The 55,709-nt window shown below is 50.4% G+C and carries 64 protein-coding genes, 1 tRNA gene and 1 pseudogene (2 of these 66 only partly in view); 36 read left to right on the top strand and 30 right to left on the bottom strand.

What is annotated here, in order from left to right; translation table 11 throughout:
* The 3 genes from HBA93_RS06485 to HBA93_RS06475 all read left to right on the top strand — a co-directional run.
* Window positions 1–2,727: the 3' portion of a hydantoinase B/oxoprolinase family protein gene (locus HBA93_RS06485; RefSeq protein WP_221722745.1), read on the top strand. 903 nt of this gene lie to the left of the window's left edge; the window shows 2,727 of its 3,630 coding nt (coding positions 904–3,630); its start codon lies off the left edge, out of view; it ends in the stop codon at window positions 2,725–2,727.
* A 297-nt stretch (window positions 2,728–3,024) separates the two neighbouring features.
* A complete protein-coding gene (locus HBA93_RS06480) occupies window positions 3,025–3,747 on the top strand; it encodes a L,D-transpeptidase (protein WP_122092508.1) in 723 nt (240 codons plus the stop codon).
* A 267-nt stretch (window positions 3,748–4,014) separates the two neighbouring features.
* Window positions 4,015–4,539 carry a DUF2249 domain-containing protein gene (locus tag HBA93_RS06475; RefSeq protein ID WP_221722744.1) on the top strand — a complete coding sequence of 175 codons (525 nt, stop codon included), beginning with the start codon at window positions 4,015–4,017 and terminating at the stop codon, window positions 4,537–4,539.
* Window positions 4,540–4,546: 7 nt separating this feature from the next.
* Here the strand turns inward: HBA93_RS06475 and HBA93_RS06470 are convergent, their stop codons facing one another.
* The 26 genes and pseudogenes from HBA93_RS06470 to HBA93_RS06340 form a co-directional block, all read right to left on the bottom strand.
* The gene (locus HBA93_RS06470; protein WP_221722863.1) at window positions 4,547–5,707 is read right to left on the bottom strand and encodes an NnrS family protein; all 1,161 of its coding nucleotides are present in this window, start codon (window positions 5,705–5,707) and stop codon (window positions 4,547–4,549) included.
* Window positions 5,708–5,843: 136 nt separating this feature from the next.
* Entirely contained in the window at window positions 5,844–6,290 is a 447-nt protein-coding gene (locus HBA93_RS06465) for a pseudoazurin (RefSeq protein ID WP_221722743.1), read from the bottom strand.
* Between the two features lie 116 nt (window positions 6,291–6,406).
* Window positions 6,407–7,105, bottom strand: a complete 699-nt coding sequence (locus HBA93_RS06460; RefSeq protein WP_221722742.1) for a Crp/Fnr family transcriptional regulator — start codon at window positions 7,103–7,105, stop codon at window positions 6,407–6,409.
* A gap of 97 nt (window positions 7,106–7,202) precedes the next feature.
* Window positions 7,203–8,213, bottom strand: a complete 1,011-nt coding sequence (locus HBA93_RS06455) for an FAD:protein FMN transferase (protein WP_221722741.1) — start codon at window positions 8,211–8,213, stop codon at window positions 7,203–7,205.
* Window positions 8,214–8,241: 28 nt separating this feature from the next.
* Window positions 8,242–8,778: a nitrous oxide reductase accessory protein NosL gene (locus tag HBA93_RS06450; protein ID WP_122010685.1), complete on the bottom strand. Its 537-nt coding sequence runs from the start codon at window positions 8,776–8,778 to the stop codon at window positions 8,242–8,244.
* On the bottom strand, window positions 8,775–9,599 hold the full coding sequence (locus tag HBA93_RS06445) for a DUF2705 family protein (RefSeq protein WP_221722740.1): 825 nt from the start codon (window positions 9,597–9,599) through the stop codon (window positions 8,775–8,777). The genes HBA93_RS06450 and HBA93_RS06445 overlap by 4 nt, the downstream gene beginning before the upstream one ends.
* A complete protein-coding gene (locus tag HBA93_RS06440; protein WP_221722739.1) occupies window positions 9,596–10,516 on the bottom strand; it encodes an ABC transporter ATP-binding protein in 921 nt (306 codons plus the stop codon). The genes HBA93_RS06445 and HBA93_RS06440 overlap by 4 nt, the downstream gene beginning before the upstream one ends.
* Window positions 10,513–11,964 carry a nitrous oxide reductase family maturation protein NosD gene (locus tag HBA93_RS06435; RefSeq protein ID WP_221722738.1) on the bottom strand — a complete coding sequence of 484 codons (1,452 nt, stop codon included), beginning with the start codon at window positions 11,962–11,964 and terminating at the stop codon, window positions 10,513–10,515. The genes HBA93_RS06440 and HBA93_RS06435 overlap by 4 nt, the downstream gene beginning before the upstream one ends.
* A gap of 5 nt (window positions 11,965–11,969) precedes the next feature.
* Window positions 11,970–13,889, bottom strand: coding sequence for a TAT-dependent nitrous-oxide reductase (gene nosZ / locus HBA93_RS06430; protein WP_221722737.1), 1,920 nt, complete (start codon window positions 13,887–13,889; stop codon window positions 11,970–11,972).
* 23 nt (window positions 13,890–13,912) lie between these two features.
* On the bottom strand, window positions 13,913–16,243 hold the full coding sequence (locus HBA93_RS06425; RefSeq protein ID WP_221722736.1) for a regulatory protein NosR: 2,331 nt from the start codon (window positions 16,241–16,243) through the stop codon (window positions 13,913–13,915).
* Window positions 16,244–16,401: 158 nt separating this feature from the next.
* On the bottom strand, window positions 16,402–17,100 hold the full coding sequence (locus HBA93_RS06420) for a polysaccharide deacetylase family protein (RefSeq protein WP_221722735.1): 699 nt from the start codon (window positions 17,098–17,100) through the stop codon (window positions 16,402–16,404).
* A gap of 40 nt (window positions 17,101–17,140) precedes the next feature.
* Complete coding sequence (locus HBA93_RS06415) at window positions 17,141–18,061, bottom strand: glycosyltransferase family 2 protein (protein ID WP_122092518.1); 921 nt, start codon at window positions 18,059–18,061, stop codon at window positions 17,141–17,143.
* A 637-nt stretch (window positions 18,062–18,698) separates the two neighbouring features.
* Window positions 18,699–19,733 (bottom strand): tyrosine-type recombinase/integrase, encoded by a 1,035-nt coding sequence (locus HBA93_RS24120; RefSeq protein WP_286201783.1) that lies wholly within the window; start codon window positions 19,731–19,733, stop codon window positions 18,699–18,701.
* A 14-nt stretch (window positions 19,734–19,747) separates the two neighbouring features.
* Window positions 19,748–19,879: pseudogene (locus HBA93_RS24500) on the bottom strand (excisionase family DNA-binding protein); the annotation flags it as partial.
* 5 nt (window positions 19,880–19,884) lie between these two features.
* Entirely contained in the window at window positions 19,885–20,205 is a 321-nt protein-coding gene (locus HBA93_RS06400) for a hypothetical protein (protein ID WP_221722732.1), read from the bottom strand.
* Complete coding sequence (locus HBA93_RS06395; RefSeq protein ID WP_221722731.1) at window positions 20,192–20,914, bottom strand: hypothetical protein; 723 nt, start codon at window positions 20,912–20,914, stop codon at window positions 20,192–20,194. Before HBA93_RS06395 ends, HBA93_RS06400 begins: the two co-directional genes overlap by 14 nt.
* A complete protein-coding gene (locus tag HBA93_RS06390) occupies window positions 20,904–21,209 on the bottom strand; it encodes a hypothetical protein (RefSeq protein ID WP_221722730.1) in 306 nt (101 codons plus the stop codon). The genes HBA93_RS06395 and HBA93_RS06390 overlap by 11 nt, the downstream gene beginning before the upstream one ends.
* A gap of 477 nt (window positions 21,210–21,686) precedes the next feature.
* Complete coding sequence (locus tag HBA93_RS06380; RefSeq protein WP_221722728.1) at window positions 21,687–21,989, bottom strand: hypothetical protein; 303 nt, start codon at window positions 21,987–21,989, stop codon at window positions 21,687–21,689.
* Entirely contained in the window at window positions 21,986–23,185 is a 1,200-nt protein-coding gene (locus tag HBA93_RS06375; protein WP_221722727.1) for a hypothetical protein, read from the bottom strand. Before HBA93_RS06375 ends, HBA93_RS06380 begins: the two co-directional genes overlap by 4 nt.
* Window positions 23,186–23,187: 2 nt before the next feature.
* Window positions 23,188–24,102: a PD-(D/E)XK nuclease-like domain-containing protein gene (locus HBA93_RS06370; protein WP_221722726.1), complete on the bottom strand. Its 915-nt coding sequence runs from the start codon at window positions 24,100–24,102 to the stop codon at window positions 23,188–23,190.
* 215 nt (window positions 24,103–24,317) lie between these two features.
* Window positions 24,318–24,530, bottom strand: coding sequence for a hypothetical protein (locus HBA93_RS06365; protein WP_221722725.1), 213 nt, complete (start codon window positions 24,528–24,530; stop codon window positions 24,318–24,320).
* 10 nt (window positions 24,531–24,540) lie between these two features.
* A complete protein-coding gene (locus HBA93_RS06360; protein WP_221722724.1) occupies window positions 24,541–24,888 on the bottom strand; it encodes a hypothetical protein in 348 nt (115 codons plus the stop codon).
* A gap of 415 nt (window positions 24,889–25,303) precedes the next feature.
* Window positions 25,304–25,831 carry a hypothetical protein gene (locus HBA93_RS06355; protein ID WP_221722723.1) on the bottom strand — a complete coding sequence of 176 codons (528 nt, stop codon included), beginning with the start codon at window positions 25,829–25,831 and terminating at the stop codon, window positions 25,304–25,306.
* Between the two features lies 1 nt (window position 25,832).
* Window positions 25,833–26,183: an STAS-like domain-containing protein gene (locus tag HBA93_RS06350; RefSeq protein WP_221722722.1), complete on the bottom strand. Its 351-nt coding sequence runs from the start codon at window positions 26,181–26,183 to the stop codon at window positions 25,833–25,835.
* Window positions 26,180–27,418, bottom strand: coding sequence for an ATP-binding protein (locus HBA93_RS06345; RefSeq protein ID WP_221722721.1), 1,239 nt, complete (start codon window positions 27,416–27,418; stop codon window positions 26,180–26,182). The genes HBA93_RS06350 and HBA93_RS06345 overlap by 4 nt, the downstream gene beginning before the upstream one ends.
* Window positions 27,419–27,445: 27 nt before the next feature.
* Window positions 27,446–28,258, bottom strand: coding sequence for a LexA family transcriptional regulator (locus tag HBA93_RS06340; protein ID WP_221722720.1), 813 nt, complete (start codon window positions 28,256–28,258; stop codon window positions 27,446–27,448).
* 82 nt (window positions 28,259–28,340) lie between these two features.
* Between HBA93_RS06340 and HBA93_RS06335 the strand changes: the two genes are divergently transcribed.
* Window positions 28,341–28,538: a transcriptional regulator gene (locus tag HBA93_RS06335; RefSeq protein WP_151159484.1), complete on the top strand. Its 198-nt coding sequence runs from the start codon at window positions 28,341–28,343 to the stop codon at window positions 28,536–28,538.
* 97 nt (window positions 28,539–28,635) lie between these two features.
* Here HBA93_RS06335 and HBA93_RS06330 read toward each other — a convergent pair whose 3' ends face one another.
* The gene (locus HBA93_RS06330) at window positions 28,636–28,800 is read right to left on the bottom strand and encodes a hypothetical protein (protein WP_221722719.1); all 165 of its coding nucleotides are present in this window, start codon (window positions 28,798–28,800) and stop codon (window positions 28,636–28,638) included.
* Window positions 28,801–28,942: 142 nt separating this feature from the next.
* Between HBA93_RS06330 and HBA93_RS06325 the strand changes: the two genes are divergently transcribed.
* From HBA93_RS06325 to HBA93_RS06285, 9 genes are all read left to right on the top strand, one after another.
* Window positions 28,943–29,287, top strand: a complete 345-nt coding sequence (locus HBA93_RS06325; protein WP_221722718.1) for a hypothetical protein — start codon at window positions 28,943–28,945, stop codon at window positions 29,285–29,287.
* A gap of 38 nt (window positions 29,288–29,325) precedes the next feature.
* Entirely contained in the window at window positions 29,326–29,856 is a 531-nt protein-coding gene (locus HBA93_RS06320; protein WP_221722717.1) for a hypothetical protein, read from the top strand.
* Window positions 29,857–29,963: 107 nt separating this feature from the next.
* Window positions 29,964–30,530 carry a hypothetical protein gene (locus tag HBA93_RS06315; protein WP_221722716.1) on the top strand — a complete coding sequence of 189 codons (567 nt, stop codon included), beginning with the start codon at window positions 29,964–29,966 and terminating at the stop codon, window positions 30,528–30,530.
* Window positions 30,527–30,805 carry a hypothetical protein gene (locus HBA93_RS06310; RefSeq protein ID WP_221722715.1) on the top strand — a complete coding sequence of 93 codons (279 nt, stop codon included), beginning with the start codon at window positions 30,527–30,529 and terminating at the stop codon, window positions 30,803–30,805. The genes HBA93_RS06315 and HBA93_RS06310 overlap by 4 nt, the downstream gene beginning before the upstream one ends.
* Window positions 30,805–31,374, top strand: coding sequence for a RuvC family protein (locus HBA93_RS06305; RefSeq protein ID WP_221722714.1), 570 nt, complete (start codon window positions 30,805–30,807; stop codon window positions 31,372–31,374). The genes HBA93_RS06310 and HBA93_RS06305 overlap by 1 nt, the downstream gene beginning before the upstream one ends.
* Entirely contained in the window at window positions 31,371–32,813 is a 1,443-nt protein-coding gene (locus HBA93_RS06300) for a DnaB-like helicase C-terminal domain-containing protein (RefSeq protein WP_221722713.1), read from the top strand. Before HBA93_RS06305 ends, HBA93_RS06300 begins: the two co-directional genes overlap by 4 nt.
* Window positions 32,814–32,822: 9 nt before the next feature.
* Window positions 32,823–33,239 (top strand): hypothetical protein, encoded by a 417-nt coding sequence (locus tag HBA93_RS06295; RefSeq protein ID WP_221722712.1) that lies wholly within the window; start codon window positions 32,823–32,825, stop codon window positions 33,237–33,239.
* The gene (locus HBA93_RS06290; RefSeq protein WP_221722711.1) at window positions 33,211–33,831 is read left to right on the top strand and encodes a hypothetical protein; all 621 of its coding nucleotides are present in this window, start codon (window positions 33,211–33,213) and stop codon (window positions 33,829–33,831) included. Before HBA93_RS06295 ends, HBA93_RS06290 begins: the two co-directional genes overlap by 29 nt.
* 18 nt (window positions 33,832–33,849) lie before the next feature.
* Window positions 33,850–33,923: transfer RNA gene (locus HBA93_RS06285), tRNA-Gln, on the top strand.
* Window positions 33,924–33,927: 4 nt separating this feature from the next.
* Here HBA93_RS06285 and HBA93_RS06280 read toward each other — a convergent pair.
* On the bottom strand, window positions 33,928–34,182 hold the full coding sequence (locus HBA93_RS06280; RefSeq protein ID WP_221722710.1) for an XRE family transcriptional regulator: 255 nt from the start codon (window positions 34,180–34,182) through the stop codon (window positions 33,928–33,930).
* Window positions 34,183–34,486: 304 nt separating this feature from the next.
* On the opposite strand from HBA93_RS06280, the gene HBA93_RS06275 reads away from it, so the two are divergent.
* From HBA93_RS06275 to HBA93_RS06200, 16 genes are all read left to right on the top strand, one after another.
* On the top strand, window positions 34,487–34,750 hold the full coding sequence (locus HBA93_RS06275; protein WP_221722709.1) for a hypothetical protein: 264 nt from the start codon (window positions 34,487–34,489) through the stop codon (window positions 34,748–34,750).
* 247 nt (window positions 34,751–34,997) lie between these two features.
* Window positions 34,998–35,471, top strand: a complete 474-nt coding sequence (locus HBA93_RS06270) for a terminase small subunit-like protein (protein WP_221722708.1) — start codon at window positions 34,998–35,000, stop codon at window positions 35,469–35,471.
* Window positions 35,452–36,846, top strand: coding sequence for a PBSX family phage terminase large subunit (locus tag HBA93_RS06265; protein ID WP_353619325.1), 1,395 nt, complete (start codon window positions 35,452–35,454; stop codon window positions 36,844–36,846). Before HBA93_RS06270 ends, HBA93_RS06265 begins: the two co-directional genes overlap by 20 nt.
* 9 nt (window positions 36,847–36,855) lie before the next feature.
* A complete protein-coding gene (locus HBA93_RS06260; RefSeq protein WP_221722706.1) occupies window positions 36,856–39,135 on the top strand; it encodes a hypothetical protein in 2,280 nt (759 codons plus the stop codon).
* On the top strand, window positions 39,132–39,383 hold the full coding sequence (locus HBA93_RS06255) for a hypothetical protein (RefSeq protein WP_221722705.1): 252 nt from the start codon (window positions 39,132–39,134) through the stop codon (window positions 39,381–39,383). Before HBA93_RS06260 ends, HBA93_RS06255 begins: the two co-directional genes overlap by 4 nt.
* A gap of 4 nt (window positions 39,384–39,387) precedes the next feature.
* On the top strand, window positions 39,388–39,696 hold the full coding sequence (locus tag HBA93_RS06250) for a hypothetical protein (protein WP_221722704.1): 309 nt from the start codon (window positions 39,388–39,390) through the stop codon (window positions 39,694–39,696).
* A gap of 23 nt (window positions 39,697–39,719) precedes the next feature.
* Window positions 39,720–40,913 carry a hypothetical protein gene (locus tag HBA93_RS06245; protein WP_221722703.1) on the top strand — a complete coding sequence of 398 codons (1,194 nt, stop codon included), beginning with the start codon at window positions 39,720–39,722 and terminating at the stop codon, window positions 40,911–40,913.
* 14 nt (window positions 40,914–40,927) lie between these two features.
* Window positions 40,928–41,950, top strand: coding sequence for a phage major capsid protein (locus tag HBA93_RS06240; RefSeq protein WP_221722702.1), 1,023 nt, complete (start codon window positions 40,928–40,930; stop codon window positions 41,948–41,950).
* Window positions 41,951–41,995: 45 nt separating this feature from the next.
* Window positions 41,996–42,286, top strand: a complete 291-nt coding sequence (locus HBA93_RS06235) for a hypothetical protein (RefSeq protein WP_221722701.1) — start codon at window positions 41,996–41,998, stop codon at window positions 42,284–42,286.
* Between the two features lie 63 nt (window positions 42,287–42,349).
* Window positions 42,350–43,060 carry a hypothetical protein gene (locus tag HBA93_RS06230; RefSeq protein ID WP_221722700.1) on the top strand — a complete coding sequence of 237 codons (711 nt, stop codon included), beginning with the start codon at window positions 42,350–42,352 and terminating at the stop codon, window positions 43,058–43,060.
* Window positions 43,061–43,063: 3 nt separating this feature from the next.
* On the top strand, window positions 43,064–43,759 hold the full coding sequence (locus HBA93_RS06225) for a phage adaptor protein (RefSeq protein WP_221722699.1): 696 nt from the start codon (window positions 43,064–43,066) through the stop codon (window positions 43,757–43,759).
* Between the two features lie 38 nt (window positions 43,760–43,797).
* Window positions 43,798–45,435: a hypothetical protein gene (locus tag HBA93_RS06220; RefSeq protein ID WP_221722698.1), complete on the top strand. Its 1,638-nt coding sequence runs from the start codon at window positions 43,798–43,800 to the stop codon at window positions 45,433–45,435.
* Window positions 45,432–45,884 (top strand): GNAT family N-acetyltransferase, encoded by a 453-nt coding sequence (locus HBA93_RS06215; protein WP_286201782.1) that lies wholly within the window; start codon window positions 45,432–45,434, stop codon window positions 45,882–45,884. Before HBA93_RS06220 ends, HBA93_RS06215 begins: the two co-directional genes overlap by 4 nt.
* 117 nt (window positions 45,885–46,001) lie before the next feature.
* Window positions 46,002–46,871, top strand: coding sequence for a tail fiber domain-containing protein (locus tag HBA93_RS06210; RefSeq protein ID WP_286201781.1), 870 nt, complete (start codon window positions 46,002–46,004; stop codon window positions 46,869–46,871).
* Window positions 46,871–48,898 carry a phage tail tip lysozyme gene (locus tag HBA93_RS06205; protein ID WP_286201780.1) on the top strand — a complete coding sequence of 676 codons (2,028 nt, stop codon included), beginning with the start codon at window positions 46,871–46,873 and terminating at the stop codon, window positions 48,896–48,898. Before HBA93_RS06210 ends, HBA93_RS06205 begins: the two co-directional genes overlap by 1 nt.
* Window positions 48,898–50,460 (top strand): hypothetical protein, encoded by a 1,563-nt coding sequence (locus tag HBA93_RS06200; protein WP_221722697.1) that lies wholly within the window; start codon window positions 48,898–48,900, stop codon window positions 50,458–50,460. Before HBA93_RS06205 ends, HBA93_RS06200 begins: the two co-directional genes overlap by 1 nt.
* Before the next feature lie 162 nt (window positions 50,461–50,622).
* Here HBA93_RS06200 and HBA93_RS06195 read toward each other — a convergent pair whose 3' ends face one another.
* Both HBA93_RS06195 and HBA93_RS24115 read right to left on the bottom strand, forming a co-directional pair.
* Window positions 50,623–50,832, bottom strand: coding sequence for a hypothetical protein (locus HBA93_RS06195; protein ID WP_221722696.1), 210 nt, complete (start codon window positions 50,830–50,832; stop codon window positions 50,623–50,625).
* On the bottom strand, window positions 50,829–51,377 hold the full coding sequence (locus HBA93_RS24115) for an Arc family DNA-binding protein (RefSeq protein WP_286201779.1): 549 nt from the start codon (window positions 51,375–51,377) through the stop codon (window positions 50,829–50,831). The genes HBA93_RS06195 and HBA93_RS24115 overlap by 4 nt, the downstream gene beginning before the upstream one ends.
* Here HBA93_RS24115 and HBA93_RS24495 point away from each other — a divergent pair.
* The 7 genes from HBA93_RS24495 to HBA93_RS06155 form a co-directional block, all read left to right on the top strand.
* The gene (locus HBA93_RS24495) at window positions 51,325–51,435 is read left to right on the top strand and encodes a hypothetical protein (protein ID WP_353619329.1); all 111 of its coding nucleotides are present in this window, start codon (window positions 51,325–51,327) and stop codon (window positions 51,433–51,435) included. The genes HBA93_RS24115 and HBA93_RS24495 overlap by 53 nt on opposite strands.
* Window positions 51,436–51,481: 46 nt before the next feature.
* A complete protein-coding gene (locus HBA93_RS06180) occupies window positions 51,482–52,192 on the top strand; it encodes a phage regulatory protein/antirepressor Ant (protein WP_221722694.1) in 711 nt (236 codons plus the stop codon).
* Window positions 52,193–52,204: 12 nt separating this feature from the next.
* Entirely contained in the window at window positions 52,205–52,474 is a 270-nt protein-coding gene (locus HBA93_RS06175) for a hypothetical protein (protein ID WP_221722693.1), read from the top strand.
* A gap of 78 nt (window positions 52,475–52,552) precedes the next feature.
* The gene (locus tag HBA93_RS06170) at window positions 52,553–53,359 is read left to right on the top strand and encodes a phage tail protein (RefSeq protein ID WP_221722692.1); all 807 of its coding nucleotides are present in this window, start codon (window positions 52,553–52,555) and stop codon (window positions 53,357–53,359) included.
* Complete coding sequence (locus tag HBA93_RS06165; RefSeq protein ID WP_221722691.1) at window positions 53,359–55,035, top strand: hypothetical protein; 1,677 nt, start codon at window positions 53,359–53,361, stop codon at window positions 55,033–55,035. The genes HBA93_RS06170 and HBA93_RS06165 overlap by 1 nt, the downstream gene beginning before the upstream one ends.
* Entirely contained in the window at window positions 55,035–55,499 is a 465-nt protein-coding gene (locus HBA93_RS06160; RefSeq protein ID WP_221722690.1) for a hypothetical protein, read from the top strand. Before HBA93_RS06165 ends, HBA93_RS06160 begins: the two co-directional genes overlap by 1 nt.
* A 66-nt stretch (window positions 55,500–55,565) precedes the next feature.
* Window positions 55,566–55,709 carry the 5' portion of a glycoside hydrolase family 108 protein gene (locus tag HBA93_RS06155; protein WP_286201778.1) on the top strand. The gene runs 609 nt beyond the window's last position, so 144 of the gene's 753 nt are visible here — the first part of the coding sequence; the start codon lies at window positions 55,566–55,568; its stop codon lies beyond the right edge, outside the window.

Here is a 55,709-nt window from a genome sequence, read left to right as displayed (position 1 = left end):
GTGGCACATTTTGACGGCGAATATGAACGCGCTTTTGAAACCGAAGTGGCTGGTGTGCGCGTTCGCGCGCCGATGATGCTGATCCACACGGTTGCAGCGGGCGGCGGTTCTATTTTGCATTTTGATGCGGGTCGTTTCCGCGTTGGTCCTGATTCTGCCGGTGCCAATCCGGGGCCTGCCTGCTACCGCAATGGTGGCCCGCTGGCTGTAACCGATGCCAATGTGATGCTCGGTAAATTGATTCCGGATTATTTCCCGTCGATCTTTGGTCCCGATCAGGATAAGCCGCTGGATGTTGAGCGTGTTCGCGCATTATTCACGCAGATGGCCGATGAAATCGGCGACGACCGCTCACCGGAAAGCGTGGCAGACGGTTTCATTCGTATTGCTGTTGCCAATATGGTGGAAGCGATCAAGAAGATTTCCGTACAGCGCGGTTATGATGTGACCCGTTATGCACTCAGCTGCTTTGGCGGTGCCGGTGGTCAGCATGCCTGTCTGGTGGCCGATGCTCTGGGCATGAAGAATATTCTGCTGCATCCGATGTCCGGTCTGTTGTCTGCCTATGGCATGGGCTTGGCGGATATCCGCGCGACGCGCCAGAAGGCGCTGGGTGTTGATCTTGATGCGAATGCGCCTGCTGAATTGCAGCGACTTGGTGCAGAACTGGCCGCTGAATGTGTGGCTGAACTTACTGCACAGGGCGTGGAAGAGCAGGTTATTACCAAGCATCTGCGTGCGCATATCCGTTATGCGGGCACAGATACTGTACTTTCCGTTGAGGCAACTTATCCGGCGGTTGATGCGGCTTCGCGCCTGCGTGCTGAATTTGAAGCTGCGCATAAGCGTCGTTTTGGTTTCATTGCGGAAAATAAAGCGCTGGTCATTGATGCTGTTGAACTGGAAACCGTCGGCGGTGGTGCCGGTGAGGGCGAGGCAGCAGGCAATATTGGTGAAGCAACTGAAGCGCAGGCTGACCGTCAGACACGCTTCTATTCACAAGGTGCGTTCCATGATGCAGCTGTTGTGGTGCGTGAAACCATGCAGCGTGGCCAGACCGTAACCGGCCCTGCAATTATTATTGAGAAGAACCAGACCATCATCATTGAAGATGGCTGGCAGGCACGCCTGACCGAGCATGATCATGTGGTGCTTACCCGCATCAAAGCGCTGCCGAAACGCGTTGCAATCGGTACAGAAGCTGATCCGGTCATGCTGGAGATTTTCAACAATCTGTTCATGTCGATTGCGGAACAGATGGGCGTGACTTTGCAGAATACCGCCTATTCGGTGAATATTAAAGAGCGCCTCGACTTCTCCTGCGCGGTCTTTGATGCTGCGGGCAATCTGGTTGCCAATGCGCCGCATATGCCGGTGCATCTCGGCTCGATGGATGCCTCTGTTGCCACAGCTATCCGTGAAAATCCGGTGATCAAACCAGGCGATGTTTTCCTGATTAATGCGCCTTATAATGGCGGTACGCATTTGCCGGATCTGACCGTGTGTACGCCGGTCTTCGATGATGAGCAGACAGAAATCCGTTTCTGGGTTGCCAGCCGTGGTCACCATGCTGATATCGGTGGTATTGCACCGGGTTCAATGTCGCCGCTGGCGGTGAATATTGAGCAGGAAGGTGTCTATATCGACAATTTCAAACTGGTCGATCAGGGGCAGTTCCGCGAAGAAGCACTGGGTGATCTGCTCAATGGTGCCAAATATCCGGTGCGTAACCTCACGCAGAACGTCAACGATCTGAAAGCGCAGATTGCCGCCAATGAAAAAGGCGTGGCTGAGTTGCGCAAGATGATTGTGCATTTCGGTGAGGATGTTGTGAAAGCCTATATGGGGCATGTGCAGGATAATGCTGCCGAAAGCGTGCGCCGTGTGCTCGATCAATTGCCGGATGGTCAGTTCACTTATGAATTGGATCAGGGCAGCAAAATTGAAGTTAAAGTGACGATTGACCGTGTGAAGCGTGAAGCGACGGTTGATTTCACCGGTACGTCTGAACAGCGTCCGGATAATTTTAACGCCCCGCAGCCGGTAACCCGTGCCGCCGTGCTTTATGTTTTCCGCGTGTTGGTGGACGGCGATATTCCGATGAATGCCGGTTGTCTGCGTCCGATTAAAATTATCGTGCCGGAAGGCTCGATGCTGTCGCCGCATTATCCGGCCGCTGTTGTGGCGGGCAATGTGGAAGTCAGTCAGGCTGTGACTAACTGTCTGTTTGGCGCGACCAAAGCTATGGCTGCGGCACAGGGTACGATGAACAATCTGACCTTCGGTAATAATGAGTATCAGTATTATGAAACTATCTGTTCCGGTGCGCCGGCAGGCCCTGGTTTCAATGGTGCCGATGCTGTGCATACCCATATGACGAACTCGCGTCTGACCGATCCGGAAATTCTGGAAACCCGTTTTCCGGTGATGCTGGAAGATTTCCATATCCGTGAAAACTCCGGCGGTCGCGGTAAATGGACAGCGGGCAATGGTACGCATCGTACAATCCGTGCTCTGGAAGAACTGGAATTTGCGATTCTCTCCGGCCATCGCCGTGTACGGCCATTCGGCCTTGAAGGCGGTGAGGACGGTCAGCTGGGACGCAATGAAGTGCGCCGTCAGGACGGTTCTGTAGAAGTGCTTAAAGGCTGTGATCAGGTGGTGCTGAAAGCCGGAGAGGCTTTCAGCATCATCACGCCGACCGGTGGCGGATACGGTAAAAACTAAGTTTTACAGCATGAGATACACAAAGCCCTTTGCCTGAAACGCAAAGGGCTTTGTTATAAATGCCACAGGTCAGTCAGAAACTTATTATTTCACGCGTTAATTCTGTTTTTACCATGTTGTTGTCATAGATGTGGGTTCTCAGGTTTCAGACTTGCTGAATGAAAAACGCAGCCCCCTGCGTTCAGTAAATCAGAAAAGATAAATGAATGAAGTGATAGATCCCGTGACTGCTCTTAAGCCTGACTTAAGGACAGACATGATAGTTCGGGATCAATTCCAATGAAGATTGAGCTATAAATGTCTGAATTTGCATTCTCCCGTCGTAATTTCTTGCTTGGAGCCAGCGCTCTTGCTTTGACGGGTTGCGTTTCCACCGGTGAAACCAAACGCCCTTCGGCTGATCTTGCAGCCAATAAAATCAAGCCTGTCACTCCGCCAATGTATTATGCAGTGTGGGATGAAGGCTATCAGATTCCTGAAGTCGATGTGTCGAAGATACCTGAAAAATTCTGGCGTGCTGAAGTTGATTACATGACCGATGAGAAGCCGGGCACTGTGATTGTCGACACGCCGAATAAATATCTTTATCACATTAAGCCCGGTGGCCGTGCAACCCGTTATGGTATCGGTGTCGGTAAAGACGGTTATGCCTGGTCCGGCCGTGCAAAAATTGCCTATAAGCGTAAATGGCCGCGCTGGACACCGCCGGATGAAATGGTGGCACGTAATCCTGCCTTGCAGCCATACAGCATTGCCAATGGCGGTATGGGGCCTGGTTTGCAAAATCCGCTCGGTGCCCGCGCGCATTACATTCATAAAGACGGACGTGACACGATTTATCGTATTCACGGCTCACCGGAATATTGGACAATCGGTAAATCCGTTTCTTCCGGTTGTATCCGTATGGTCAATCAGGACGTGATGCATCTGTATGATAATGTGCGTGACGGCAGCGATATTGTCGTCATTCCGGACTTAAGCAAAACCGGACAGGCACATTCGGTTATGGCGGCTGGTTAATCAGCTTTGTGGTTTGCCCTCACAGGGAGGGTAAACCACATGCTTTCCGGCAAGCAGTCGATATGTCCACGCTTACTCCAATACATATTTTAGTGTAATTTTGAAAAGCTAATTCTTATTTTGAGCAATTTGCGACAGAACAAAATCCTGTCCTGAAACCATGACTATAAATCATGCATGGTTTGTTTATTCTCTGAAGACTTCCGGTTTAAACTGTACTCCTGAAACGCACCGGAACAGAGATTCTGTCTATGACGGGGGATTTATATGCAAATAGTTGATCTGGATGTGAGGCCGGTACTGCGTGAGGGCGGTGAGCCGTTCCCGCTGATTATGCAGACTGTTTCCGGTTTACAGGAAGGGCAATCCCTCAGACTGCTTGCAACTTTCCGTCCGGTGCCGTTGTTTCAGGTCATGGAGCGAAAAGGTTTTTCCTGCGCTGCCCGTGAAATTACCGACGGTGACTGGGAGGTCATTTTCACTCCGGTAATTTCAGAACAAGTCGCAGAAGAAATAAAGCCGGTCAGCCTGTCCGCCCGAACCGTGGTACCGGAAATCTGGCCGGATCCGATGCATTATCTGGATTATTCATTGCCGGATCAGGGCACGGTTACGGAAGAAATCCTGCGCCTGCTTGGCAGAATTGAAGAAGGCGCTGTGATCTTTGCGCTGTTCTCAGCCGAGCCGCATTTCTTAGTACCGGCACTTGAAAAAGCCGGTCATCAATGGGTCGGCAATTTTGACGTCAGCGGTGAAGCCTACCGGATGATGATCCGCGCTGGCGCTCATTGATTTGTTTTTATTCTGCTCGTTGGCGACGATCCTGCAGCAGCATTGGTGCATATTCGATGAGAAATAGAGCAAATGCCGCGATCCATAACAGCGCTGACAGTGCCAGAATTGTATGGAAATAATTCAGGATAATTTCCGCAAATGGCCTGAGAAGTGCAGATGCGATCAGGCAGACATAGGATAAAATAGTGAGCGGAGATGCGGTTAGTGCATTACCGGTATGTCCGCGTGTGGCACGTCCCATCACCGCTAACATCATCATAGCGACGGCACCGACAGTCAGAATATGCAATGTTGAATAGGCATTGAGCATATCAGTTGCAGATAAAGCGATAGCGATAAAACCTGCCGGTATGAAAGCATAGGCAATATGCAGAATGACCAGCAGTTTCTCGGGTGCTGTCTCCCAGCCGCGCCAGCGTACCAGTCTCGCAATATGCAAGATCGCAGCCAGACTGGCGAGCACGAGTGTGACCGGCGTTTCCGGCGCAACTATCCAGCTTAGAAGCGTTAATGCGCCTGTGATGATGCAAAGCGCATCATAGCGGTTAAACGGTACAGGAAAACGTGTTTTCTGATTGCGGTTGAGCCAGTTGCGGGTGAAGCTCGGCACGATACGGCCGCCGATAATCATAATCAGCAACACATAGGCGCTGACAGCAATACGGCTGGCAAAAGCAATATCACCATCGGTTATCACAGTATAATGGAAGATCAGATTGGCGATGGTGAGAAGTGTGACACCGATCAGCACTTTCAGATTTTTCCATTGTTTTCCGGCAATAATTTCTCTTGCACAAATGACCAGTAACAGTGGCAAAAACAGACTTTCCAATGCGATTGCCGCATAGAAATGGATGAGGTCGGGATAGAGAAAGGCCAGGCGACCTGCCAGCCAGAAACCAGCCAGAATGATCAGTGGTGTGCCGGAGACCGGCAGGCTGCCTGTCCAGTTCGGCACAGCGGTTAGCAGAAAACCTGCCAGAACCGCAGAGCCGAAACCGAACAGCATTTCATGGGCATGCCAGTTGAGTGCATCATAGGAGCCGCCCAGCGGCATGCCGAGTGTGAGGGATAAAATCCACAACAGCATGGCAAGCACAGCCCATATACCGGCACCAAGGAAAAACGGTCTGAAACCATAGCTGAAAAGCACAGGGCCGGTCATTTTTAACCCGCGCGGCACCGGTTTTCTGGTTTTGGTGTTTTCGTTTTTCAGGTGGTCAGCGGTATCAGGGGCGTTCACAGCGGTGTCCTCATCTCAACATGCGGGCCGGTATGCAAACCTGCGTCAGGCAGGGCTGTTATTTTTGTGCGCTGGCAATTGCACTTTCGAGACGCTTCTGCACCGGCTTTGGCTTTTTGGCAGCGACGATAGCATCGAGATTAGCCGGATTATCGCCGACAACGATCAGCGCGACCATGCCCATGGAATAATGCGGTGTGCATTTGACCAGATAAGCGCCGTCCTGCTGAACTGTCAGCGTGTAATTCTCGTTGATTTTGCTTTTGAATTTCTCAACGCCTTCAGGGAGCATATCTTTGACGGATTCAACATTATGGCCTTTATCCGTCGGGATGAAGATGATGTTGTCGCCGGGATTGGCTTTGATATAGGCCGGTTCAAAGACCATTGCGCCTTCTGCGCCTTTATTGAGCATATGGACTTCAATATCGGCGGCCAGAGCAGGCAGAGTAAAGAGGGCGAAAACGCCTGCTGTCAGAGCCAGTTTTGTTGCGGTAAGTTTCATGTCACTCTCCGGAATAATATAACCGCTTCAGCGGCTTCCGGATATTTAGGACAATTTATAAACTTGCTCTTTGTCGGGGAGCAAACAAAGTTGAAAATTACATACAGCTTTTGTGTTCAGTCGTTATCGTGTTCTGCAAGCCGTTTCAGGCCGGACAGATTGGAAACCAGCAACAATTGCCGGCCGCCTTTGACCAGTCCTTTGCTTTCCCAGTTGCTGAGTATCCGTGAGACTGTGTGTAATGTGGTGCCGGTCATTTCGGCAATGTCCTGCCGCGAAATCGGGAAATCAATTCTGATATTAGCGCCTTCATGAATACCGGCGTCTTGTGCCAGCCGGATAACCGTATGGGCAATGCGCCGCTCTACTTCCTGCGTGGACATTTCACGAATACGGTTATGTGCCTGATCCAGTCGCTGGCCGATCATCTGCATCGCATTGATTGCTAAAGTCGGGTTGCGTGCCAGAAAACCATTCATCATATGCATTGGCCATGCGAGTACAATACTATCGGCAACCGCAACTGGTGTGCCCGGATATTCTGTGCGCCCGATTGCCAGTGCGAAACCGAATAAATCGCCGGGATGCACCACGCGCACAATCAGTTGCTGGCCGTCTGCCGTTACCTGCATGACTTTCAGGCGGCCTTGCAGAAGCAGATAGAACAGTTTGGCCTTCTCGCCCTGCTCAAAGACCTTTGCTCCTTTCGGGACATTGCGCTGCACGGCATCGGAAAGCAGCTTATCCAAGGCGCTTTCTTCCATGCCTGCAAAGATTGGCAATGTACTGACAAGAGTCCGGTCGATCATACTCATCCCTTAGTGACCTGCCGGTTGCTGAGCAGGCCGAATTTTCAGAATGAGTAGTAATGCTTCATGCGTCGGGGTGCAATTCACCGTGCCATGATAATTTTCAGATACCGAGCCTGCGCAGTGTACCGTCAGCCGTTTTAAGATGAACTGCGGTTGCAGGCAGATTTTTTAAAACTGCTGAAATGCGGTTTTCGTCCATCAATGAAAAAGCGGTTGCCCATGCATCGGCCGACGCGGCATCGGGAGCGATTACCGTGACACGCTGATAAAGTGATGCGGAGAGATTATTTTCACTCGCGGCTTTTGGGTTAAGCAGATGATTGAAACGACCGGCGGCGTCAAAACGGAAACCGGCACTGCCCGATGTTGCTAAAGCATTGCCGGAGAGTTCCAGCATTTCATCGGGTTGCAGATCAGTTTCCAGATCGGCAATACCGATTTGCCAAGGGTGCCCGTCCGGATGGTTCGCCAATGTGCGATATTCACCAAGATTGATGAGTGTATTGGTAATGCCGTGATCCGCCAGTAATTGCGTAATCATATCTGTGATATAGCCTTGTGCCACACCGTTGAGGGTCATAGCCATCTGCGGGCGGGTAAAGACAATCCGGTCTTTACTGAAACGCACGGCATCAAAGCCGATTAAAGACTGCGCTTGCTGCAATTCCTGTGCGGAGGGGCCGGAAGCGGCTGCATGTTTTGCAGAAAAATGCCGCGCAAGACATACCCAAAGCGGCTGCACGGTCGGGTCAAACAGGCCGCCGCTTTTTTCCCAAAACCCACGGCATTTTTCCAGCAACTCAACCAGCTCCGGCGATGGCATCGCCAGAGCACCGGAGCGGTTGAGCGAGGCAAGTTCAGAGTCTGGCCGGTAAAGGCTGAAAATACCTTCCAGACGTGCGATTTCCGCGTGAACTTGCCGGAGGAGAGCTTCTGCGGCCTTCTTATCCGGATGATGGAGAATGATCTTTGCCGGTGCGCCAAGGGCAAAACCCTGCCAGATCAGGGTATCTTTCTGCGCAGTTGCGCCAGCATGAAAAGGCAGGAGGCTGAGACCGGCAGCAGCACAGCTGATACCGATAAAACGTCTGCGATTGATACGGCTTGTCATGGCAGCCTCCGTGCAAATATTCATGAGATTAGTGATGTGTACTCATTGGTGCTTCAGCAGGCGCGTCTGAGGTGCCGAGAACATAGTCTTGGGGGATGTCGGCAAAGGTAACGATGTCGCCGCCTTTATCTTTGGCAAAGTTCTCTGCCGCTTCACGGACGGAGAATGGTACGGCTTCCTTGGCGCCCATGCCGCCGGTGGCATTGCTGTTAATGACGAAGAAAGCCTTTTTCGCATCAACCCAGTTTTGTGCGCCTGGCTGTTCCCAGCTTGGTGCTTTGGCCATATCGGAGACATAGATTGCCGCGATGTTTTTCGGCTCTTCCGGCAACATGGTGAAAGCCAGCGTGTCACGGGCAGAGGAGAACCAGATGGCTTCGCTTGCCGGATGAAGAATGATCTGACCTTTCGGGCCGCTATGTTCCAGAACATTCATGCCGCAATAGCGCCCCATCGCGGCGTCTGTCAGCGCGAAAGGTGCCGGTGCCTCAACTTGTTTTTCAGGTGAGCAGGCTGACAGAGTAAGAGCAACAATAACGGGGATGAAAAGGGAGATCAGTCTCATAGTTCTTTCCTTGAAAAGATGAGTACGGACAGGCCGAGCGGGATCGCAGTCCATAATCCCAGCGCCAGAGTGAGGGCACCTGCGCTCAGAGTTCCAGCAACGCCGCCCATGCCGGTGAGGGCACCGGCACCGCCTGTGCCAAAATTGAGCAGGCGATAGGCATCTGTCGGGTTGATAAGCAGCAAAATATTGAGCAAAGCAGTGCCGATCATCTGCCCCTGATCAAAAACCAGTAGGCCAAGCAGCGCCATGTCATAGATCAGCACAAAGAGCAGCCAGATACCGATGGCAATACCTGCAGCCGTGCTGCGCTCACGCACGATTGTGCTGGCGAAAAAGCCGATGGCGATGAATACCGCACCGAGTAAGATGGAACTGCCGATCAGCGACAGCAAGGCCAGCCAGCTTGCCGCATCAATGCCGCCGCCTGTCAGCGCAAGCACCACGGCGGTGCTGCCATAGCCGAACAGGGTCGCGAAAGCGAGAATAGTGAGTTGTCCGAGAAACTTGCCAAGAATGACCTGTTTGCGTCCGATCGGATAACTCAGCAGCAACAGCATGGTGCCGCGCTCCATCTCGCCGACAACAGCATCATGAGAGATCAGCAGAGCAATCAGCGGGATGAGAAAAATGGTGAGGCTGGAGAGACTGACAATCACCACATCCAGCCGGTTGGAACCGATGGTGCTGCCGGTCGGTGCATTACCGAGAAAGCTCATGCTGAGTGCCAGCGCAGCCAGCAGCAGCGTGGTTGCCAGCACCCAGCGGTTGCGTAAGCCTTCCTGAATTTCCTTACCGGCAATATGAATAGGATTTTTCATTCCGCGGCCTCTTTAACTGTGAGGAAATGGGCGTAAAGCTCATCCAGTGTCGGTGCCATGACATCAATATCCGTGATATTATGGTTCTGAGCGATAACGGAGTTCAGAACCTGCATTTTGTCCTCTGCTGAGACATCTGTCTCAAAACTTGCAAAGCCGGTTTTCCGCCAGCCTATCCGCAGAGATTGTCCGGCGCTGTGCGGTGCGGTTTCACCTTCGGCTAAGCTGACGCGGATACGCACCGGCAGACGCGCTATATGGCGCAGATCATCCAGTGAGCCATCTGCGATGACCTTGCCACTATTGGCGATAATTACCCGTCCGACACGATTTTCAAGTTCGGTGAGCGCATGAGAGGACATCAGAATAGTGGTACCTTCCGCACGCATAACCTCCAGCAGATCGTAGAAGTTTTTGCGCAAGGCAGGATCAAGGCCGGTTGTCGGTTCATCCAGCAGCAGCACGGCGGGTTTACCGAGTAGCGCTTGAGCCAGACCCAGCCGCTGGCGCATACCTTTGGAATAGGTGCCGACACGGCGGTCTGCCGCATGGGACAGGCCGACATGATCGAGCAGTGCAGCGGTTTCCTTCACAGGAACGGATTTGAGCTTGGCGTAAAAGGACAGGGTTTCCCGTCCGGTCAGCGCCATATTGAAGGAGACATGCTCGGGCAGATAACCAAGTTTGCGCCGTGCCGCGAATTGTCCGGCTGCAGGGTCTTCACCCAGCACCAGCACTTTGCCATGTGTCGGGCGGATCAGCCCCAGCATCAGCTTGATCATCGTGGTTTTGCCTGCTCCATTATGGCCGACCAAAGCGATATTTTCACCGGCATTCAGCACATAGGACGCATCGCTGATGGCATTGAATGTGCCATAGGTTTTGGTGACACCGGCAAGCTTTACGGTTTCAGTCATGATTTATTTTCGCCTCCGGATTTGACCGGCATCGCAGGCGGTTTCATCAGCGGATAGCTGTCGATGACACCACCCGGCATTAATGCGGGAAATTGCGTCTGCGCCCAGCGGATTGTCTGGATCGCCGGACTGTTGATGAGGATTTTGGCCTGCGGAGCTGTCCACAGAACTTTGTCGATCAGGTCATTCGGCCGGTAGGGACTGTCGGCAATGCCGTCGCTATTGAGGTCAAACGCCGGATTGTCACTCCAGTAATTACCGCGTCCTTTGGCTGACCAGTCGAGATTACGGGTGCCGACATATTTGACCTGATTGCGGTTGTTGATGAAGGCATTGCCGCTCATTACATTGCCTTCGGAACCGGCAGTGAAATGGATGCCTATACTGCAATTTTCAAACTGGTTGCCGGTGAATTTGTTCTTATTGGCGTTGTAGATGAAAACGCATTTTTCAGGTCCCAGCCGTAGGTTGCCAGTCTCTGCAGATGGCTCAGTTTCCGGCGCAGGCATGCCGTGTTCGGCGCTTTGCACGCCGGCATCCATCCAGCGGTCAGCGGATTGCATTCTGCCGATCACCTGATTATTGGTGATGACAGAGCTGTTGGCATAATTCAGCAGTAAGCCATGATCGCGGTCGCCATCGGAAAGATTGCCGGTAATTTTAAGCCGGCTGGTATACATAATGGCAAAGCCAACAGAATTATTGCGCGAGATATTATCGCTGACTTCACTGTCATTTGTGTACATGTAATGGACGGCAAAGCGCACATTTTCCATGAGATTACCGCGGAAAATATTCTTGCGGCTGGCATTGGTATAAATGCCGTCGCGGCCATAGCGGATGGTATTATTCAGTACTTTTGCACCCGGTGCATTCCAGATGGAAACACCGCTGCCGGTTTGCGCCATGCGCACACCGCGTTTGCCGATAATTTCATTGCGTTCGGCCACGGAATCCTTGGCGCCATGCAGATAGATGCCGTAAAGATTATCAATCAGCCGGTTATTTTCAGCCCGTGCGCCGGTAGCGGTTTTGGCGATGAAAATACCGGAATTGAGATCATAGAGATTGTCGCCGGAGTCACGGATTTCCAACCCGCGAATGATGGTTTCCGGTGCATTGACGGTAATTGTATTGCCGGTGCCGGAGCCGTAAAGCACGGCTCCGGCTTCCCCCTCCAGTATGACTGTCTTGTCAATGACGACTGACCCGTCATGCCGTCCTTTGAGCAGGCGGATCGTTTCCCCCGCCGGTGCCTGATCAAGGACGGTTTGCAGATTTTGTCCGGCAGATACGGTGATCTCTCCGGCCAGTGCCGGAGAAATCAGTGCGGGCAACAGGCCGGAAAAACACAAAGCCGTGGCAAAAGCATAGTGCTTCAGTGCGGGCGTTCTGTGCTCCGGCAAAGCTGCGGGATTGTGTTTTTCCTTATGGCGCTGATGCTTCATGATGTTTAAGCGCCTTTCGGCTCAACAAGCATACGGCCTTTCATTTCCATATGCATGGCATGGCAGAACCACGAGCAGTAATACCACCACACGCCCGGCTTATTGGCGATGAAGGTAACCGAGGCGGTGGCCTGCGGTGCCACTTCCATGTTGATCCCGTAATTGATGATCGAGAAACCATGGGTCAGGTCTTCAATTTCATCAATATTGGTCACATAGACAGTGACTTCATCGCCCTGTTTGACGGTGAATTCCTCAAGGCTGAAAGCCGGTGCAGCGGAGGTCATATAGACACGGACTTTATTGCCGTCACGGATGACCTCCGCAGCCTCCATCAGATCGACACCATCGGCCTTTGCCTGTGCAACGGCATCGGCAAAGAACGGATCTTCACGGCTCCAGAAATTGACCGGATTGATCTTGGAGCGATGTACGATAGTTGCGTCATGCGGTTCGGCGAAACTTGGTCCGTCATGGACAACCACCATTTTATCTACGGAAATATCTATGAGCTGATCATTTTCCGGTTTGAGAGGCCCCACATTGAGATAGCGGTCTTTGGAGAATTTATTGAGAGAAATCAGCCATTTGCCATCCGCCTCTTTGGTTTGTCCCATTGAGGTGTGGTTGTGTCCCGGCTGATATTGCACATCCAGTTTCTGGCGGATCGGATCAACCTTTTCGCCCTTGAAGGCGCGTTTGGCATCCTCAATGTTCCATTTGCAGATCTGACTGTCGATAAACAGGGTTGTATAGGCATTGCCTTTACCGTCATAGGCAGTGTGCAAAGGCCCGAGACCCAGTTCCGGTTCTGCCACAACGGCATCACGCGGGCTGATTTTGTCATCAAACAGATCGTCGAATTTGCGGACGTCGAAAACGGTGACGGTTGGTGACAATTTACCATTGGCCACAATGTGGATACCGTCCGGTGCGGTGTTCATCCCATGCGGGCTGTTTGGCACCGGAATATAGCGGGTGAATTTAGAACCTTTACGCCCGTCAATTACCGGAACGCCGCCCATTTCCTTGAACTCGCCTTTGGCAACGGCTTCTTCAATGCGTTTCAGGTTGAATACAACAATCCAGTCCTGCTCACTGCCCATCATTTCGGCCAGCGTTGTACCTTCTTCGGAATTGTAGCAGGTCGCGAAAGCATATTTGCCCTGATAATCGCAGTCGACATTGTCGAGATTGCCGCTGACCATCACCTGCCAAGCGACTTTCATGCTTTCACCGTCAACGGCGGTGAAAATCGCATGATAGTTTTTTGTGTCGGTCAGATTGGTACCGTCATTCGGGATCGGCACGCGGTCTTCACCATTGCAGAAGACATAACCGGTTTTCGGATATTTCTGCACGCGCAGGCCATGAACCGTGTGCTGGTTTGGCAGCTGAATGATCTTGTCGCATTTCATCACATCAAGACGGATACGGCAGACACGGGTATTGGCCTTGTCATTAGCGTAAAGATAACGACCGTCATAGGTGCCGTCAGTAAAGGAAAGATGCGGGTGATGCAGGTCGCCATTATCGAAAATGCCGCCGCGGTCTTTCATGAACTCACGGTCTTCAGGCAGCATGCCTTCGGTCAGGATTTTGCGGCTTTCATTGGTCTGTCCCCAGCCGGTGGCGCTGTCACGGTTGAAAACCGGAATACGCATCAGCTCGCGCATGGAAGGCAGGCCGACAATTCGGACTTCACCGGTCTGTCCGCTGGAAAAGAATGTGTAATATTCATCCAGTTCCCCCGGTTTGACTTCAGCACTTGAACCGGATGCAGCACTTGCAGCCAAGGCCTGTTTCGGAGCGCCGGCCATGACAAGTGCGCCGCCCATGCCGCTGGCACCAGCTGCTGCCACAAAGGCCGAGGTGCCGAGTAATTGCCGTCTGCTCATGCGGGTTTTATTTTCTTGCTCAGACATTGCTGTGCCTCCAGTTGAAAATTTCAGGATGCTGCGTCCGGTGCAGGCGCACCAGTAACAGGCTTTCCGTTATGGGTGATGATGGTCTTGGTCTGACTACTGCTGCCTTCTGCCGGTGGAATGTAAGGCGCGTTACGGGCAGCGAATTTCTCACGTTTGACACGAACCTGAATCATATGCGGGCAGCGCTGGTCATCGTGATAGAGTTCCTGACAATGCATGCAGTAGATACATTCATTGACATTGATCTGACCTTCCGGATGGATGGACTGCACCGGACATTCGACAGCACAACGCTGGCATGGCGAGCCGCATTCCGGCCAGCGTTTGAGCCATTCAAACATGCGGATACGGCCGGGTATGGCGAGTGCCGCGCCGAGCGGGCACAGATAGCGGCAGAAGAAGCGCTCAATAAACAGACCGGCAGTCAGTAATGTCAGGGCATAGATGACGAAAGGCCATTCACGGGCGAATTTCAGGATGATTGCGGTTTTGAACGGTTCGACTTCGGCAAAAACTTCTGCCAGTGCCACGGAATAGAGCGACAGACCAAACAGGCCGAGGAAGATAATATATTTGACCGGCCACAGGCGTTCATGCAGACCCCAAGGCAATTTGACCTGCGGTACTTTCAGCCATTGTGCCAGATTATTGCTCAGTTCTTGCAGCGCACCGAAAGGGCAGAGCCAGCCGCAGAACGGGCCGCGTCCCCAGAATAGCAGACCGGCAGCAACCGAGCCCCACAACAGGAAGGTCAGCGGCGAGGTCAGGAAGAATTCCCAATTGAAACCGGTGATGAGCGAATTGGTGAAAGTCAGGACATTGACGACCGACAATTGGGTGTTGGTGTAGAAGCCAAGCCAGACAAGGATGAACAGGAGATAGCCGCGTCTGACCCATGCGAAGAAGCGTGGGCGCTTGACGAGATGGTTCTGGAAGAAGAAGATTGCGACCAGCACCAGAATAGCGAAGGCAGTAATCACAATATTGATTTTGTTCATCTGCCACATCTGAATCCACAGCGGATTATCTTCACCGAAGAAATCAGGCATGGATGCTTCACCGACCGGTGCGCTGACATGCGGATTGTTCGCAGTGGCGGCATCTTGTGCAGGCTGTACGGGTGTCGAAACAGGTTTGGCAGGTGCGGTGATGGTCACATATTGGTCCGGAAGATTATAACCGAGGTCATAGAAGATACTGGCTTTGTCGCGGGCGCCGAAGCCACGCTGTACCAGCAATTGCAGTTCCCACGGCTTCGTTACGTCAAAGGCAAAACCTTCCGGTAGTGTGAACAGAGCGATTTCGCGCAATTTAGGTGCGCCGTCGGCAGCAATGTCACCGATACGGGTGTGGTTTTTATCACGGAAGCGGATACCCTGACCGTCCTGCAGCAATTCGATACGATCAAAAATACCGCCGCGCACATAGCCTGATCCTTTGAAGGAATAGGCGCCGTCACCGGCAACTAATATGGCTTGCTGGCCGGGCTTGAGATGTTTTTGCATCTGGTCATAACCGGCCTGACCAAGCAGGCTAAGGCCGATGGACGGCACCGAGACCGGCGCGACATAAAGCTCGATGAACTGATCTTCAGGATCGGATGTTTCAGGATTGCCTGCGGCTTGCGGCTGTTTAGCGTCAAGAAAAGCTTGCGTCACTTCGCCGACACTGAGCTTCAGACTGCGAACAGAGCCGTCACCGGTCAGCTCCTGCCAGTCACGGATATCCTGTTTCGACAGATCAACAGTGCGGATTTCCTGCGGTGTCGCGACTTGTCCGGCAGCAAGTTGATTGCCCAGACGGCCGCTGCGGATTAGCCCGACAGCTGAGCGCACGACACTGTCGCCCATCACCAGAACAGTAACCGTGGCACCGCTGACAATCTCGACCTGAGGCGGTTTGGCAGTGCCTGAAGCAACGGCGTTGAAATCGCTGTTGATGAGAGAGTTGAGCGCGGCAACGACTTTGGCTTCAGGAATCCCGATCAGAACAATCGGCTCTTTATGATCTACCAGTTTGATACCGCGAATAATGCCTTTTGGATCAATGCCGACAAGAATATGGATCGGTTTGCCGGAATAACCGACCGCACTGGTAAAGTCCGAGTTCAGATAAATATAACCAAGCAGATTTTGATTTTTATAGACCGGCGCAATCGGCGGCTCACCTTGCGGCGTGCCGATACGATCGGCATCCTGAAAGATTTCCTGCACTTTCAGCGCTGGCAGATATTTGTCCAACTGAGCGGCAAAGACTGTTGATTGCAGACTAAAAAAAACGCTAACCAGAACACAGAACAGCTGAAACAGTTTGCTTAAGGAGAGTGCCGGACGGTCATGAAAGCGGTTCATATCAAGGGCTCGCTGCAAATCATTACGCGCAGCGGCAAGGCCACTGGGCGCGATCTATGCAACGGACTTTAATGAAGCGGCGGAAAGCGTCTTTGCGTCAGAACAAACTGACGATAATTGCAGACCTTAATTATCTGAATATATGCTGTTTGCTGTCTTTAGCGGAAATACACGCGATATAAAAATTCCGGCAATGTATGATTACGGCGGATATATATTCTCGGAATGCCAAACGGGTCATCACTGGGACGGGCGCGTGCGGCAATTGTCGTGACCGCGCTCTGGAAACCCGCCTCGCGTACCATTAACCGGTGTGTCTGGTTATTGGCGCCGTAAGGATAGCAAAAATGAGGAACCTCTGCACCCAGCATATCCTCCAGCCGTGATTTTGATTCACTGATCTGGCGGCGGGCTTCATTATCCGGTGTTTCGTTCAGATTGACATGGTCAAGCGTATGCGCACCAACTTCATGCCCCAATGCTGCCCATTCACGCATTTGCGTAACGGACATGCATGCCATTTCCGGAATGCCGATTGCCTTGTCCCAGATATTGCTGCCGCCGATCTGGTTGGCAACAAAATAATTCGTGGCGGTGAAGCCGCATTCTGCCAGAACAGGAGCGGCATTTTCTAATACATTCAGGAAGCCGTCATCAAAAGTCAGAACCGCAACCTTTCCGGTTTTCTCTCCCTTAATGTAAGGCATGGCATCCCGAACGGAGAGCCCCTGATAGCCGAGTTTTTTCAGCCAGCGCATCTGGCTGGCAAAGCGTTTCGGATGCACAAAAAGGCTGCGAAAAGGGACATTGCTTTCGACAGCTGCAATGTGGTGGTAGACGAGGATCGGAACTGTCATAGGTAAATGCTTTTACTTTTCGGATCAGTGCGACGGGGTATCAGTAGCCGTCAATGTCAACATAATGCATGGATTTTTTGCCACGTGCTCCGTCGATAAAACCGACCAGACTGCCTAAATTCGCAGCAATCGTTAACAGGCCCCTTTCGCGATAGATGGGCAATAATAAGCTGCCGACAAGCACTTTATAAATACGCGAAAGAACCGATTTGAATGTGCGCCATAAGGTGCCGTTTTTCTGGTTTTTTGCGCGTTCCAGATGGACTGTTCTGGCATGGTCGCGATTGCGGCGATAATAATAGCTCAGTTTAAGCCGTGAAGCGGGAACGGTTTCATAGGCAATAGCGTGCGGTGTCCAACCGGTTTGGGCTCCAAGGGCTTTTGCCTCGGCCCATAACTGCCAGTCCTCGCCGCCGGCCTGACCTAAAGCCGCGTCAAAGCGCAACCCAGATGAGCGGAAAAAGTCGAGATTGCCCATCCAGCTGCCGGTAGCAAGTTTCAGTTGTCCGGCTTTGCCTTCTTCGCGCTTTTTGATTGAGCGGTTTTCCGCATTGCGATTTACTTTATCAACACCCTGCCAGACAATTCTTTGCCAGAAGGACAATTTACCTTCCGGCGGTGCAAAACGCACCGGCGCGCCGACAATATCAAGATTGTGGTGGTCGCGCTCTTTCAGCAGTTCCTGCAGCCATTGCGGCTCTACCTGCTCATCATCATCGGCGAATGTCAGCAGATCATAGCCATGATCGGCAGCATAATTGAGTACATGGTTTCTGGCGGATGCGATGCCTAAAACCGGTTCAATAGCATAGACGACTTCTGCAGGTGAAACTCTTGCCCGAAAGTCATTGATAATCGAGCAGGCTGTTTTCTCGTGATTGTTTTCTACAATTAAAAAACAGATCTGTATCCCTTCCGGAATATTCAGACGGGCATAAGACATCAGCAATTTTTGCAGCATAACGGGACGATCTCTTGTGATCGTGCCGATGCAAATTTTCCGGTGCGTTTTTGAAATCAAAAACAATTCCCCCTGTGACCCCGACTTTCATTCCCATCTATCTGTTCGCGAGATAATTTCCCCGTAATCTCCCGGGCAGATAGTCGCGATGAGAATTCTTATAATATCATAAGATATCAATTTAATGTTATGTAAAAAATTCGGTTTCACTCATAAAAACGCCTATTCTTTTTAAAATTATTGCAAAAGTGAGGTCTATTCTGGCGTATTCAGGGGGTGTTGAAGATAAAATGATTTTTTTATTAGGCGCTACATAATATACAGTAACTTATATAATGCTGTTTTTTTTAAGTGTAATTGGGGGAGGACGGGCGGAGCGCAGCCATGCACGAGTATAGAATATCGTCAGGCTTTTGAGGGGGCAGGCGGTGTGTATTTTTGCGGCGACAATATGATATGGCGCATGATGGAATGATGCAGCCTGTGCCGATTGGAATATTGTATTTTATGGGATCAGATGGTGGGCGTAACAGGGATTGAACCTGTGACCCCTACAATGTCAACGAGTGGCTCTAGCCGGAAACGCAGGAAATGCGGGTAAAAGACCGCTTCATATATTGCATATCCGGCATTAGATTCACTTTGTGTTCTCCTTTGCAGGTTCAACCGAACCGGAGGGAACTACGTATAGGCCAAAATCGAGAGCAGACGCCGCCTTTCTAAGATGATCAGGTGAGTAACGAGCATACACTCGGCGAGTTATCTCCGAGCTGCTATGACCGAGGTATTGGCCTATTTCTTCCATTGGCACTCCTGCCTCAGCCATCCAAACGGCGGCAGTATGTCGAAATACATGAGCGGATATTCCAACAATGCCCGCCTCACGCGATGCGGTGGCTATTCCTTTCTTGAGGCTTTTGACCGGTTGGCCAGCCCATTCGACCACGTATTCTGTTAGTGCGCCTGCTTTGGCTTCACGCAGGGCTGATAGCAATGTGGTATTGATCGGTACAATTGCTCTGCCTTTGCGCCTCGCTTTGTCGTTCGGGTCGCGCAGATAAATAAGCTTGCGATCAAAATCTACACGATCCCATGTCAGTTCCAAAATAGCAGTTACGCGGGCAGCAGTACCAAGCATAAGATGAAACGCCGTTCTTAGATGTGGTGTTTTCGCGTGAGCAATCATCTTTTGCGCTTCTTCTCTCGTCATGAACCTGTCCTTCGGCTCAGGCTTTGAGGGGCGCTCGATATCTGGGGCTTTCCCTAAGAGCTTATTTTTCTCTGCCCATGATAATACCATCCGCAGATGACCAAGCTCAGTGTGAATGGTGCCGTCACTGATACCGTTAGATCGGCGCTCAGATGTATGAGCGCGACAATCTTCTCTTGTAATGCTTTCACCGTCACGGCCACCGAAGCGGTCAGCAAGGGCTTTCCATGTGTAAGTCATAGTGGCGAGGATGGCTTTCCCCGCCTTGTCTGTAGTGTACGCATCCCACAGATGTTTTACAGTGCGCCCTTCTGAGCGCGTTACCTCGGCATAGAGTGCTGGCGCAAGGATGTAAGCTTGGCGCGGGTCATCGGTTCCAAGCGAGTATCTATGGCGTTTACCGTTTTTTTCGAAGGTGAGGGCGAGCTTTCCTCGAAGTCTGGTAATTCTCCATTCTGACATTCGAACCTCTCAACATCGCTCTCTTTAATTCGTAACAGTTTCCCGCCAAGACGGAAAAAGCCAAGGCGACCTTCTTTAATTAAATTTCTAACATGGCGCTCAGAACATTCCCATCGCTTTGCAAGGGTTGCTGGCGTAAATAGCATCTGCGTCATACTCTCCCTCCTTCCGGTGCGAGTGGTGAGGCGGCGAGCATGGATTGCCAGACTCGCCGCTGAACGCTTGTTGCACCAATAGCCTTCATCATCTCTTCTGTCGGCTCTTTCAGCGCGTGGAAAAGTAGATCGCAAATTTTGCCCGCGGTATTTATAAGTTCTGAACAGTCTCGTCCGTGCATGCCTTCTGCGCACTCATATGCTGCACTTTCAGTATCACCTTTCGAGAGACAGTACGATTTCAGATCATCATATGATTTGAAAGGGTGTGGATTGATAAGCTTCGCAGCCTCTATAAGCAGCTCATCCCTTGTCATTGCTGGCCTCCACGTTGAGGGCGGAAAAGGCGCTGTGGGCTAGTTCGATGCAATGATTTAAACCAGCTAAATTCTGCTCGCCCTGATAACTGGCGATAGACCAGACACACTCACGCAGCATGTCATTCTCCGCTTTCAGACTGTCAGATACAGGAGCCGCGTAGAGACCCTGCTCCCCATCAATCAATGCTCTACTAATTGGTTGCGGACGGCCTCCCTTTAGCACAACACCCTTCACCGGCTCCTGCGCCTTGATTTGAGCGAGATCGGTTTTCATGTTTCTGATGTTTTCATGAATACAACCTACATCGCCATCAAATAAATCGGCATATGATTGCCTTGCAGCTTTGTGTCCTGCGAGTTCGGCTTCTACGGCGTTTAGACTTTCAGAACATCCCCACAACTCTGCTTGTAAATTTTTAATCTCATCATCCTTCGCCGCAACAATCTTGGCGGCTTCGGAGTGAAGGACGTATTCGCCTTCGCCCATCTCTACTGCGCCGTTCCCGAACATACTGATACCGTACCGCACCACCCCCGCCAGCGGATCGGCGGAAGGCGTGGCGCGGGTGTTCCATTCATGCGATCCGTAATGGTTTGGCCCTGCGGCTTGGCAAGTTTTGCAGAAATACCCGACGACTTTATCGTCGCCACCAGATGATAAATCAGTGCCGCCGCAGAACGGGCACGGCTTCAATTCACTTGTCATGCTGCTGTCCTTTCAGGGCTGCATCGCGGAGGCGGTCGGCATATTCCTTACCAGCCTTGGTGATTACCCATGTGTACCCGTAGTAACCGTTGGTAAATTTACTTTGTTCAAACAATCCGTTCCGAGCCATGCGTTTAAGAACTGGAAGTACCAAAGGTGGCAAAGGGCAGACACGTTTAAGATTGAGATCGTACAGTATCTGGCGGCACAAATAATTACTTTCCAGAACGCCATTCCGTGCGCGTGACATGAAAGCTTTCATGACCACATCTTCCGTTATTAGTGATTTAACCATCAATCGCCTCCTTGCGCCAAGGCTGCGCGGCCGATGCTGGTGTTGATCTGATCTGACATTACATGCGCTCCTGTGGGTGGATTGGCGCGATACGCTGCCGTGCGTTTAGGATGATTGATAAAGCGGTTTCTCGGTCTCCTGAGACCTGATAGAGCTTGTCCGCTATCTCGAATGGGTTAATCCCATGACGTAACCAGAAGGCCATTTCAGAGCCTGAGTGCTGGTCTCGGTGTTCTTCTGGCGTCAGAGGTAGTGTCCAGCAGTCAGAGGGCTTTTGGCCTTTGCCTGTTACTTTCTTATGATGGTCTGCGCTGCCGGATCGTATGTGACAGGCTTCTACAGGCCAATTTCCTGAAACAACCGAAGGCAGAGACCGGATAAACGTAAGGTGCTTCTCATCTTTGAACGACTGAGTGTGCTTCCCAGATTTATCAAGAGAGAAGGCCGTCTCTGCTCGTACAACGCGAAAACCTGCCATCAGAGCACCCCGCCAAAGCTAGCGCCATTACCATCCGTGAAATTTAGCGTTACTTCATCGCTATGGAGGTCAAAGTGCATTTCAGCCACAAGTGGATGACCGCAAGCGATTTCCTTTACCTTGTTGATGTTGAGAGGCTTGAGGCGTTCAATCAGGTTTTCTGAAGTTTCTTGATGATCAAGCGCCCAATTAATAAGAAAGCGCACCGCTTTTACTTCGCTGGAATAGCCGACTTTATCGGCAAAAACTGTAAGACGGCTGTGCAATTCGTCTGGTATTTCGTAAACTCGACGAGCCATCATTGAACCTCCGCTTCATCGATCTGGGCGATGCCACAGGCAAGCGCGATTGCGTCCGTTGCTTCCAGTTCACCGGTACAAGCCGAAATGAAATGCTTGGTGATTGTCCGTGCTTTTGCCTTTGCAAAGTCTGACAGCACAAAACCGGCCGCGTTGAATGAATGTGCGGTTGCCTTGATAATTTCTGGATCATCACCAACAGCGGATTTCAGGCGGGTAATCAGTTCGCGCAGTGAAATCTTGTCCTGATCGGTTAAATGATCGACAGCGCTGGAATTATCGAGGGTGGCGGCTGATGGGGACTGCTCACCACCCTCTATACCGGCATTGGACAGGGAAGCATCTGCCGGTATTTCTTGTTTCTCATTGCTTTGCTCAATCGGCTTGTCTGACAGCGGATCATCAATTTTCTGATGATCTGATACGGCTTTGAGTGTTCCGAAGAACATTTCTTCCACAGTCGCTTCACCATTTTTCAAGGCGGAATACATGCCACGCAAAGTAGCAATGTGATCGACGGTGATATCTTCTTCGCCTTCAATCCCCAGAGATTGGAAAACCTGCTCAGGCTTCACGCCGAACGCTGCCAGTGCTTTGAACGCCTTTTCACGGTTTTCGGACAAGGTGGTTATATCGCCGGTAATGGTCGCCTGCACCATGTCATAAGCTTTGCGCCATAATGGTTTCGGAACACCCGCAAGAATGGCATTACGCATAGCGATTGAACACGCTGCGTTGCCGGTGACAATGATCATATCGTCTTTAAATACGCGGCCAGCTTTATCTGTGATCCGGCGGCGGACACGCGATGTGGATGCAGAGTTTGATTCCAGATCGTGGAATACACCTTCGGCTTCAATGTAACCTTCCTGCTTGTCGACATGGATTACGCGGGCAGCAGCGCGGCAATTCCCATAGGACTGCTTAAGGATTTCAGCAAAACGGATAGATGGGCCGCGAATAGGTTTACCACCACGGGGCAGGGCATAAATGCACTCCTCGGCGCTTTCCTCGTCCAATGTTGCCATGCTCAAGATATTTCCTTGAACGCGTTTTAAAGAGCGTGGGTATGCGCGAGCGGTTGATACGAGCTGATCAATCTCTGCCTTTTGAAGTTGTACGGCCATACTGGTATTCGATGACAGCGCCATACCTTCTTCGATGATTTCACCGTCTTGCGTGATGATTTCTTGGTTCATAATTACGATCCCGTCATAAGGCGCTGCTGGTACCAAACCGGCAGGTCTGTTTCGTCTAATTCTTCAAGGGGAGTTGACGGCACCCATGCCGTGTCTGTTCCGAACTCGGCTAGAAAGGTGCGGTAATTGCTGACGGCTTGAGCGATCATGCTTCGGGCATAGCTGAACAGCGGATTGTTTGGAGAGAGCTTAATGCCATGAGAGATCGGTGCGCCGTCCTTCTGCCAAAAGACAAAGACGAATGCGAAAACTTCATTCGCAGCGACCTTTGAAAGCCATTCCGGATCATAAGAGCCGAACACGCGACCTTCATTCAGCAGCCGTTTAAGCTGGCGGCGACCTTCTGAGTAATGCTCGGCGGAAATGATATAATCATAGCTCGCAACAGCATCGCGGCAGGCTTTGGCGAATTCCTTGTCATTGCGATTGGCGATGGATTTCAGATCGGTAATCGCGTTCAGCTTGAGATAATCGAAACGCGCCTTGAACCGAATTCCTTCAACCGTCCAGAATACGGAGACTTCCGGCTGGCCACCTTCAAAGGCATTTGCCAGCGTCTTATTCGCTTTGATGAAAGCAGATGCAGCAAGGATTTTTGCATAGTCCTTAAACTTGATAAGCTCTTTGCCGGATTTTTGTGCGAGAATGAGTACTTCATCAAATATCGCAGGGCAGTCAGGAAATTGTTTGGCTCGAGCTATTAACTCTGCTTTTGAACCTGATTTTGATGCCTTTTTTTCAGATAGAAAATTGCGCAGATCATCGGCAGTTTTCAAGCAGCCCTGATAATAGTCAGAGATTGGTTCTGGTGCGTATTTAGCAATAAACTTATCTCGACCTTCCAAAACACATAGGTGCAACTGACGGCCGAAGATTTTAGCAGGCGTATCGTCGTTTTCTTCACGTGCCGGATTCATCCAGCTTTCCCACCAGAAGTCAGGCGCATTGCCGACAAGCTTTTTCAGACCGGTTGAACCAAGTGCTTTATCTGTATGATACACGGCATCGGACATGCCAAAGTAAATTCCATCCGGATGCTCAGTGAAGCCTGCTTTTTCAGCGGCTTTCTGCACGACCTTGACAGACAGGTCACTAATCGACTGAAACTCGTCACGATCAATCTTGATATCCATTACGCTGCCTCCAATCGACGCGAACCGGCAGCTTGCAATTCGGCTTCAAGCTCAGCGCAGCGCTGTGTTAAGCGCTCGATTTCAACGTGGGCGGTAATCAGTGCTTGTTTGGAATCTTCCTGAGTAATTTCAACAATGCGCTCTAACGCCTGTCTGTTGTCTTTTGCGTCCCAATATGCGTCCCAGACGCGATCCATGAGTGGTGCTGTCATGGTCACCACCTCACACAGCTACGTGAGCGAATGAGCGCTCATGGGTTGAGAACTCGCGGTTTACGCGGCGCTCAGCTGCAACGATGTTGCCGAAGCTGATAGAATGGCGAAGCCACAGCGGCGGGTTGTCCAGAACATCGCCTGTGAAATGCAGTGACACTTCATCGGTAATGTCGATCACGCGCATTGACTGCTCGTCAAACCGGTAAATCTCAATGGCATCGTAATCACCAGCCGCCTTGATGACGTCCGCATAGGTTGCGCCATTGATCAAACGAGGATCAGCATATTCGTATCCGGAGAATGTCGGGACTTTGAGCATGATGCGCTCGGCGGCATTCAGAGCAATCTTGTTCATTTCATAAAACCCCATCCTAAAAAGCAGATCAGCCGTAGCGGCGTCTTCGTGCTGTTGATGGAGATATGAAAGCATATCTTTCATTTGCAAGCAAGTGAAAAGAAAGTGTTGCTTTCATTTTGATGGGGAGTTATGTCTTTGGTGCTTTCAATGAAAGTGGCGACGAGGGTGCAACTCCCTTTGCTGGTGCAGCCACAAGCGCGGGGGTCGAAAGTCCTACGGTGCTGCCAGAAACTGAGGACGAACTGCTGAGAGGCGTTCTAGCATCTGTCCCATTACCGGCTCCGGCCTTCAGGACATGCTACAGGTTCCCCTACCTCTGGGAGGGCTTTTGTCTTTCTGGGGGTAGGGGGGTCTTTAGCTCGAACCCTTACCTCACCGTCCTTCAGAGGAATCAATAAGGGAGCATTGAGACTTAATACAACCAAGGGCGTTTAGGATAAATAAATGAATAAATTCCTGAGTTGATTTGCGTCTGGATTTGTAGGGCCGTGCGTTTTGGAGAAATAATGTAGGGTCTAGAGATGCGTAAAATATGGATTAACTCTGATAGTGTAGCTACGATGTCTGCAGATCGCTCTGGGTCTGGAGTATGTTGCTCAGAATTGAAGCTGCCTCCAGTAGCTAATTGCGATAGTTTTTGGGATAACCGATCGTACTCTTTCGACCGTTCATGGCAATTCTCTATAATGGTCTCATATAGGTGAAAGCACCCATAATGTAGCGCCATAACACGTGAAGCAGATGATTGGTTCTCAGTGAAATTTTTAAAATTTTCTGTCCAGTATTTTACAGCTTGCTCACCAAATTTTTCTAAGTCCTTGATGTGATCGTTTAATAGGACAAGTTCTTCTGAAAGAGCTGCACGGTAATATTGCAATAAAAAACCTAGGCAAGTTCCGATACCTGCGCTTAATAATGATAATATTATCTTATCCGTCACGTCACTGCTCTTCGTCAGATTTGGCGGATATGCTTATTATGTGCTGTATCATTTCTTTATAAAAGAGAAGGTTTGGTTTCGTGCATTTAACTTCTATTAGTCTGTTTAATTCTAATGATGTGTATAATCCTGCTCGAATAAGCCCGCCAAATGCCTCCTCAATAAATGAGGATCCGAAAGCTCTAACACCATCTATATCGATGATTAGTTTTTCTGAGCTACTTTGTTCAGTTATCGTTTTTAAATATGGTTTAAGAAATTTTTCACGAAATAGCTCTCCATTGTAGGAGCCATCAGTTGGAAACCTACCAGCAGGATATTTACCAAATTCGTTTGCGAGATCGATCATCATACTATTACAACTGTTTTATCGGCTGTTAGTTCCAGCGACCACTCAATCAGGGTTCCACCTATCGAGCACGCAGTGCTACCTGAGGTAAATTTGCCGTTTGGAGTTTTTTCACACCATCCACCGCGACTATAAACCTTCATTCGGCCAGATCCAATTCGTTTTAAAACATCTAACATTTGAGGCAATCCTTTACCTCTATGGCTTTGGTCGGTTCTCGATCCTCCATAGCGCATTGCTGCACGAATATAAGTCCCATCATTTTGATATTCAAACTTCGGTTCCAGTCTGAGCGCCCTTTCGAGATATCGTGCAACTTTGGCAATTCTATCAATTCGTGGATATGTGATTGGTATCGACGCGCCTTGATCATAAGCGACAACCGTTAAGGTATTGTTTTTTCTGTTAGCTGTGGCGGAAACCCATAAGCTCTTTAGGTGGGGATAACTTAGAGAGTTATCCCTAGGGTATGCATGATGTATCATATTACTGATTGCCTCGGATATAACAGTATTCAGCTCAATGACTACTTCATCTTGTATTTGCAGGAATTTACCCAGTTCGGTCAAAGACCTATCGACACGTTCTAATTCATCATTATCCTTGGCGCGAATAATTTGCATGGTTTGAATGTCGCCGTCTTTTAGTAAAACATTTTTTTGCGGTGGAGCGTGTCCAAGAACTTCAAAAAAGCCGACTTGGAACAGCTTTAGGAAAACGGCATCGCTCCAATCCGCAAGATTTACAGCGGGCGGAATTTCATTGTTAAATTTCGCAATTCGATCGTACTCGGCAGTTAGAACGACTGCTGCAGCTGTTGAGATTCTCTCTAATTTTGAAAAATCGGTATATCCTTTGATACGAGGAAGTCCACGCTTTCCACGTTTAACAAATTTATCTTTGAATCTAATTGTACGGTTACCTAGTATGCGTAATGCCTCAAGGTATCTTGTTGTTTCTTCATTGTTATTTTCTAAGCATAAATCTTTGGGTGGTGTATATGGTAGTCGGCGAGAAATGGCGTCTTCAAAATCGCCACCCTGCCAAATGACTACCTTGTCCTTAACTTTAATTTTATGAGAAGGAGTGGTGTTTTTTCTTTCAGCGTCGTTTTTAATATTAGTCGAGTTTATGGAGGAATTGGATTTGCTTTTGCTGCGAATGCGAAAGATGCGTGATCTTTGATCGCGTGATCGCAAATAATGCCAACGAGCAGTAGTTGTATTGGGTTTTTTCAAGGCCTAATTCCGCTAGCGGTGTGGATGTTATTTTCGCGCAATATGCCCGCAGATGCGCCCGATAATTGTCAGCTTATCCAGCTCCACTGAGAAGGTTTCAAGGATTGGATTATCCGAGATTATCTTCACCTGTTTCGGATCGCTGAACGGTACTTTTTGCAATCGCTTAATCTGGGGCGGTTCATCGTCATAGCTAATCGCATAGACGGTATCCGCGCTCATCGTATCCTGTGACAGATCAACGATAACACGATCACCGGGCAGATAAGTCGGCTGCATTGAATCGCCGATCACTTCCATGATGGTGCTGTGGCGTGGCGATGCTTTGATTTCATCCTGCAGGTAATCAACTGGAATAAGCCATTCACGGATTACCTTGTGGCCAGATACGCTGTTATCGCCGACCGGTAGATTGATCACTTCACCTATAGTTCCGTTTCCGGCACCAAGCTTTACGTCGAGCTCAGGTATTGCTCCGGCTGTGCGTGGCTTCCAGTGTTCACGGGAGTAGCCGTTGCCAGAATACACATCTTCATCTGGATCAAAGCTGGAGACGAGGCGGGGTTTGGATGGATTGCTTTCTGAAGGCTCTGCATTGGAACTATTGCCCGGCAATTGGCCGCGTCCTGTAGCAATCCACTCTACTGGTTGATTAAGAATGACTGCCATTTTTTGAATGTTTTCGAACTTGATACCTTTGCCGAGTTCCCAGTTGCCAACTGCGCCTCTTGTTACGCCTAAGAGGCGCGCAAAAGCTTCCTGTGAAAGTCCTAAACTTTCACTTCGAAGAGCTTTGATGCGCTGACCTATTGCGGTGGAATCTAAGTGTTCTTCTTTCATCTGGAGACTATGCCTTTCGAAAGAATAACTTTCATCGAAAGAAGTGCTTGCAATCGGATGAAAGAAATGCTTTCATGCGTGTATGGAACAGATTTGTGAATTTGCGAAACAAAAGGCTGGCGGCTCAACGGCATTAGCGAAGGCTCTTGGTGGGATAACTCCGCAGGCCGTTTCGCAATGGAAGCGTGTTCCTGCTGATAGAACCATTGAAGTCGAGAAAATTACGGGTGTTAGCCGCCATGATCTTCGGCCAGATATATTTGGTTGTGCAGCCGCTTAACACAGTTTCCCTGTCATTTTTGCCCCCGCTTGTCTGACAGGGAAAAGGGCTGGCGCGACAACTCCTCCCATCGCGCCAGCCCCGTAATTTACCCGCCTCAATTCTGGTCTGAATAATTATCGTCCAGTGCGAACGGGTCATTAGAATTGGCGGGTTTCAGGCGATTACCGTCACCTTTCTCCCACCAGTAAATACCGAAAGTCCGGAGCGTAGTGTCACCTGACAGCGGTAGTTCGAGTTGCACCGGCAATTTGTTTCTCAAGCGTTTCACCGGTGTTTTCATTCCATCAACCTTTCGGACATTCACAATCTTCATCTGCACATCCCTTTTTTAACAGTGAGGTTTGTGCGTGTCCGACAAAAGAGTTTCCGCGTACGGAAAAAAAGTTTCCGAGGTAGGCAAAATGTCTTTCATCAACGACGCTCTCAAAGACGCTCGGTTCTGGGCTGAAGAATTGCAGAACGCCGAATTTAAAGGCCTTGGAGATACCAGAGAAGCCGCCCGTTTTCGTGTCGCGAGAAAGACTGGCGTACCAGAGAGTTATCTAAAGCGTCTCCGGTACAGATGCCATGAAATGACAGACGTTGCCGGTTCAACCTACCGGCAGCTGATGCTGGCATATGAGGCCATGTGCCAGCGAAACGAAGAAGCCGCAGAGCGATACAGAGCCGAGCGGTTATCGCTGAGGGAACCCCATGAGGTTGATCAAAAGCCTGCTCAGACGAGCATGGGAGATGGCTCTTCTTAAACTTAAGCAATTCCGCGACAGAAGAAGGAAACACGATAATGACAGCATCCGCAGGCCACAATTCAGAGCTGACCGAGAATGAAGAAAAGGCGCTATTCTTTCACCATATGCGAAAGCGCATGGCGCATAACGCAGCGGCGGCCGAGATTGCCACAGCCAAGAAAGCAGACGGGAAAACAGCACAGGCTGACGGCGTAGTTTTGGGTGATCTGGATTTTGCAATCAAGGCACTGAACGCCGACGACAAAGCCACAGTCACAGATCGTTATCTCAATCAAGGCACAATCCTGACATGGCTTAATCTTGTTCCGGGCTTTCAGTCTGATTTGTTGCGTGACCGTGCACCGGCAATCGAACGTATTGAAGGTGAGGGCGAACTGGCTGGCCTTGCTGGCAAAGACCCGAAAAGCCCACACGATGCCGGTTCCAATGAGGATATGGTGTGGTTGCGTGGGTGGGATCGCGGACAGGCAATCATGCGCGATAACTTGCAATCGGCCATGGAAAAAATCAATTCGGAATCCGAAGAAGATGCTGATCCGGACTTTCCTGATCAGGAGGCAGCGTGAACGAGCAACCTTCCGTTGTTGAGCTGATCATGTTTGCGGCGGCCTGTTATTTTGTGGCCGCCGCTCTGATCCTCACCCCGTTATACCTCTGGATATTTGGGTAAGTCATGACTGTTGTCGCTTCAAATTATGCCCGTGTTGAGAATGACCTTTATCAGACTGAACCTTGGGCAACCGAGGCGCTTCTGCGTAATTTTCCACTTGCTGGCCGGTCTGTCTGGGAGCCAGCTGCAGGTAATCATTTGATGGCGGATGTACTACGTGAGCATGGTGCTTTTGTTAAAACGTCAGATATTGAGACCTACGACCGAGCACATGACGCGATTTATGATTTCCTGATTGATCGACCACATAATGAGCCTTCAATTCAGGCGATAGTCACCAATCCGCCTTTCGGGAAGGGAAATCGTGACGCTGTAAAGTTTGCGCAACTGGCGCTTGAGCGATGCTCTGGTCTGGTTGCTTTGCTGCTCACTGCCAAATTCGACTTCGGTAAAACCCGCCGACACCTGTTCGCAGATAACCCGCGCTTCCTTGCCAAGATTAATCTTGTTGACCGGATCCAGTGGTTTGAAGGCGCGACAACCGGCACCGAAGATCATGCTTGGTATGTCTGGGGCGCAAAACCGTTGATTCCGGCAAAGCCGGTTATTTTATACGAGGGCAAACAATGATGGCCGCTCGTGAAGATTATACAACGCAAGACAATCGCGATTATCGCCTACGCGTTTACATGCGCGCCAATTCCGGCAGCTGGATTGCGCGTGACAGCATTATGCATGCTTGCGGGTTTGATAATCCGAAAGCGCAGCCGGTTGGTGCTTATGTCCAGTTTCAAAATAGCCTGATCCGCGTGAACCAACAGCTGAAAGCTGAGGGCTTGAAGATTGCCCGATCTGAGGATGGCGCGGAAATATATTCTCTCATTTCAATCGTGGAGGCAGAGTGATGGCGCTTATTCTTGGGCTTGATCAGGCCACGCAGACCGGATTTGCACTTCTTGATACAAATGCCGACCTTGATAAGATTATTGCTGGAACAATTAAGTGCTCCGGTGAAAGTTATGAGGATAAAGCAGCTTTTCTTGGTCGTTCGCTTGTTCGTTTAATCAAAGAGCACAAACCAGATTTTATTGCATTCGAGCAGCCTATTCGCACACAGCCTGTCGGCAGACGTGTTGTGAAGTTTATGGGAGAAACGCAGGAAGTTGAAGGCGCAGGCTCTGGCCTGAATGCCGTTATCTCCTCAAATCAGCTTGCTGGTGCCGTTTCGGCCATTATCGGAGCGTATGGCATACCTTTTATCACAATCGCACCTGTGACATGGCGCAAGGCGTTTCTCGGTTTCGGAACACATAAGGGCTGGCAGCGTAAAGACTGGAAGAAAGCCGCTCGTGACCGCTGCAACCAACTAAAAATCAAAGTTACCAATGATGATATGGCCGATGCTGTGGGGATCGCCTTTGCAGCCTCAAATACTCAGGTATTTAAGATGCTCAGCATGAGGGCGGCAGCATGACCTATCATCAGCCAAACATTGAGCCAAAGCTGCCGGATGCCATTGAGCATGAGCAATATCTGCTTGGCAGTATCTTTCTTGATAATACATCGTATTGGCGAGTTGCTGGCTTCCTGAGGCCTGAGCATTTTTCAGACCCGCGTCATGCTGATGTCTACGCCAAGGCTGCAAAGATGATCAGTGAGGGGCGTACTGCCAACCCCATAACGCTCAAGCCTTATATCAATGCCGAATTGAAAATCAGCGATGAACTGAACCTGTATCAGTATCTTATCCGGCTTTCGAGTGAAGCTGTGGGCAATATGAGCGTCTATGACTGGGGACGGGGTATTCTTGAAGTCTGGTCACGCCGTCAGATTTATATGCTGGCACAGTCTCTGATTGATCAGACAGTCTCCATGCCGATTGATACCAGCCCTGCAAAGTTGATTGCAGGTGCAGCAGACCGGCTGACCGAAATCTCTCGTGAAGGCGATGAACGCGCCGGTTCCATGAAATATGGTGTGCTGTTACCGAAAGCCATAGAGCGGGTGGCAAAGGCCAGTCTTGAGCAGAACACGCTTATCCCTTGGTTCCTGCCTGAGATTACACAGGTCGCCGGTGAAATACGCCGCGGCAACCTGATCGGCTTTATGTCTGATAGTGGTGGCGGCAAAACCAGCTTTAGCCTGCAACAGTGCCGCCATGCAGCAACAGCCGGTTTTAAGTCTGCATTCTTCTCCATTGAAATTACGGATGAAGAAGCAGCTTTACAGGCTGCAGCACAGGCAAGCCGGATCAGTCTCGGCCGGTTGGATTCCTATTCGCTGAACACGAAAGAGCAGGGCAGCATTGAAACCGAGTTACTGAAGTCCATGAATCTTCCTTTTGATATCGTGGCGTTCTCAGACTGCACTCTGTCCGACATTCGTATCAAGATGGAAGCGATGAAGCGCTCTGCCGGACTGGATCTGGTCATTATCGATCATGCCAAAATGATCAATCTTCCGGGCAAATCGAATGAGTTGTTCGCAGAGCGTGTGAATGCATTGTATCGCGGACTTAAGGCACTGGCGAAGTCGCTTGATGTGGCAATCGTTATCCTGATCCAGCGTAATGAAGAATGGAAAGGCCGCTGGAAAGCCAAAGGCAATATCCGGCCTATGATGGGTGATGCCTATGGCGGTGGCGGTGTGAAGCAGAATCTTGATGTTTGGTTTTCTCTGTACCGGCCAGAACCGCTCTATAAAGAGCTGATCCCGCAGGAAATGCACCAAGAACGCAAAGACGAGTTAATCCGCAAGTATGATGCCAGTCGCGGCAAAGCCGCTGTGATCAATCATAAGCGCCGTCGTGGCGAACCCAATCAGGATGCGCAAATATTATTCGATGCGGAATACACGGTGTTCCGCTCTCCGCAGGAAGAAACCGCGCAAGCTGCTTTCGATGCAATGTTCTGATGGTGGGGCATGGCGAAAGGAAAACTTGATACACTTCTGGATGGACTGGGCATTAAGCTGGTGCCGATTTATCGCCGCCGTGCAGCAGCGCAGAGCCATGCCAGAGGCACCATGCACGAAATCCGGAACAGCTATGGTGATGGTCACCTGATCTTTGTTTTACGCTGTATCCGGCAGACCAATAATAATCGAGACGAGCTATGGTCGGAAACCATCGGTGCAATCTCTGATGTGCTTATACAGCGCCCAGATTGGGCAGAACGTGCCGGTGACGCGCTTGATGCCTTTGATAGGGTTCCACTTGGTATTTTACGTGGTGAGGCTGTAGCGCGGCGGCCATGGCCAGTACGGCCGACATTGAGAACTTTAATTTACAAGCAATTGGAGGTCATACTTGATGAACCAGAAATCCGCCTTGACCTTTGATCAGCTTAACGAAAACGCAGCAACCATCATGGAGCTGTCTTTTGTGGTTCGAGCGCGGATCATTGAGGCCGCAGACACAATGCTGCATCTGAACGTGGGGAGAGTAAACCCAGCTGGTATGAAAACACTCTGGCCAACCTATCAGGATGAGACAATCGGAGGGCACTCAGCTGGATATGGCCGCAACGAAATTCGAGCCAGATATATACCCAGCAGTCATGCAATCAGCCGAGCCGAGGAGGTTCTTTATAGCTGGATGCCGGAATATGTGCAGGATGATGAGCGCCGATTGATCCTCTCGCAGTACGCAATGTGCATGGCTGCACCGAAAAAAGTAGGGTCTTTCCGTTCATTCTGTGAAAATACTGGTCGTGTTAGTCGGACTGCAGAGCGGCGTTTAGATGCTCAGATTATTGATATAACGGCAATCATCTGGAAAAAAGCTCAATCCTTACAATGCCCTGACTGGTCAAGAGTGTCGCCAATGCTACCCAAATCAGGTATCAAATTGGATAAGATGGCAACAGTCATGCACTGGATGAGTGACGGAGCTAAACCATGTAATCAGCCAGAGATGAGAGAGGCAGCTTAAAGGCTGCCTTTTTTGTTATCCGCCTTCGCCTAAAGGTAGGGCAGCGCACTTTGAATGCGCCGGTCGTGGTTCGATCCCATGAGGCGGAACCAGATATTACTTTTCAATCAGTTTGGCAGCTTCGATAATGAGATTTGCCAAGCCTTCAGTTAAAAGGGTGCCATCCTGCTTGGCAACAGCCAAACGTAATAAAGCCATTTGAGCCGCTGTTTCGTGTAAAGGTCGAAATGTAGATTTGCCTGCCTCAATGTCTTCATAAGTACGCAAAGGCACTTGCATATTGGTTGCCATTTCCTTCTGAGAAGCTTTGGCACGATGACGGTAATAAGCAATATTGTTTTGGGTTGTCATTGTTTTCACCGTATATTTGAGTTATGTTTCTTTTTGGAAACCGGAGAGGTTGCAGCCCCTCCGGCCTCCAGTTTAGCGGCTAATGGTGATTGTCACTCGCCATTTGCCGAACCGGACTTGGAAGCTGAGTTTAAAACTCATGGTAGGCTCCTTTGTCCTCCGAAGCACTATTGCTTCGGTGAATTCTTTATGCCACGGTTTTCGTGGTATTGCAATAGATAAACCACGATTTTCGTGAGTTTTTTGAACCCTGTCAGCAATGGCGGGGTTTTTTATTGTTCAGAAGCAAAGAAAGCAGAAGCAGATGTTCACTATCAAACATATTCACCGCCACGGGGAGACATTGTTCTCTGGTAAAGAGCCTCAGTATCATTCCACTATGTGCAGCTCTGAAGGCATGTCTGTGTCGTATGAAAATGAACATGGTGTCCGCATTTATATTACCGGCGGCACCGTTTATGTGATGAACGACGCAGGCCGAACAGTTGCAAATTATGAACTTGGCGGGAATGACCGCCCTGTTGACGAAGGCAGTCTTATTGGTGGTGGCTCCTTAAGCGGGGTGTAGCAATGACCTTTCTTGAATTTTCCTTTCAATCATTCTGGCACTTTAGCGGGATGCTCTGTCTCGTGTGGATGGCTCTCGCTGGCATTGCATGGGTTGCAGCCGCAGCAAGGGGTAAGTGATGGCTATTAAATACACCCGAAACAGTCGTGATATTGAGGTCGGCTTTTCAGGCTGGCATTCTTTATTGATGATCTGTGCTGTCTTCATTCTCGGCATTGCTTTTGGCTGGAGCCTATAAGGTGACCGCATGAGTATTCCATCGGAACGCGTTAAGCAGATAGCCGACAAGGCTGAGGCTAAAGCCGGTCAGAAGGTTGGAACAGGTCGGCCGAGCATATTCACACAAGAGATAGCCACATATATTTGCAATGAAGTGGCTTCCGGTCGGTCATTAAGGTCTGTCTGTGAAGATGTGAGCATGCCAGGACAAACAACAATTTTTCGTTGGCTGTCAGATAACAAGGACTTTCGGGAGCAGTACGCGCATGCACGTGAAGCTCAGATGGACGCGATGGCCGAAGAAATCATCGACATTGCAGATACTGAGAACGAGGAAGACGTACAGCGCGCTAAACTCCGCATCGATACACGCAAATGGCTCATGTCAAAGATGGCACCTAAGCGATACGGGGATAAGCAACAGATGCAGTTAACCGGCGCAGAAGGGGAGGATGGCACTCCTACCGCTATCCAAGTGACAATTGTCGATCCTAAACGTTGATGTATCCCGTGCGCTGGCACCATTGCTGCAGCCGTCGCGCTACAAAGCGGCCAGAGGTGGGCGCGGTGGTGCTAAGTCTCACTTTTATGCTGAGCGAATTATTCTAAGGTGCTTCGCAAAGAAAACCCGTGTTGCCTGTATCCGTGAGGTACAGGCTACTATGAAGGATTCAGTCAGAGAGCTGTTGATCCAGAAGATACAAAAATTCAGGCTGGGTAAACATTTTGAAGTTCTGGAGACTGAAATACGGGGGCCGCATGGCTCCCTAATCGTTTTCAAGGGCATGCAGTCCTATAATGCGGAAAACATCAAATCTCTTGAGGATTTTGATATTGCATGGGTAGAGGAGGCACAGACCTTCTCAGAGAAATCATTGCGCTTGCTTCGCCCAACGATCCGTAAGGAAGGTTCGGAGATTTGGTTCTCATGGAATACCCGTTATGAGACCGACGCGGTTGATAAGTTTTTCTTTGGTGGCAACCGGCCTGATAATGCGATTGTCGTGGAGGTTAACTGGTACGATAACCCGTGGCTCCCGCAGGTACTGCTTGAAGAAAAAGACCTTGATTATGCATCAGACCCTGAAATGGCCGAGCATGTTTGGGGTGGCGGTTATGAGCGTATCAGTGCTGGGGCATATTTTGCAAAACACATAGTGGCTTTGGAACGTGACGGGAGAGTGGGGTACTTCCCGCATATTCCGACACTTCCAGTCTTCACCTCATGGGATTTGGGCGTTGATGATTATACGTCGATCTGGTTTTTCCAGATCCGATACATCGATGAAGTGCCCCGTGTGAGGATTATTGATTTTTATGAATCGTCGGACATTGGCGCGGATGCGATTATTCCTTCCGCAATGCCTGAATATACCGGTGATTTGCAGTGCCGCATTGAGGCAATGCTGGAGCTGGATCGTGAAAAAGCGTTCCAATATCAGCAGCATTTCTTCCCCCACGATATTGGTAATCGTGAATGGGGTGCTGGTGCGAAATCACGTATCCAGATCGTCAACGGCCTTGGGATACCATTAAGGCAGATCAGACGAGGGGTTGCGCAAAACCCAGAGGAACGCATCAGTGCCGTTCGGGCTTTGCTGCCTATGTGTGAGTTTCACATGTCTAAACGGGTAATGCTCGGCCTTACGCACCTTCGCAGATACGCAAAGAAAGTGAATGAAAAACTCGGCATTTATCTTGGGCCGAACCACAATGAACACAGCCATGCTGCTGAAGCTTTTGGTGAGTTCGCGGCAAACTGTGGAATTAAGCCCCCAGAGCCAAAAGTAGAGAAGCCTAAGCAAATCGAACCAACTGCAACGCAGTGGCAAATTCCACCGGTAATAGACGCTCGGTCAGACCGGATTAGGATTTAAGGATTATCCATGATTGACGATTCCGAACTGCGCCCTGATGGGGTGGCAGACGATGAAGCATTGCCGGATGCAGAAGATGCAACTGCGTGGCTGCAAGTTATCGCCCAGGCGGAAAAGGTATTTGAGCCTTATCAGGATAAAGCCGATAAAATTGATGAGCTATATGGCGACCTTGAGAAACTTGGTAGCACCAAGCGTGACCGAGATTTTCAGTTGTTCTGGGCGAATATTCAGGTGCTTGCGCCGTCTATCTATGCACGTCCGCCGGTGCCGGTTGTTGTACCAAAGTTTTCGGATAATAAGCTGGTATTAGATACGGCTTCAGAAGTGCTTGAGCGCTGTACGGTCGTAACCTTTGACCTTTCGGCCATTAACGAGGTCATGCTCGAACTGCGCGATGATCTGGCCATTCTTGCGCGTGGTGCGCCGTGGGTGCGCTATGAAAGCAAGGATGGGAAAGAAAAGGTCTGTATTGAGCATAAAGACCGCAAGGACTTCCTGCACGAGCCTGCGCGCAAATGGTCAGATGTTGGTTGGGTAGCCGGTCGGGCGTGGCTAACCAAGGATGAGATGAAAGCCCGTTTTGCTGAAACAAGCGGTGATGCTTATCTGAATGCTGCATATGCCATTCACAAGGATGATAAAAAAAACGGAGCAAATGATGGCCTGAAAAAAGCTGGTGTATGGGAAATCTGGTCAAAGACTGAGAATAAGGTGATCTGGGTTACATCCGGCGTCGAGGTTGTGCTCGATGTTGATAAGCCGCATTTGAACCTTGAAGGCTTCTTTCCGTGTCCGAAACCTGCTTACGGCACACGTCGCCGCCGATCGCTTATTCCTATTCCTGATATGGTCTATTACAAAGATCAGCTTGAGGAAATTGCAGAGCTTACCCGCCGTATCCACGCGCTGTCAGAGGCCATTCAGGTGAAAGGTTTTTATCCTTCTGCCGGTGAGCAGGGCAATGCGGTTGAGACGGCGCTAAAGCTGAACGATGATCGCAAGATCATGGTGCCAATTTCAGATTGGGCGGCTTTTGGCGGTGGTGCTGGCGCACCTATCATTTGGCTGCCGGTTGATATGATCGTTCAGACGATTACCGCCCTTGTAGCGCTTCGCAAACAGATCATTGATGATGTTTATCAAATCATGGGTCTGTCTGACATTATGCGTGGCTCGACAGAGGCCAGCGAGACGGCCACAGCGCAGAATATCAAAGCACAGTATGGCTCGGTTCGCATCCGTGACAAGCAACAGGAGCTTGTTCGTGTTGCGCGTGATGTTGCACGAATTGCAGCTGAAATCATCGCTGAGAACTTTTCTCAAAAGACCATTGAGGAAATGTGCCAGATGGAGCTGCCGACTGATGCAGCGATGAAAGCCAAAATCAAAGGCGTTGAAGCAAACGCTAAAAAGCAGCTTGAGGCAAAATCTCAAGAGATTGCGCAACAGGCGCAAAGCAATCCTGAAATGCTCGAGCAGGCACAACAAAACCCTGAACAGGCTCAGGCGATGCTTGCTGAGGCTCAGCAGCAGATTATGCAACAGGCACAGCAGGAAATTGCAAAGCTTTCCGCGATAGTCACGATAGAGCAAGTAATGGCGGTTCTGCGTGATCAACGTATCCGGCCATTCACGCTTGATATTGAAACAGACAGCACTATTCAGCCAGACGAACAGGCCGAAAAAGAAGCGCGTAACGAGTTTATGGGCGTGTTTACTCAGAGCATTGCAGCTTTAGGCCAACTGGTCAGCACAGCACCGGAGGCCGCGCCTCTGGCTGGTGCTATGCTCAAGTTTGTATTGGCTCCGTATCGCGCAGGCCGTGAGCTTAATGGTCAGGTAGATACCTTTGTTGAGGCTTTGACATCCAAGGCCGGACAGCCGCAGCCTAATCCTCAAGCCGAGGCTGCAAAACAACAAGTCGAAATGGAACAAAAGCGCCTTGCCGGTGAGCTTGAACTGAAACGCGTAGAAATGCAGATGCGCGGACAGGAAGCCATGATGAAAGCGCAAGCTGACCAGCAAAGACTGCAGGGCGAGATGGCATTAAAAGGTCAGGAAGCTGAAAGCAAGCGCTCTGAAACAGAACAGCGCATGTTGCTTGCCAATCAACAGGCGCAACGAGACGCGCAAAAGCATGATCAGGACATGCAAAGAACAGCTTTGGAAATGGAGCGTATCCAGCTGGATATGACTGCCAGAACCAATGAAGCAGCCATTCGAGAGCAAGAGCGCATTAATGCCCTTAATCAACCAACAGTTTCAGCAGATGGAGCGGGTATATGAGCACATCCCTAAAAATGATTTACGCATTCAGTGCGTGCTTATTTGCGGCAATCGCATTGTGTTCAATTGTAGCCTATGGCGGGGAATGGGCGCGAAATACTGCAATTCTATCCAGCCTCTTTGCCTGTTTTAGCCAGTTCGTTGCGCAAGATACATCTTGGCGAGCTTATGCAGCCTCTATTATCGCAGCATATTTCTCATTTGGACTATTAGCACTGGCTTTCTATTGGCTGGCTATCGGTTTTTAAGCGCATGACATACCAATGGATTACACTTGAAAACGGTCAGAGTGTTTACCGCAAAGTGAAAGCCCCAACCGATAACGCCAGATCCGACCTTCCTGTGCCGATGGTTATCCGTGATGAAATGCCGGATACGGAGCATCCATGCACTGGCCAGTCATACAGCTCTAAATCCGCGTTCCGTGCCGTTACAAAGGCGCATGGATGCATTGAAGTCGGGAATGACAGCAGCCGGTTCAATACACCGGAAAAGCCAAAGGTAGATCGTAAAGAGATCAGGGCTTCGCTTGAAAAAGCAAAAGCGAAATTGAACGCTTAACAACCTCTCAGACAGGAAACATCATGGAAATTGAAAACGCTGCTCCGGCAGAACAATCCCCTGTTGCCGAAATTGGTAGCACGACCGACACATACAGCAATCCGCTTGGGCAGCAAGTGGCTGACAAACAGGCAGAAACACCATCAGAACAGCCTGAAGCAAAGGAACCTGCCAAATCCCCTCGGGAGGCAGTAGAGCGCGCACTTGCAAAGGTGAAAGAAGCTCCTGCCGATACCAAGCAAGAAGTTAAGCCGGAAAAGCCTGTCACCAAAGAGGGCGATCAAAACGAACCGGCAAAGAGTGAGGCAAAGCCTCAAGTACAGCAGCCTAAAGCGAACACAGCCGCCCCTGAAGCAACGAAGCCAGATGAACAGGCACAAACACCAGAGGCACAAAAGCCGACCAAATTCGAAGCCCCGCAGCGCTTCCATGAACAAGCAAGGCAGGAATGGGAAAGCACCCCTGAAAGTGTTCGCGCAGAGGTCAACCGCAGTCTGACCGAGCTGGAAAATGGCCTTAACAAGTACCGTGAAAGCCATGAAAAATATGAAACCATCCGCGAATATGATGAGATGGCGACGCAATACGGCACTTCTGTAAAAGATGCTCTGGCAAACTATACCGGCATTGAGCGCTTGCTGCACAGTGATCCGTTTACGGCTTTTGAGCAGATTATTGCGAATGTCGCATCACATAAGCAGTGGCGAAACCCAGACGGCACACCAGTCAGCTTCCGTGATGTTGCTGCCAGCTATCTGAATATGCCGGCTGATCGCACCGCATCGCGGCAAGATTCCGTTATTCGGCAGATGAATGACAAAATTACTGAACTGACCAATCGGTCAGCTGCTTTTGAGCAAACCATGCAAGACAACCGTCTGCGCGAAACTCATGAAATGATCCAGAGCTTCGCTAAAGATCACCCCCGTATTGAGGAATTGGCTGACGATATCGCCTTCCTCCTTGAAAGTAAGCGCGCAGCCACATTGCAGGATGCGTATGCGCTTGCTGACAGAATGAATCCCTCTCAAGCGCCTCTCACACAGGCCGCAGAGAATCCCACGGCTCAAACCCGTGACACATCAAGCCCAGCCAATCCGGCAGGGCTTAAATCCGTCTCCGGCGCACCTTCGGCAGGCTCAGACCCTCGCACAGCAGGAAAGCCTTCTTCATCCCCGCGTGAAGCGCTCCAGAAAGCGCTACGCAAAGTCCAATAACAGGAAAACCTATCATGGCACCGGTTACTAAGATTGACCATTACCGTCAGGTTCTTTCGATGGCCCTTGAGGATCGCTCGAAGGGTTATCAAGACCTTGTTTCCAACAGCAATGCTTTCTTTGCTGTACTTAAGAGCAAAGGCCTCTGGAAAACTTATTCCGGCCCTCGCATCCGCGAACGTCTTCTCATCGATAAGATGGATGGCCAATGGTACAGCGGCTTCGATATTCTGGCGAATAAGCCGATTGAGCTGTTCAATGACGCTTATTTCACCCCCAAAATGGCGGCTGTACCAATTACCCTCTCTAATGAGGAAATTCTGAATAACGAGGGCGAAAACCAGCTTCTCGACACAATGGAATCCTATCTGGAAGTGGCGGAAGGCTCCCTCACTGACATGATGGATGCCGCATTGCACGGTGATGGCTCTGCCAATGGCGGTAAAGCGGTCACCGGTCTGAATGCTGCAATTCCAATCCTGCCAGATCAGGGCGTTTACGGTGGCATTAATCGCGCAGAGGTGCCGAAATGGCGCACAAGTGCTTTTGATGCGCATACCGCATTCCCTGATATCGGTACTCAGGTGGATGAAAAGACTATCCGGCCACTGCTGAATCGTATCATGACGCAGCGTTCACGCGGTAAACGCCATGCTGATCTGCTGCTCATGTCGCCTGAGCATTATGAAGCCTACGATGCTGCAACGACCGCCATTCAGCGCATCACCAAAGAGGGCGGTCTTGCAAAGCTTGGCTTCTCGTCTCTGGAATATATCGGTGGCGGTAAACGCGCTGAAATCGTGCTGGACGGCGGTATTGGTTCCAATATGCCAGCCAATACCACGTACGGTCTCGACACCGACAGTATGCGCTTCCGTTACAATGAGAACCGCAACTTCGATAAGCTGTTCCCGGGCGATGGCCTTATGCCGATCAATCAGGATGCGATTGCACAGTACATCGGCTTTATGGGTGAGCTAACAAACAGCAACCCTTTGTTCTCGTGGCGCTTGTTCGACAGCAATACAGCAACTTAAGGGCGGTTTATCCGTCCTTTTTCTTTTTCAGGAAAGGTCAAGGCAATGTCTCATCGCATTACCCCAACGCTCGGCCCTGACGTCGAGCAGCATGCAGATAAATATTATTGGGATCTGAATTCATCTGGTGCACCAAGCTATCCGCTTGGCACAATGGTCAAAGGATCAGATGGCCACGATTACATTCACGTCAAAGCCGGAGCTGATCTGGCAAAAGATGCGGAAGTACAGATCAACGAAACCACCTTTGCGGCAACCGCAGGAGCTGGCGGCTTCAAAGTGCCGGTGGCTGTAAAATCTGGTGAGAGCTTTCACGCGAAACGCTCAACACTTTAAGCAAAAAGGGGCGGGTAACACCGCCCTTTTTCATTCCCGCTCTCTCAGACAGAAAGAAACACCATGTCGTTAAAAGAAACCGCAATTTTCAAAAGCATTGCGCAGCATGATCCGGCAGCATCCAAGAAGGAAGGCCGTCCGATGTATCGCGATATTGAAGTCTGCGAACTGCATTTTGCCGGTGATAAACAGCACAAGCCGGTATTCCCCGCTCATTCCTTTGCCGGTTGGACAGAAGATGAAAACGGCAACAGCGAACGCCAGACATACGCCATGAAATACAATGAGCAGTATCTGCGCTTCAAAGAAGGCCGCGCACAGATTGCCGATGGCACTCCGCTTTCAGAATTGCCGTTCCTGACTGAAGCCAAACGCATGGAGCTGAAAGCGCTCAAAATTTACACCGCTGAGCAGCTTGCCGGTCTTGATGGTCAGCCGCTTAAAAATCTCGGGCAGGGTGGCCGCGGCCTTAAAGATCAGGCGCAGGCTTTCATCGATAGCGCGCTCAAAGGTGCTGGCAGCGTTGCCCTGGCTTCTGAAAATGAGGCGTTGCGCCTGCGTATTGCAGAGCTTGAGGCTGATAAGAATGAAGCAAATGCTCCACCGGCTCCGCCTGCGGATAATGAAGATGAAGACCTGTTTGCTCTTATGTCAGACGAAGACTTGAAAGCCTTCATCAAAGACAAATCCGGTGAAGGTGTGCGCGGCACTCCAAAGCGTGAAACCTTGCTGGCAATGGCGCGTGAACTTGATGCCGGTCAGGCTGGAGAATAACAAATGGCTGTAAGTGACGCGCTACGCAGTGCTGCATCACGCATTATGGGCGTAAAACCCAGCGTGTTCTTTTCTTCAACCAATGTGCTGGAGAATGAACTGACCGAACTGGTTAATGATGTAGCGCAGGATATTGCGCGTTCGCACGATTGGCGCGTCCTTACAAAGCTCGCTGAAATGACAGGCACCGGCAGCGATGAAAGTTTTGCATTGCCGGCGGATTATAGCCGGATGCCAATCAAAGCCAGTTTACGGGTCGGTGATGGATTTGCAAATTGCTATGTACCAATCAATGATCTTGATGCATGGGCGAACCGGAATAGCCCTGTTGGGTATTCTGCTGGTGGCTGTTGGATAATGCTCGGCGGTCAGGTGCATATCGTGCCTATCGTGTCTTTGGGCGAAAAGGCACGTTTTTATTACATCAGCAATTACATTGTAAAAAGCGCCAATGGTGAAACACAGCGGCGCTTTCAAAAGGATGATGATACCTTTCTGCTTGATGAGGACTTGCTGACGCTGGGTCTGATCTGGCGTTATCGCCATCAAAAACGGCTGGACTATACAGATGATCAAGCACTGTTTGAAAAGCGCTTCAATGAAATAGCAGGCAAAGACAAAGGCTCTCATATCCTTGCTATTGGTCGCACAACAACCTCATTGGATGTTTCTCCGGCATATCCGCAGGTGCTCGGATGAAGTGGCCAAGATCAGCACGAAAGCCTCGCGCATCGACAATGAAACGCTGGCTCTCACCGGTTGGTGGTTGGGTGGCGAACAGGAATATAGCACAGCCTGCAGGCGAAGGATTGCCGCAAGCCGCCGCCGTTCTGGATAACTTCTTCCCAAGTGCGACAACTGTGATGTTGCGCCGTGGCAGTGAGCTTTACGCTACTCTGGGCACAGACAAAAAACCGGTTCGCGCACTGTTCAAATATGTGTCAGGCGGCAACCAGAAGCTTTTTGCAGCTACCGATAATGAAATTTGGAATATCACGGCTGTTCCGAATGCACGGAATTGGAGGCTCTCTACTGCTGAGGACGATGACCTTGAGACAGACACTGGCGCTCGTTTTGGTGAGTTCTCAACAGCTGGGCTGAATATACTCAACGGCAAGCAATCAGGTGAATGGTCTGTTATTCAGTTTGCAACCGCTGGGGGCATTTTCCTGCGTGGAGTGAATGGGGTTGATAAACCTTTTGTGTATGATGGAGAGGCGTTCACTGAAACGCCAGCGCTGGAGTTTGAGAGCACCGTAACAGATGTAAAGCCCGAAGATATGGTGACAACATGGGCTTATAAGAACCGGCTTTTCTTTGTGCAAAAAGACACGCTTGATGTCTGGTATTTGCCGGTCGATCAGGTTGGTGGAAAACTTACAAAATTCCCGCTTGGTGGTGTATTTCAAGAAGGTGGCTCAATCCTTTTCGGCGCAACATGGTCGCTTGATAGCGGGGCGCAGGGCGGCTTGTCTGAACAATGTGTGTTTATCACCACCGAAGGCGAAATCGCTGTCTATCAAGGTGCAAATCCATCTGATGCAGCCGACTGGTCAAAGGTTGGCGTCTACCGGATCGGTAAGCCTCTCGGGCGTAAAGCATGGATAAGGGCAGGCGGGGATATTATCATTGCCACGACAACAGGCTTTATACCGCTTTCTCAGGCAATTCAGAGAGACGTGGCAGCCTTATCACCTGCAGCGGTGTCCTATCCGATTGAGGACGCATGGAATGAAGCCACTTTATTGCGCGGGAATGAAGGCTGGCATTGCCAGATATGGCCAGACCGTCAGATGGTGCTGGTTGTCCCGCCGCATATGAGCGGTTCATCACCGGTTATGTTTGCTGCCAATGCGTTGACCGGTAAGTGGGGGCGCTTCACCGGCTGGACTTCGAACTGCATGGAGGTCTTTCAGGGACAGCTTTATTTCGGATCTCTGGAAGGTGAGATTATCAAGGCCAATGTTGGCGGCAGCGATAAAGGTAATACATATACCGGCGCGTATCTGCCGTTATTTGAGGATTTGGGCGCCCCCGCTTCTCTAAAAATCGGTGAGCTGGCACGGTTTACCATTCGGGCAGCTTCATTGCTGACACTGAGTGTCAATTTGCATCAGGAATACGATATCGAGCTACCAACCGCTCCAAATGCCACCAGTGTTGAATCAACCTCTGAATGGGGAACAGCTATTTGGGGGCAATCTGTATGGGGAGGAACGCGAGAAAGCTTCATGAATAACCGGTGGAATTCTGTCGGTGGTTCTGGCTATGCGCTTTCTGTTTCCTGTCAGGTCACAAGTGGCTCAATCGTTCCTCTGGACGCTGAAATCATCAGTTTGGATTTGACCTATCAAACAGCGGATATCGTCACTTGATTGAAACGCAGGTTTACGGCTGGCAGCCGGTGCCAGGGCGACACACGCAAATCGGTGAGTTCGTTTGCAAGCTGGTTTTTGATGATGCCCACGCCTTAGAAAAATATGCTGCTATGGGTTATTTCAAAGACGGTGAACTGATCGGCGGCAGCTTATTCCATAACTGGCATCCCGAGAGCGGTGTGATTGAGATAACAACCGCCGCTATTTCAAAGCGATGGCTGACACGCCGGACAGCCCAAACGATGCTGTCCTTCGCCTTTGATGGCCTGAAAAACCAGCTTGTCGTTCTGCGTGTTTCAGAGCGCAACGAAAATATGCTTCGCATCGCCCGAGCTTACGGGTTCTCAGAAAACTATGTCCCCCGTTTGCGCGGCAGGGATGAGGGCGAATTTATCTTCACTTTGACCGATGACGCATGGCGCTCCGGTCGCTTCTATAAGCCTTAACAGGCGGGCAGGTGTATTATCGGTAAAAAAGCCCCTAAAGCTCCCGATCCGGTACAGACTGCACAGGCGCAGGCCGGTGCAAACCGTGATACGGCGATTACGCAGCAGAATCTGAATATGGTCAATCAGGTCAATCCTTGGGGAACTGTTGATTACAAGCAGACCGGCACCAATCGCTTTCAGGATTCCTTCGGGAAATGGGTTGAGACACCAACCTATACACAGACAACGAACCTTTCTCCTGAGCAGCAGAAAATCTTTGAACAGTCTCAGGCTGCTGAGAGCAATCTGGCCGGTCTTGCGAATGAACAGTCTGCTAAACTCAAGGAATACCTCAATAAGCCGTTTGAGTTTAACAATCAGGATGCAGCCAATTGGGCTTATGATTTGGGTGCTCAGCGCCTTGATCCTCGCTTTGCGCAGGATGAGGACAAGCTGCGCACTACGCTTGCAAATAAAGGCATTCGTGAAGGCACTGCCGCTTGGGATACTGAAATGGCGCGTCTTGGTCAGTCCAAGAATGATGCATACAATAATCTGATGCTCACAGGTCGCGGTCAGGCATTCAGTGAGGCTCTGGCACAGCGCAACCAGCCTATTAACGAGATTACAGCACTCCTCTCTGGTTCGCAGGTATCTAATCCGGCGCAGATGTCGGGAGGCACTCCGCAGACAAGCGTTGGTGGTGTGGATTACACAGGTTTGGTCAATCAGAAATATCAATCAGAAATGCAGCAGCACCAATCCAAAATGGGCGGACTGTTTGGCTTGGGCGGGGCTTTAATCAGTGCTTTGCCATTCTCAGACATGCGATTGAAGACTGATATTAAACGGGTGGGCGCAACGGATGGCGGCACCCCAATTTATACGTTCAAGTATATCGGCAGTGATGTGGTGTATATGGGGGTTATGGCTCAGGAAGTGCCTGATGCTGCCGTGATGCATGAAAGCGGCTACCTGATGGTTGACTACGGAAAGGTTCACTAATGGCTTTGCAGGATTATTTCGTGTGGGGTTCTGGTGGGCAGAAGAAAACACCAGATCAGATCGCCCGTGAGCGCAAGATTGCCGAGGCTATGATTGCTTCCGGCGTTGATACATCGCCAGTTGGTCATTGGACACAAGGCGCTGCTCGTATGGCGAACGCTCTTGTCGGTAACATCAAACAAGGTCGCGCTGACGCCGCTGAACAGGCAGGTGTCGAGGGCGCAACCAATAAGTTTAACTCACTTGATCTGGCAAAAATCCTGTCAGGCGGACAAGCGGCTTATCCTTCCAGTGTGGCAGCTGGTTCTTCTCCAACAAGCGCGGCGGCCACCAATACACCGGTGAGCATCCCTAAAGCCCCTGAAATTCGTCAAGGTCTTGTTGATCGCGGATTGCCGGAGCATGTTGCCGATGCGTTTGTGCTGAATTTTCAGGATGAGAGCGGTCTCAATCCGGCAATTAATGAACGTAATCCTGTTGTTGCTGGTTCCCGTGGCGGATACGGGCTTTACCAGCTTACAGGGCCTCGTCGACGTGAATATGAGGCGTTTGCCGCACAACGCGGGGTTGCGCCATCTGATACGAACGCCCAGCTAGATTTTCTAATGCAGGAAGGGCGCACGACTGAAAAGGCGGCTTTTGATAAAATTCTCGCCTCCCCAGACACAGGGAGCGCAGCGCAGGCAATCGTCAATAATTTCCTACGCCCAGCTGAAGAACACAGGGCGGCTCGTGCAGCGCGATATGGGCAGGTGGCGAACACGGCTCCAAGTACAGCCGCAGATGCGATTAATATGATCGCGCCACCAGAGTCGCAGGGAATTTCGCAAGACCAGTTTAATTCCCGCTTTAACGGTGCGCCGGAAGCCCAGCCAGTACAGCCGCAGGCAATGCAACAGCCCGATCCAATGCCGACTGGCGCATTGCCGCAAGCGCCGCAGTCGCAGTTTTCCGATAGCGCTATCCAGCAGCATGACGCGATGTTTGGCGGCGCTTTGGCTCCGGCAGGAACAGCACTGCAACAGGCTCCAGCAGGACAAGGTTATTTCCCTGATGCACCGGCGATGGGCAGTTATGCTGCAATGGCACCGCAACAGGGTGGCAATCAACTACAAGCGCTTATGGCAGCCGCTTCTGATCCATTCCTGAACGATAGTCAGCAGGGCATGATCAATATGGCGCTGCAACAGCAGTTGCAAAATTCTGATCCTATGCGCCAGATGCAAATGCAGAAGTTGCAACGTGATCTGAATATGCCCGCCAAAAGAAATACAACCAACATCAACGGTAATCTCGTTGATGCAGATACTGGTCAGGTGATTGCTAATTTCCCAGAACAGACTAAGCCAACAAGCGACATTCAGAACTATGAATACGCGCGTCAGAACGGCTTCGTCGGTACTTTTGATCAGTATCAACAGATGGTTAAAAAGGCAGGGGCCAGCAGTACCAATGTTTCAGTTGGTGAAGGTGATAAATTCTATGAAGCGCTCGACAAAAAGAACGCTGAAACGTTTTCATCGCTTTCTGATACAGGCGTTCAGGCGCGTTCAAAACTTGCTCAGATTGATCGCTTGCGTGGCTTAATGGCTGCGTCTCCAACTGGTGCAGCAGCAGCCCTTAAATTGGCAGCTGGTGAGTACGGCATCAAAACTGATGATCTAGATGATCTGCAAGCGTCACAGGCATTAATCAATGAGCTTGTTCCGCAACAGCGCCAACCCGGATCAGGCCCTATGTCTGATGCTGATCTTGCGCTTTTCAAACAATCATTGCCGCGCATCATCAACACCCCTGATGGTAACAATCTCATCCTCGATACCATGACCGGCATTACTCAGTATCAGATACAAATGGGCGACATCGCAGACCGAGTTGCTAATCGTGAGATTACGGCGGCGCAGGGTCGAGAGCTTATTAAGAGCCTGAAAAACCCGCTCGAAGGGTTCAGGAAATCGTCAAAAGACATTGGCGCGCAAAGTGGCAACCGCACCTCATCAGGTGTTCAATGGAGCATTGAACCATAATGGCGACACTTAATATCAATGGTCAGCGCGTCAAAGTTGACGATAGTTTTTTGCAATTATCACCAGAGCAGCAAGAAGCTACGGTCAACGAAATTGCTGGCTCTCTCGGCGGGACGCAGACCAAAGTAGCGCCGACTTCATCGGACAGCTGGTCTGCCGCCGCTGAGGCAGATAAGATCGAGGGATGGCGTGGCACGGGTGCATTTTCTGATGCAACGGATAGCATTCTCACTGGCATCCCATTTGGGGATGAAATCGTGTCTGGCGCAATGGCTCCGTTTAAGGCAGGCATTAGCGCGCTTAAAGGCGATGGGTTTGATATTGGTCGTGAGTACAACCGCTCTATGGAGCTGGAAGCTGAACTTCAAAGGCGACGCAATGAGCGCTCACCAATTGCTTCGACAGTTGGAGGTGTTGCTGGCGGCCTTGGTGTTGGCGGCGTTGCTGCTAAAGGTGGCTTAACCCTACTCAATGGTGCAAAGCCGACCCTTGCTTCTCTGGGTGGTCGTGGCGCTGCTGAGGGTGCTATTTGGGGCGGGCTATACGGGGCGGGTGAGGGGCAGGGTTTAAATGACCGCATCTGGAATGCGGCAACTGGCGCTGGCTTCGGCGGCGCTTTGGGTGGACTTACAGGTGCGATCGCTCGTATCGGCGCAAAAGGTATAAATCAATCAGCATTGCCGACTGCGGATGATCTAAAGAGCGCAGCCGCAGCGGCATATCAGCGAGCAGATGACGCAGGCGTCGTTTACTCCAAACAGGGAATTGAGCGTATACGCGATGCCCTTGTGAAGGATTTCGCAGACTTTGGTTATCATCCCGAGTTACAGTCAGGTGCTAAGGTAGCGTTGAATGAGGTTAATCGTCTTGTGGGTAGCGATGTAACCCTCAAGGGATTGGATACAGCGCGTAAGATTGCTGGTAATGCATATCAGGTAGGTAATAAGTCCAATAATGCGCTCACTGCCAAAATTGCTGATGCACTCGACGGACTTGCAATGAACCCGCAGTCGGGTGAGGTTCTTACAGGAAATAGTGCTGTGGCATCTGAGGCTTTGAAGGAAGCAAGAGGGCTTTACGGGCAGGCGCGAAAACTGGAAACAGTAAATAATCTTATGGAGCGGGCAGGCCTGCGCGCAGCCCCAACCGGATCGGGCGGAAATATTGAGAATGCTACCCGCCAAGAACTTCGGAAAATACTTAACACCGACAAACTAAAGCGCGGCTTTAATCCGCAAGAGTTAGAAGCGGTTAAGAAGGCTGTGATTGGCACTAAAGGGCAGGGCTTACTGAGATTGGCAGGAAAGCTATCTCCTGAAGGGAACGGCCTCACTCTTTTGCTGCATCTCCTTGGGGGAAGCGCAACAGGCGGCGCGACTTTGCCTCTTGCTGGTGTCGGTATGATCGCAAAGCGTGGAGCCGAAGCATTATCTGGAAGTAATGCCAGATTGGCAGAGGCGGTTATTGCCTCTGGCGGAAAGCTTCCAATGGCGCAACTCTCCGCAGGAAGAAAAGCTATTGCTGATGCGTTGGTGCGCTCAGGCGTTGTTGCTGCTCACTAGAACAAAAATTTAATCCTGAGCATAAAATCTCACCAATCCAGCTTCGAATTGGTGAGGCGAGAAGAACAACGCAAAAAATTACAACTGCCATCTGAATGAAAAACGGCTTGGCATTTGCGCTAAAAAACGGCTGTTTTTCATTCGGGTCGTGGTCGATTTGGCTCAATTCATGCACCCAGCATTGCGCATTCTTTCATACATGGCCATTTTTTGCCAATCACTAGCCCATTGGTCATTTAAGAATGCGCCTGCTTTTGCACAAAACTCATCCCGCGTACGTGGTGGCGACTGATCTTCTTTCGTCGGCTGGTTTGGGGTGGACTGGCAAGCAGAAAGCAGCGCCGTTAATGCTAGAATAGCTGATCCTCTCATTCACCTTTCCTCCGCTTTAGCTCTGTGTCTCTGTTTTTAATACGGCCATCGATGCCCCTTTGTACCTTTATATCTAAGCTTTCTAAGCGGCCTCGCAATAAATCAGCCACCTCTTTGGCAGCCTCTTTGGCCGCAACCTTAGCTGCAGATTCCAACATTGCTTTAATTTGTGCAGTATCAGGGGCTTCTGATGTCGTTTGGTTGTCTTCGAAAGAAGCTTCAAGCCGCGCAAGTATCTCAGCATTCATAGAACGCTTATTTGTGGATGCGGCAGCTTCAATGGCATCCTTGATTGCAGGAGTCATGCGGAGCTTAAACTGCGGGTCTGTTTGCTTAGGTGTTGCCATATCGGTTGAATAAACCAAAAAGGTACTTGACGCAATTGAACCTATTAGGTACATTGAACCTATTAGGTGCATGAAGAGATAAAATATGGACGAAAGAAAACAATTTAAAGTTGCTATCCCGCTAGAAATGAAGCGCTGGCTCGCAATCCAAGCAGCCCAAAATATGAGGTCGCAATCATCAGAGATATTAATAGCCATTCAAGAAAGAATGGATCGCATGAACAAAGAAACAAAAAAGGGCGAAGCTACGGCCTAGACAACCAGCTTCACCCTTATTGAAAAACCACTACAAGGATTTCAAAATGGAACTTAACACAAATCTCAGTCGAATTGCAATTCAGTCGTCGCAAGGCGCATCGCTCACCATGTCGAGCCGCGAAATTGCTGCCCTTTGTGAAAAGGATCATAAAAATGTCAAACGTGACATTGAGGCAATGTGCACCGGCCTTGAAATCAATGCGCTCACTTTTGAGCTTATCTATAAAGACAGCAGGAACAGGGATCAGAAGGAGTATTGTCTTCCTAAAGATCTGACGCTGACTCTTGTGGCTGGCTATAATGTAAAGCTCCGTAAGCGGATTATTGATCGCTGGATGGAGCTTGAAGAGGTATCGCTTGAGAAAGCGAAACCCCTTGATTTTTCCAGTCCAGCCGTAGTGCTTGGCGTTATTGGACATTTGCAGGGGCAAGTTCGGGCTCTTGAAGGGCGTTCCAAGACACTCACCCGCCTTGAAGGTGCAAAAGGGTCTATGTGCATCAGCGATGCCGCTAAAACTCTTGGTGTTCAGCGTAAATGGCTTTTCGACTTTATGTCGTCGCGCCGTTGGATTTTCAAACGTGCAGGCAACAAGAACTGGCTGGCCTATGATGACAAGCGTAAATCTTTGCTTCTTGAGCATGATGACCATATTTATATGGATGATATCGGCCAAGAGCGCGTTTCTACCCGTGTTTTGGTAACAGCTAAAGGTTTGGTCAAACTGGCTGAGCTTATCGAACAGCCATTACATTGAGGAGGGTGAGGTATGACCACTATCTTTGATCTGGAATCACCGGCCTGCAATGCACATAGTATGGCTTCAATTTTGCTGGACAGGCTTCATCGTCACTTTGAGCGAAGCCACCAAGGCTTAACAGGCTCTAAAGATTATTATTACCTATCTGCCGAAGATATAGACTGTCTCTTATTCGCTGCTGGTCAGTTAAAGGCTATGGTTGGTACAGTTAAAACCACAGTTTACAGCGTATTAGACGAGCAAAACGCGGATACGCAACCCCTTCCAAAGGCAGCATAAAATAAGGCGGCACAGGCCGCCTTTTCTATTTCCCCCACAGCCTCGCTTTCGCGGGGCTTTTTTATTTGGAGGCCAGAAATGCCCTTAGACGCAAACGGCCGGCATACATTGCCGCCGGTGTATAAAGCAATCACAGGCACAACTGTTCTTGCGGAACAGCATAATATCCCGCTTGAGGATATCTCTCAGGTCTTATCAGAAACCATTAAGCGCAATGGTTCCACGCCGTGGCTGGCTGACCAGTCAATGAGCGGATACCGGCTTACCAATATTGGTGACCCGAAAGCAGCGGGTGACGCTGTAAACCGGCGCACTCTTGATGGGGCGATGCCCATCGGTGCACTTATGGCTTTTGCTGGCCCTGCCGCGCCCACTGGTTGGTTGCTGTGCTTTGGTCAAGCCATTTCAAGAACAACCTATGCGGCGCTCTTTGCAGTTATTGGAACTACCTACGGCGCAGGCGACGGCGGCACTACTTTCAATTTACCCGATCTGCGCGGTCGTAGCGTTGTCGGCAAGGATGACATGGGAGGCGCGGCAGCAAACCGCATCACAACAGCTGGTAGCGGTTTGGATGGTAAAGCCCTTGGTGCAAATGGCGGCTCTGAAAGCCATAAGCTGACAATTGATCAGTTGCCGAGCCACCGACACGAAGGCAATACAAATCAGTCTGGTGGCCATGCGCATTATTATACAGGGGCTGCAACGGACGTAAATTATGGCGGCGACCGTCCATCCGGCAAAGGCGGAAACAGCAAGTCCATTACGGATGAAGCTGGCATCCATACCCACTCTCTTGAAACAAACTACAAGGGGGGAGACCAGCCTCACCCTAATCTGCAGCCTTCAATCATCCTTAATTATATCATTCGGACAGGTGTATAATGGCTGACGAACGAGTAAGAATTAACGACCTTCCGGCAGACGCATCACCATCGCCTGATGATAATGTGGCTATTGACCGAGCAAGTACGCGGCGGACAACGGTTAGGCAATTGGTCGCCGCTGCTCTCCCGATTGCAACTGAACCGCAGGCGCGACAAGGCCTGAACGATGCCGTCGCTATGACCCCGCTTAAAACAGCGCAGGCCATTGAAACGCTTGGTTCTTCTCGGTTTGCATCTATCGCACAAGGAAATCTTGCCGCAACTGCTGTGCAACCAAATCGCACTATCGCGACCGGCACAGGATTATCCGGAGGCGGTGACCTTTCGCAGGATCGCACGGTGTCTCTAAGTGCGGAAAGTATCGCATCTTTGGCAAGAGCAGATTCAGCTGTTCAATCAGATCGCACAGTTTCGGCAGGATCAGGTCTTGTCGGTGGTGGCACTCTGGCGGCGAATATCACCTTGTCATTATCATCAACGGCTTTGGCAACATTGGCTTTGGCGGATACAGCTGTGCAGCCTGCCGACCTTGGAGCTTTGGCTCGAAAAGATAAGGTGGCTACCACTGACATTGATGCTACAGGCTCAACGAGTAACGGGGCATTATTGACGCGTGGCGGTAATTGGGTTGTACCGTCTGGTGGTGGCGATATGTTTCGCCTGACTTACGATCCCAAAAATAAACTGACAGATGCATTTGATATGGCCAATATGGATGAGGCCGCAAATGCAAAGATTATGACTGCTGCAGAACGAGCAAAACTAACCGGCATTGAAACGGGGGCGCAGGTCAACACGGTCAGGACTGTTGCAGGGAAAACCGGTGATGTTGTTGTAAATAAAGCTGATGTTGGCCTCGGCAATGTAGCCAATAAGACAGAAGCGCAAATGGCTGCTACTGGTGCGATTGCAGATGCAATAGGCGGTAAGCTTAATCTTTCCGGCGGGCAAATGACCGGAACGATAAACGGAGCCGCAGCAACTGCAGCTGGCCTTAGTTCGTTCTTTGCGAACACACACGGCGGGTCATTTGATGGCATGCGTACACGCGGTGCTCCATTTACGTCATGGGTTAACCACTCAGGAAGCTCGTATGCTCCGGTAGTGAAGATTTCGTACAACAGCGCCAACGCGTATGTAGGTCATTGGTCTGTGGGGGTGTTGAACGGGCAGGATGCAAATGCCAACACGTTCTGCATTAGTCATGTTAATGCTGATGGTCATTTAGGCCGGTCTTGGTTTTTCAACCCTATTAGCGGGGATCTTGAAATCCCAGCAGCATTGAAGATGACACGGGGTGCCTTTTACGACGATGGAAACTCTGGAGGTGCCAAGTGGGAGGCTTGGGGCAGCTGGTATGCCTTTGAAGCCATTAACAATCGTATTGAGCAACGAGCGCGTGATTGGGCGGTTCAGGAAGGTAACTGGCAGACGCGCACGTACCTTCTGGCAGAACGATTTCCTATTGGGTCTACACTCCTAGCGCGTGTTAACCACGCAGACCTGCCTTCAGGTACTTGGGTCGGAGGGGATCAAATAGAAATGGTGTATTTCTCGGATGGTAACGGTACACCAATGCGCATGAATTCCAGCAACGGCCCCGGCTGGGGTTCTTGGGAGGCGCTGAGCCATATCTCTCGTTATCACGCAGGCAACTTTAAGAGGGTGCAGTAATGGAGCCATATATTGTTAAAGTGGTAGCCCTGCGTTGGCTCAATGCTGAGCATAGTTTGCTCGGTGCAGACGTAACATTCTCACATCGCGGCGGCGTAGACCCAATGTGTGTGACAGGCAATTATGACACACGGCTTGGCCGTGAGCTTTGGGACGAGGCGCTGTATGGTCTTCATGGTGAAATCGCCCCATATGTGCCGCCGCCTGAACCAACACCTGAAGAACAACGCGCCCAGATGCCGCCAATCAGCAAGCGCCAGCTGCGCCTCACTTTGGTGCGCAACGGCATCAGTCTTTCTGACCTTGATGCGGCTATTCTCGCAATGGGCGATGAAGCTATCATCGAATGGCAAGATGCTTCTGAGTACCGGCGCTTGCACCCCTTGCTCAACCAAGTGGCCACGCATCTGTCGTTAACGCAGGAACAGGTTGATGCAATGTGGCAGCAGGCTTTAACCGCCTGACGATTGTTCTATCGTTGACTGTTCGCACCGCCCTTGAGGCGGTTTTTTATTGCCGAAAGGAACGCTATGCGTGAGACCTTAACGACCGCGCTTGACCTGATGTTTGGTCATGAGGGCGGATATGTGAATAATCCGAAAGACCCAGGCGGGGCTACAAAATATGGCATCACGCACAAGACATTGGCGGCGCATCGTAGCGTGTCCAGCGTC

This window comes from Ochrobactrum sp. SFR4, assembly GCF_019730395.1.
GTDB lineage: Bacteria > Pseudomonadota > Alphaproteobacteria > Rhizobiales > Rhizobiaceae > Pseudochrobactrum.
This window is presented reverse-complemented; position numbering and strand designations above follow the sequence as displayed.

Bases quoted from the DNA above. Each gene is read 5' to 3' on its own strand.
- HBA93_RS06480 (WP_122092508.1), top strand. From the start codon at position 3,025: ATGTCTGAATTTGCATTCTCCCGTCGTAATTTCTTGCTTGGAGCCAGC.
- HBA93_RS06475 (WP_221722744.1), top strand. From the start codon at position 4,015: ATGCAAATAGTTGATCTGGATGTGAGGCCGGTACTGCGTGAGGGCGGT.
- HBA93_RS06470 (WP_221722863.1), bottom strand. From the start codon at position 5,707: ATGACCGGCCCTGTGCTTTTCAGCTATGGTTTCAGACCGTTTTTCCTT.
- HBA93_RS06465 (WP_221722743.1), bottom strand. From the start codon at position 6,290: ATGAAACTTACCGCAACAAAACTGGCTCTGACAGCAGGCGTTTTCGCC.
- HBA93_RS06460 (WP_221722742.1), bottom strand. From the start codon at position 7,105: ATGAGTATGATCGACCGGACTCTTGTCAGTACATTGCCAATCTTTGCA.
- HBA93_RS06455 (WP_221722741.1), bottom strand. From the start codon at position 8,213: ATGACAAGCCGTATCAATCGCAGACGTTTTATCGGTATCAGCTGTGCT.
- HBA93_RS06450 (WP_122010685.1), bottom strand. From the start codon at position 8,778: ATGAGACTGATCTCCCTTTTCATCCCCGTTATTGTTGCTCTTACTCTG.
- HBA93_RS06445 (WP_221722740.1), bottom strand. From the start codon at position 9,599: ATGAAAAATCCTATTCATATTGCCGGTAAGGAAATTCAGGAAGGCTTA.
- HBA93_RS06440 (WP_221722739.1), bottom strand. From the start codon at position 10,516: ATGACTGAAACCGTAAAGCTTGCCGGTGTCACCAAAACCTATGGCACA.
- HBA93_RS06435 (WP_221722738.1), bottom strand. From the start codon at position 11,964: ATGAAGCATCAGCGCCATAAGGAAAAACACAATCCCGCAGCTTTGCCG.
- nosZ (WP_221722737.1), bottom strand. From the start codon at position 13,889: ATGTCTGAGCAAGAAAATAAAACCCGCATGAGCAGACGGCAATTACTC.
- HBA93_RS06425 (WP_221722736.1), bottom strand. From the start codon at position 16,243: ATGAACCGCTTTCATGACCGTCCGGCACTCTCCTTAAGCAAACTGTTT.
- HBA93_RS06420 (WP_221722735.1), bottom strand. From the start codon at position 17,100: ATGACAGTTCCGATCCTCGTCTACCACCACATTGCAGCTGTCGAAAGC.
- HBA93_RS06415 (WP_122092518.1), bottom strand. From the start codon at position 18,061: ATGCTGCAAAAATTGCTGATGTCTTATGCCCGTCTGAATATTCCGGAA.
- HBA93_RS24120 (WP_286201783.1), bottom strand. From the start codon at position 19,733: ATGTCAGAATGGAGAATTACCAGACTTCGAGGAAAGCTCGCCCTCACC.
- HBA93_RS06400 (WP_221722732.1), bottom strand. From the start codon at position 20,205: ATGACAAGGGATGAGCTGCTTATAGAGGCTGCGAAGCTTATCAATCCA.
- HBA93_RS06395 (WP_221722731.1), bottom strand. From the start codon at position 20,914: ATGACAAGTGAATTGAAGCCGTGCCCGTTCTGCGGCGGCACTGATTTA.
- HBA93_RS06390 (WP_221722730.1), bottom strand. From the start codon at position 21,209: ATGGTTAAATCACTAATAACGGAAGATGTGGTCATGAAAGCTTTCATG.
- HBA93_RS06380 (WP_221722728.1), bottom strand. From the start codon at position 21,989: ATGATGGCTCGTCGAGTTTACGAAATACCAGACGAATTGCACAGCCGT.
- HBA93_RS06375 (WP_221722727.1), bottom strand. From the start codon at position 23,185: ATGAACCAAGAAATCATCACGCAAGACGGTGAAATCATCGAAGAAGGT.
- HBA93_RS06370 (WP_221722726.1), bottom strand. From the start codon at position 24,102: ATGAATCCGGCACGTGAAGAAAACGACGATACGCCTGCTAAAATCTTC.
- HBA93_RS06365 (WP_221722725.1), bottom strand. From the start codon at position 24,530: ATGACAGCACCACTCATGGATCGCGTCTGGGACGCATATTGGGACGCA.
- HBA93_RS06360 (WP_221722724.1), bottom strand. From the start codon at position 24,888: ATGAACAAGATTGCTCTGAATGCCGCCGAGCGCATCATGCTCAAAGTC.
- HBA93_RS06350 (WP_221722722.1), bottom strand. From the start codon at position 26,183: ATGATGATCGATCTCGCAAACGAATTTGGTAAATATCCTGCTGGTAGG.
- HBA93_RS06340 (WP_221722720.1), bottom strand. From the start codon at position 28,258: ATGAAAGAAGAACACTTAGATTCCACCGCAATAGGTCAGCGCATCAAA.
- HBA93_RS06335 (WP_151159484.1), top strand. From the start codon at position 28,341: ATGGAACAGATTTGTGAATTTGCGAAACAAAAGGCTGGCGGCTCAACG.
- HBA93_RS06325 (WP_221722718.1), top strand. From the start codon at position 28,943: ATGTCTTTCATCAACGACGCTCTCAAAGACGCTCGGTTCTGGGCTGAA.
- HBA93_RS06320 (WP_221722717.1), top strand. From the start codon at position 29,326: ATGACAGCATCCGCAGGCCACAATTCAGAGCTGACCGAGAATGAAGAA.
- HBA93_RS06315 (WP_221722716.1), top strand. From the start codon at position 29,964: ATGACTGTTGTCGCTTCAAATTATGCCCGTGTTGAGAATGACCTTTAT.
- HBA93_RS06310 (WP_221722715.1), top strand. From the start codon at position 30,527: ATGATGGCCGCTCGTGAAGATTATACAACGCAAGACAATCGCGATTAT.
- HBA93_RS06305 (WP_221722714.1), top strand. From the start codon at position 30,805: ATGGCGCTTATTCTTGGGCTTGATCAGGCCACGCAGACCGGATTTGCA.
- HBA93_RS06300 (WP_221722713.1), top strand. From the start codon at position 31,371: ATGACCTATCATCAGCCAAACATTGAGCCAAAGCTGCCGGATGCCATT.
- HBA93_RS06295 (WP_221722712.1), top strand. From the start codon at position 32,823: ATGGCGAAAGGAAAACTTGATACACTTCTGGATGGACTGGGCATTAAG.
- HBA93_RS06290 (WP_221722711.1), top strand. From the start codon at position 33,211: ATGAACCAGAAATCCGCCTTGACCTTTGATCAGCTTAACGAAAACGCA.
- HBA93_RS06280 (WP_221722710.1), bottom strand. From the start codon at position 34,182: ATGACAACCCAAAACAATATTGCTTATTACCGTCATCGTGCCAAAGCT.
- HBA93_RS06275 (WP_221722709.1), top strand. From the start codon at position 34,487: ATGTTCACTATCAAACATATTCACCGCCACGGGGAGACATTGTTCTCT.
- HBA93_RS06270 (WP_221722708.1), top strand. From the start codon at position 34,998: ATGAGTATTCCATCGGAACGCGTTAAGCAGATAGCCGACAAGGCTGAG.
- HBA93_RS06260 (WP_221722706.1), top strand. From the start codon at position 36,856: ATGATTGACGATTCCGAACTGCGCCCTGATGGGGTGGCAGACGATGAA.
- HBA93_RS06255 (WP_221722705.1), top strand. From the start codon at position 39,132: ATGAGCACATCCCTAAAAATGATTTACGCATTCAGTGCGTGCTTATTT.
- HBA93_RS06250 (WP_221722704.1), top strand. From the start codon at position 39,388: ATGACATACCAATGGATTACACTTGAAAACGGTCAGAGTGTTTACCGC.
- HBA93_RS06245 (WP_221722703.1), top strand. From the start codon at position 39,720: ATGGAAATTGAAAACGCTGCTCCGGCAGAACAATCCCCTGTTGCCGAA.
- HBA93_RS06240 (WP_221722702.1), top strand. From the start codon at position 40,928: ATGGCACCGGTTACTAAGATTGACCATTACCGTCAGGTTCTTTCGATG.
- HBA93_RS06235 (WP_221722701.1), top strand. From the start codon at position 41,996: ATGTCTCATCGCATTACCCCAACGCTCGGCCCTGACGTCGAGCAGCAT.
- HBA93_RS06230 (WP_221722700.1), top strand. From the start codon at position 42,350: ATGTCGTTAAAAGAAACCGCAATTTTCAAAAGCATTGCGCAGCATGAT.
- HBA93_RS06225 (WP_221722699.1), top strand. From the start codon at position 43,064: ATGGCTGTAAGTGACGCGCTACGCAGTGCTGCATCACGCATTATGGGC.
- HBA93_RS06220 (WP_221722698.1), top strand. From the start codon at position 43,798: ATGAAACGCTGGCTCTCACCGGTTGGTGGTTGGGTGGCGAACAGGAAT.
- HBA93_RS06210 (WP_286201781.1), top strand. From the start codon at position 46,002: ATGGTCAATCAGGTCAATCCTTGGGGAACTGTTGATTACAAGCAGACC.
- HBA93_RS06205 (WP_286201780.1), top strand. From the start codon at position 46,871: ATGGCTTTGCAGGATTATTTCGTGTGGGGTTCTGGTGGGCAGAAGAAA.
- HBA93_RS06200 (WP_221722697.1), top strand. From the start codon at position 48,898: ATGGCGACACTTAATATCAATGGTCAGCGCGTCAAAGTTGACGATAGT.
- HBA93_RS06195 (WP_221722696.1), bottom strand. From the start codon at position 50,832: ATGAGAGGATCAGCTATTCTAGCATTAACGGCGCTGCTTTCTGCTTGC.
- HBA93_RS24115 (WP_286201779.1), bottom strand. From the start codon at position 51,377: ATGGCTATTAATATCTCTGATGATTGCGACCTCATATTTTGGGCTGCT.
- HBA93_RS06180 (WP_221722694.1), top strand. From the start codon at position 51,482: ATGGAACTTAACACAAATCTCAGTCGAATTGCAATTCAGTCGTCGCAA.
- HBA93_RS06175 (WP_221722693.1), top strand. From the start codon at position 52,205: ATGACCACTATCTTTGATCTGGAATCACCGGCCTGCAATGCACATAGT.
- HBA93_RS06170 (WP_221722692.1), top strand. From the start codon at position 52,553: ATGCCCTTAGACGCAAACGGCCGGCATACATTGCCGCCGGTGTATAAA.
- HBA93_RS06165 (WP_221722691.1), top strand. From the start codon at position 53,359: ATGGCTGACGAACGAGTAAGAATTAACGACCTTCCGGCAGACGCATCA.
- HBA93_RS06160 (WP_221722690.1), top strand. From the start codon at position 55,035: ATGGAGCCATATATTGTTAAAGTGGTAGCCCTGCGTTGGCTCAATGCT.